This window comes from Streptomyces sp. NPDC059524 (genome assembly GCF_042749255.1).
Classification (GTDB): Bacteria; Actinomycetota; Actinomycetes; order Streptomycetales; family Streptomycetaceae; genus Streptomyces; species Streptomyces xanthii.
The window spans coordinates 1-57,671 of sequence record NZ_JBHYTK010000003.1; the positions used below are offsets into that span (position 1 = coordinate 1).

50 protein-coding genes (1 of these 50 running past the window's edge) are annotated in these 57,671 nt (G+C 71.5%); 34 read left to right on the forward strand and 16 right to left on the reverse strand.

Annotation, left to right across the window (positions count from 1 at the left end):
- Nucleotides 1–29: 29 nt before the first annotated feature.
- The 4 genes from ACFW9D_RS00935 to ACFW9D_RS00950 all read right to left on the reverse strand — a co-directional run bounded on the left by ACFW9D_RS00935 (nt 30) and on the right by ACFW9D_RS00950 (nt 5,678).
- Nucleotides 30–2,438 (reverse strand): DUF3488 and DUF4129 domain-containing transglutaminase family protein, encoded by a 2,409-nt coding sequence (locus ACFW9D_RS00935; protein WP_384616544.1) that lies wholly within the window; start codon nt 2,436–2,438, stop codon nt 30–32.
- Nucleotides 2,435–3,835, reverse strand: a complete 1,401-nt coding sequence (locus tag ACFW9D_RS00940) for a DUF58 domain-containing protein (RefSeq protein ID WP_384616545.1) — start codon at nt 3,833–3,835, stop codon at nt 2,435–2,437. Before ACFW9D_RS00940 ends, ACFW9D_RS00935 begins: the two co-directional genes overlap by 4 nt.
- On the reverse strand, nt 3,835–4,878 hold the full coding sequence (locus ACFW9D_RS00945) for a MoxR family ATPase (protein ID WP_188339405.1): 1,044 nt from the start codon (nt 4,876–4,878) through the stop codon (nt 3,835–3,837). Before ACFW9D_RS00945 ends, ACFW9D_RS00940 begins: the two co-directional genes overlap by 1 nt.
- Nucleotides 4,879–5,135: 257 nt before the next feature.
- Nucleotides 5,136–5,678, reverse strand: coding sequence for a carbonic anhydrase (locus ACFW9D_RS00950; RefSeq protein WP_188339406.1), 543 nt, complete (start codon nt 5,676–5,678; stop codon nt 5,136–5,138).
- 312 nt (nt 5,679–5,990) lie between these two features.
- Here ACFW9D_RS00950 and rsmH point away from each other — a divergent pair, with 312 nt between their 5' ends.
- The 16 genes from rsmH to ACFW9D_RS01030 all read left to right on the forward strand — a co-directional run bounded on the left by rsmH (nt 5,991) and on the right by ACFW9D_RS01030 (nt 24,021).
- Entirely contained in the window at nt 5,991–6,947 is a 957-nt protein-coding gene (rsmH, locus tag ACFW9D_RS00955; protein ID WP_384616548.1) for a 16S rRNA (cytosine(1402)-N(4))-methyltransferase RsmH, read from the forward strand.
- Nucleotides 6,948–6,983: 36 nt separating this feature from the next.
- On the forward strand, nt 6,984–7,625 hold the full coding sequence (locus tag ACFW9D_RS00960) for a septum formation initiator family protein (RefSeq protein ID WP_384616550.1): 642 nt from the start codon (nt 6,984–6,986) through the stop codon (nt 7,623–7,625).
- Nucleotides 7,626–7,629: 4 nt separating this feature from the next.
- Nucleotides 7,630–9,594 (forward strand): peptidoglycan D,D-transpeptidase FtsI family protein, encoded by a 1,965-nt coding sequence (locus tag ACFW9D_RS00965; protein WP_384616551.1) that lies wholly within the window; start codon nt 7,630–7,632, stop codon nt 9,592–9,594.
- A 105-nt stretch (nt 9,595–9,699) separates the two neighbouring features.
- Complete coding sequence (locus tag ACFW9D_RS00970) at nt 9,700–11,355, forward strand: UDP-N-acetylmuramoyl-L-alanyl-D-glutamate--2,6-diaminopimelate ligase (protein WP_384616553.1); 1,656 nt, start codon at nt 9,700–9,702, stop codon at nt 11,353–11,355.
- 4 nt (nt 11,356–11,359) lie between these two features.
- Nucleotides 11,360–12,781 (forward strand): UDP-N-acetylmuramoyl-tripeptide--D-alanyl-D-alanine ligase, encoded by a 1,422-nt coding sequence (gene murF, locus ACFW9D_RS00975; RefSeq protein ID WP_384616555.1) that lies wholly within the window; start codon nt 11,360–11,362, stop codon nt 12,779–12,781.
- Nucleotides 12,778–13,851, forward strand: coding sequence for a phospho-N-acetylmuramoyl-pentapeptide-transferase (gene mraY / locus ACFW9D_RS00980; RefSeq protein WP_188339410.1), 1,074 nt, complete (start codon nt 12,778–12,780; stop codon nt 13,849–13,851). The genes murF and mraY overlap by 4 nt, the downstream gene beginning before the upstream one ends.
- Nucleotides 13,833–15,275, forward strand: a complete 1,443-nt coding sequence (gene murD, locus ACFW9D_RS00985; protein WP_384616557.1) for a UDP-N-acetylmuramoyl-L-alanine--D-glutamate ligase — start codon at nt 13,833–13,835, stop codon at nt 15,273–15,275. The genes mraY and murD overlap by 19 nt, the downstream gene beginning before the upstream one ends.
- A 90-nt stretch (nt 15,276–15,365) precedes the next feature.
- Complete coding sequence (gene ftsW, locus ACFW9D_RS00990; RefSeq protein WP_188339412.1) at nt 15,366–16,676, forward strand: putative lipid II flippase FtsW; 1,311 nt, start codon at nt 15,366–15,368, stop codon at nt 16,674–16,676.
- Nucleotides 16,677–16,682: 6 nt separating this feature from the next.
- Complete coding sequence (gene murG / locus ACFW9D_RS00995) at nt 16,683–17,771, forward strand: undecaprenyldiphospho-muramoylpentapeptide beta-N-acetylglucosaminyltransferase (protein ID WP_188339413.1); 1,089 nt, start codon at nt 16,683–16,685, stop codon at nt 17,769–17,771.
- A 29-nt stretch (nt 17,772–17,800) separates the two neighbouring features.
- On the forward strand, nt 17,801–18,607 hold the full coding sequence (locus ACFW9D_RS01000; protein ID WP_384616559.1) for a cell division protein FtsQ/DivIB: 807 nt from the start codon (nt 17,801–17,803) through the stop codon (nt 18,605–18,607).
- Between the two features lie 297 nt (nt 18,608–18,904).
- Nucleotides 18,905–20,131, forward strand: a complete 1,227-nt coding sequence (ftsZ, locus tag ACFW9D_RS01005) for a cell division protein FtsZ (RefSeq protein WP_384616561.1) — start codon at nt 18,905–18,907, stop codon at nt 20,129–20,131.
- A 31-nt stretch (nt 20,132–20,162) separates the two neighbouring features.
- A complete protein-coding gene (gene pgeF / locus ACFW9D_RS01010; RefSeq protein ID WP_384616563.1) occupies nt 20,163–20,894 on the forward strand; it encodes a peptidoglycan editing factor PgeF in 732 nt (243 codons plus the stop codon).
- Between the two features lie 6 nt (nt 20,895–20,900).
- Nucleotides 20,901–21,647: a YggS family pyridoxal phosphate-dependent enzyme gene (locus ACFW9D_RS01015; protein WP_188339417.1), complete on the forward strand. Its 747-nt coding sequence runs from the start codon at nt 20,901–20,903 to the stop codon at nt 21,645–21,647.
- 132 nt (nt 21,648–21,779) lie between these two features.
- On the forward strand, nt 21,780–22,421 hold the full coding sequence (locus ACFW9D_RS01020) for a cell division protein SepF (RefSeq protein ID WP_188339418.1): 642 nt from the start codon (nt 21,780–21,782) through the stop codon (nt 22,419–22,421).
- A gap of 75 nt (nt 22,422–22,496) precedes the next feature.
- The gene (locus ACFW9D_RS01025; RefSeq protein ID WP_188339419.1) at nt 22,497–22,781 is read left to right on the forward strand and encodes a YggT family protein; all 285 of its coding nucleotides are present in this window, start codon (nt 22,497–22,499) and stop codon (nt 22,779–22,781) included.
- A 55-nt stretch (nt 22,782–22,836) separates the two neighbouring features.
- Entirely contained in the window at nt 22,837–24,021 is a 1,185-nt protein-coding gene (locus ACFW9D_RS01030; RefSeq protein WP_188339420.1) for a DivIVA domain-containing protein, read from the forward strand.
- A gap of 196 nt (nt 24,022–24,217) precedes the next feature.
- Here the strand turns inward: ACFW9D_RS01030 and ileS are convergent, their stop codons facing one another.
- Both ileS and ACFW9D_RS01040 read right to left on the reverse strand, forming a co-directional pair.
- Nucleotides 24,218–27,355 (reverse strand): isoleucine--tRNA ligase, encoded by a 3,138-nt coding sequence (ileS, locus tag ACFW9D_RS01035; RefSeq protein WP_384616566.1) that lies wholly within the window; start codon nt 27,353–27,355, stop codon nt 24,218–24,220.
- A gap of 381 nt (nt 27,356–27,736) precedes the next feature.
- Nucleotides 27,737–27,928: a DUF1059 domain-containing protein gene (locus ACFW9D_RS01040; protein WP_384616567.1), complete on the reverse strand. Its 192-nt coding sequence runs from the start codon at nt 27,926–27,928 to the stop codon at nt 27,737–27,739.
- Between the two features lie 285 nt (nt 27,929–28,213).
- Between ACFW9D_RS01040 and ACFW9D_RS01045 the strand changes: the two genes are divergently transcribed.
- The 6 genes from ACFW9D_RS01045 to ACFW9D_RS01070 all read left to right on the forward strand — a co-directional run bounded on the left by ACFW9D_RS01045 (nt 28,214) and on the right by ACFW9D_RS01070 (nt 33,618).
- Nucleotides 28,214–29,137 (forward strand): TraR/DksA family transcriptional regulator, encoded by a 924-nt coding sequence (locus ACFW9D_RS01045; RefSeq protein ID WP_384616569.1) that lies wholly within the window; start codon nt 28,214–28,216, stop codon nt 29,135–29,137.
- Nucleotides 29,138–29,200: 63 nt separating this feature from the next.
- Complete coding sequence (gene lspA / locus ACFW9D_RS01050) at nt 29,201–29,824, forward strand: signal peptidase II (RefSeq protein ID WP_188339424.1); 624 nt, start codon at nt 29,201–29,203, stop codon at nt 29,822–29,824.
- A 74-nt stretch (nt 29,825–29,898) separates the two neighbouring features.
- A complete protein-coding gene (locus tag ACFW9D_RS01055) occupies nt 29,899–30,840 on the forward strand; it encodes an RluA family pseudouridine synthase (RefSeq protein WP_188339425.1) in 942 nt (313 codons plus the stop codon).
- The gene (locus ACFW9D_RS01060) at nt 30,837–31,304 is read left to right on the forward strand and encodes a GNAT family N-acetyltransferase (RefSeq protein ID WP_188339426.1); all 468 of its coding nucleotides are present in this window, start codon (nt 30,837–30,839) and stop codon (nt 31,302–31,304) included. The genes ACFW9D_RS01055 and ACFW9D_RS01060 overlap by 4 nt, the downstream gene beginning before the upstream one ends.
- 85 nt (nt 31,305–31,389) lie before the next feature.
- A complete protein-coding gene (locus ACFW9D_RS01065) occupies nt 31,390–32,976 on the forward strand; it encodes a Na+/H+ antiporter (RefSeq protein ID WP_188339427.1) in 1,587 nt (528 codons plus the stop codon).
- 72 nt (nt 32,977–33,048) lie between these two features.
- Complete coding sequence (locus ACFW9D_RS01070) at nt 33,049–33,618, forward strand: dienelactone hydrolase family protein (protein WP_188339428.1); 570 nt, start codon at nt 33,049–33,051, stop codon at nt 33,616–33,618.
- A gap of 14 nt (nt 33,619–33,632) precedes the next feature.
- On the opposite strand, the gene ACFW9D_RS01075 is transcribed toward ACFW9D_RS01070, so the two are convergent.
- The 5 genes from ACFW9D_RS01075 to ACFW9D_RS01095 all read right to left on the reverse strand — a co-directional run bounded on the left by ACFW9D_RS01075 (nt 33,633) and on the right by ACFW9D_RS01095 (nt 39,755).
- The gene (locus ACFW9D_RS01075; protein WP_223206167.1) at nt 33,633–34,649 is read right to left on the reverse strand and encodes a zinc metalloprotease; all 1,017 of its coding nucleotides are present in this window, start codon (nt 34,647–34,649) and stop codon (nt 33,633–33,635) included.
- A gap of 331 nt (nt 34,650–34,980) precedes the next feature.
- Nucleotides 34,981–36,657, reverse strand: coding sequence for an alkaline phosphatase D family protein (locus tag ACFW9D_RS01080; protein WP_384616573.1), 1,677 nt, complete (start codon nt 36,655–36,657; stop codon nt 34,981–34,983).
- Between the two features lie 116 nt (nt 36,658–36,773).
- Nucleotides 36,774–37,592 (reverse strand): thioredoxin domain-containing protein, encoded by an 819-nt coding sequence (locus tag ACFW9D_RS01085; protein ID WP_384616575.1) that lies wholly within the window; start codon nt 37,590–37,592, stop codon nt 36,774–36,776.
- A 54-nt stretch (nt 37,593–37,646) separates the two neighbouring features.
- A complete protein-coding gene (locus ACFW9D_RS01090; RefSeq protein ID WP_384616576.1) occupies nt 37,647–38,339 on the reverse strand; it encodes a hypothetical protein in 693 nt (230 codons plus the stop codon).
- 84 nt (nt 38,340–38,423) lie between these two features.
- On the reverse strand, nt 38,424–39,755 hold the full coding sequence (locus ACFW9D_RS01095) for a DUF2252 domain-containing protein (protein ID WP_384616578.1): 1,332 nt from the start codon (nt 39,753–39,755) through the stop codon (nt 38,424–38,426).
- Between the two features lie 201 nt (nt 39,756–39,956).
- Between ACFW9D_RS01095 and dnaE the strand changes: the two genes are divergently transcribed.
- A complete protein-coding gene (gene dnaE, locus ACFW9D_RS01100) occupies nt 39,957–43,496 on the forward strand; it encodes a DNA polymerase III subunit alpha (RefSeq protein ID WP_384616580.1) in 3,540 nt (1,179 codons plus the stop codon).
- Nucleotides 43,497–43,571: 75 nt separating this feature from the next.
- On the opposite strand, the gene ACFW9D_RS01105 is transcribed toward dnaE, so the two are convergent.
- Nucleotides 43,572–43,742, reverse strand: a complete 171-nt coding sequence (locus ACFW9D_RS01105; protein WP_188339433.1) for a hypothetical protein — start codon at nt 43,740–43,742, stop codon at nt 43,572–43,574.
- Nucleotides 43,743–43,976: 234 nt separating this feature from the next.
- Here ACFW9D_RS01105 and ACFW9D_RS01110 point away from each other — a divergent pair, with 234 nt between their 5' ends.
- The 4 genes from ACFW9D_RS01110 to ACFW9D_RS01125 all read left to right on the forward strand — a co-directional run bounded on the left by ACFW9D_RS01110 (nt 43,977) and on the right by ACFW9D_RS01125 (nt 48,527).
- Nucleotides 43,977–45,230 (forward strand): NYN domain-containing protein, encoded by a 1,254-nt coding sequence (locus tag ACFW9D_RS01110; protein ID WP_188339434.1) that lies wholly within the window; start codon nt 43,977–43,979, stop codon nt 45,228–45,230.
- A 368-nt stretch (nt 45,231–45,598) separates the two neighbouring features.
- On the forward strand, nt 45,599–46,579 hold the full coding sequence (locus ACFW9D_RS01115; protein WP_188341619.1) for an ABC transporter ATP-binding protein: 981 nt from the start codon (nt 45,599–45,601) through the stop codon (nt 46,577–46,579).
- Nucleotides 46,576–47,403 (forward strand): ABC transporter permease, encoded by an 828-nt coding sequence (locus tag ACFW9D_RS01120; protein ID WP_384616582.1) that lies wholly within the window; start codon nt 46,576–46,578, stop codon nt 47,401–47,403. Before ACFW9D_RS01115 ends, ACFW9D_RS01120 begins: the two co-directional genes overlap by 4 nt.
- 446 nt (nt 47,404–47,849) lie before the next feature.
- The gene (locus tag ACFW9D_RS01125; RefSeq protein WP_188339436.1) at nt 47,850–48,527 is read left to right on the forward strand and encodes a DUF2567 domain-containing protein; all 678 of its coding nucleotides are present in this window, start codon (nt 47,850–47,852) and stop codon (nt 48,525–48,527) included.
- A gap of 10 nt (nt 48,528–48,537) precedes the next feature.
- On the opposite strand, the gene ybaK is transcribed toward ACFW9D_RS01125, so the two are convergent.
- The 4 genes from ybaK to ACFW9D_RS01145 all read right to left on the reverse strand — a co-directional run bounded on the left by ybaK (nt 48,538) and on the right by ACFW9D_RS01145 (nt 52,601).
- Complete coding sequence (ybaK, locus tag ACFW9D_RS01130) at nt 48,538–49,044, reverse strand: Cys-tRNA(Pro) deacylase (protein ID WP_384616584.1); 507 nt, start codon at nt 49,042–49,044, stop codon at nt 48,538–48,540.
- 19 nt (nt 49,045–49,063) lie between these two features.
- The gene (locus ACFW9D_RS01135) at nt 49,064–49,840 is read right to left on the reverse strand and encodes an LON peptidase substrate-binding domain-containing protein (RefSeq protein ID WP_188339438.1); all 777 of its coding nucleotides are present in this window, start codon (nt 49,838–49,840) and stop codon (nt 49,064–49,066) included.
- Nucleotides 49,841–49,845: 5 nt separating this feature from the next.
- A complete protein-coding gene (locus tag ACFW9D_RS01140; RefSeq protein ID WP_188339439.1) occupies nt 49,846–50,859 on the reverse strand; it encodes a hypothetical protein in 1,014 nt (337 codons plus the stop codon).
- A gap of 161 nt (nt 50,860–51,020) precedes the next feature.
- The gene (locus ACFW9D_RS01145; RefSeq protein WP_188339440.1) at nt 51,021–52,601 is read right to left on the reverse strand and encodes an oxidoreductase; all 1,581 of its coding nucleotides are present in this window, start codon (nt 52,599–52,601) and stop codon (nt 51,021–51,023) included.
- 211 nt (nt 52,602–52,812) lie between these two features.
- On the opposite strand from ACFW9D_RS01145, the gene hisD reads away from it, so the two are divergent.
- The 7 genes in view from hisD to ACFW9D_RS01180 are tightly spaced (at most 10 nt apart) and all read left to right on the forward strand, a layout consistent with a single transcriptional unit that may run on beyond the window.
- Nucleotides 52,813–54,138, forward strand: a complete 1,326-nt coding sequence (gene hisD, locus ACFW9D_RS01150; protein ID WP_384616586.1) for a histidinol dehydrogenase — start codon at nt 52,813–52,815, stop codon at nt 54,136–54,138.
- A complete protein-coding gene (locus ACFW9D_RS01155; protein WP_188339442.1) occupies nt 54,135–55,235 on the forward strand; it encodes a histidinol-phosphate transaminase in 1,101 nt (366 codons plus the stop codon). The genes hisD and ACFW9D_RS01155 overlap by 4 nt, the downstream gene beginning before the upstream one ends.
- A complete protein-coding gene (hisB, locus tag ACFW9D_RS01160) occupies nt 55,232–55,825 on the forward strand; it encodes an imidazoleglycerol-phosphate dehydratase HisB (RefSeq protein WP_188339443.1) in 594 nt (197 codons plus the stop codon). The genes ACFW9D_RS01155 and hisB overlap by 4 nt, the downstream gene beginning before the upstream one ends.
- 2 nt (nt 55,826–55,827) lie before the next feature.
- Entirely contained in the window at nt 55,828–55,992 is a 165-nt protein-coding gene (locus ACFW9D_RS01165; protein WP_188339444.1) for a hypothetical protein, read from the forward strand.
- Nucleotides 55,993–56,002: 10 nt separating this feature from the next.
- On the forward strand, nt 56,003–56,650 hold the full coding sequence (gene hisH / locus ACFW9D_RS01170) for an imidazole glycerol phosphate synthase subunit HisH (RefSeq protein WP_188339445.1): 648 nt from the start codon (nt 56,003–56,005) through the stop codon (nt 56,648–56,650).
- Nucleotides 56,647–57,384, forward strand: coding sequence for a bifunctional 1-(5-phosphoribosyl)-5-((5-phosphoribosylamino)methylideneamino)imidazole-4-carboxamide isomerase/phosphoribosylanthranilate isomerase PriA (gene priA, locus ACFW9D_RS01175; RefSeq protein WP_188339446.1), 738 nt, complete (start codon nt 56,647–56,649; stop codon nt 57,382–57,384). Before hisH ends, priA begins: the two co-directional genes overlap by 4 nt.
- Nucleotides 57,381–57,671: the 5' portion of a RidA family protein gene (locus tag ACFW9D_RS01180; RefSeq protein ID WP_384616590.1), read on the forward strand. Its footprint extends 120 nt past the window's final position; 291 of the gene's 411 nt are visible here — the first part of the coding sequence; the start codon lies at nt 57,381–57,383; its stop codon lies beyond the right edge, outside the window. Before priA ends, ACFW9D_RS01180 begins: the two co-directional genes overlap by 4 nt.

The following is a 57,671-nucleotide window of genomic DNA, read 5'->3' on the forward strand; positions in this document are numbered from 1 at the left end:
GCCGTGATCGGCCGGGGCCCTCGTCATGCTCAGCCCTGCTGGCCCGAGGGACGGGAGCGGACCGCCGCCCAGCGGGTGCGCGCGCTCACCCGGAGGGACTCCCCGCGCTCGGAGAGCGCCCACACCACCCGGACGGCCGAGCGGGGCGCGAGCAGTGCCCGCAGCCGCGTCCCGCGGCTCACCTTCGCGCGCAGACCGTCGTGCGCCCGCCGCACGTCCTCGCCCAGCCCGGCCACCGGCCGCGGCTGCGGGGCGTACAGCACCTGCTCCACCGCCGAGGCCACCCGCTGTACCGACTCCGCCGCGTCCGGCTCCAGCAGGCCGAGCCGCACGATGCGGGCCGCCGTCCCGCGCGGGGTCTGCGAGTCGTCCGGCGGGATGCCGTGGTCCCACGCCGTGTCCGTCAGCTCACGCCAGGCCGCCAGCGTCCGTCCCACCACGTCCGCGTCCGTACGGCCGGCCGCGCCGAGCCGGCGCGCTCTGATCCGCCGGCGCCACAGCATCGGCAGCAACGGCACCACGAGCACGAGCAGCACCGCCAGCGAGACGAGCAGGATCGTGCCGAACGGCGGACCGTCGTCCGAGGCGCCGCCCACCACGGCCGGAGCCGCGCTGTTGCAGCCGCCCTCCTTGCGCTCGATCAGCGAACAGCTCTGGGACGTGGACGGCTCCGCCGCCGACGGAGCCGCCGAGGCGTCCGCGCTGGGCGCCGCCGAATCGCTCGGGTCGTCCGCCGGGGTGTCCTCCTGCGTGTACTCGGGGACCGTGCCCCGGGTCGGCGTCGGCTCGAAGCGGGTCCAGCCCACACCCTCGAAGTACAGCTCCGGCCAGGCGTGCGCGTCGCGCAGCCCCACCGAGTACCGGCCCGAACCCTCGGGCGAGCCCGGAGTGAAGCCGACCGCGACCCGGGCCGGGATGCCCAGCGTCCGCGCCATCGCCGCCATCGAGAACGAGAAGTGGACGCAGAAGCCCTCCTTCTCCTTCAGGAACCGGGCGATCGCCGCCGAGCCGCTGCCCGCCGACACCTGCGTGTTGTACGTGAACCCGCCCTCGGCCGCGAACCAGTCCTGGAGCTTCACCGCGCGCTCGTAGTTGTTCGACGCGCCCTCCGTGACCTTGCGGGCCGTGGCGCGCACGACGTCCGGGAGCGACTCGGGCACCTTGGTGAACTCGCGGGCGATGTCGGCGGGCGGCTCGCCCGCGTTCGCCAACTGCTGCGGCGTCGGCTGCACGATCAGCGACTTGACCGTGTACTGCTTCCCGCGCGTGGTCTGCCCGTGGTCGCCCACGAGGGTGCGGCCCACCTGCTCGAACCGCCAGCGGCCGTCGATCGACACCTCGGAGGCCGGGTACGGCATCGGCAGCCAGTCCTGGGCGTACCAGTCGGCGGCCGAGATCCGCGTCTCGATCTCCGTGCGCCGCACGTCCGGGCCCAGCCCCGGCGGAGTCGGCAGCTGCGAGGGGACGTCCGTGATGCTGCGCACCGAAGGCCGCCAGCTCGTCCCGTCGAACTCGTCGAGCGCCACGATCCGCATGTACAGATCCGCGGTCTGCTCCGCGTCCGTCCGGTAGGCGAGGACCTGGCGGTCCTCCGGCTGGTTCAGGCTGTTCTGCAGCGAGACCAGCGGGTTGACCGCCGAGATCGTGCCGCCGCCGCCCGGACCGCTGCCCACGCCCTTGCCGGACGGGCCCAGCAGGCCGCCGTCCAGGGCGGGCAGAGCCAGCGGCACCACCAGGGCGATGCCCAGCGCCAGCACACCGATCCGGCGCCCCGTGCGGACCGGGGCGAGCGCGCCGCCGCCGTCCGCCATCGGGGACCGCCCGCCCGGCCCCGGCCGCCGGGCACCGCCGAAGACGCGGCCCCACTGCGAGAGCCGGTCCCGGCCCTCGGCGAGCAGGAGCAGCAGATAGCCGCCGGCCGCGAGCAGGAACCACAGCCAGTCCGTGCCGCCCTCCGACAGGCCGGCCGCCACCGAGTACAGGGCGAGCAGCGGCAGCCCCGCCGGGGCCGCGCTGCGGAACGTCACGGCCAGCGCGTCCACCGCCAGGCCGATCACCAGCGCGCCGCCGACCAGCATCAGCCGGATGCCCTCCGACAGCGGCGCCGGGATCATGTACCGGCTCACGTCGTCGCCGCCGGCCGCCAGGAGATCACCGAAGTGCCGGATCGCCTCCGGGCCCGGCAGCACCATGCCCAGCGCCTGCTCCCGCGCGAAGACCAGCGTCAGCAGGAGCAGACTGACCACGGCCTGCACAGTGACCGTCAGGGCCCGCGCGAGCGGCACCCGCCGGGCGGCCGCGCCCACCGCCGCCTGGATCACCAGCAGGATCGCGGCCTGCACGATCCACGTCGACTTGTCGACCAGCGGAAGCAGGGCGCAGGTGGCCAGGAACGTCGCCAGCGTCGCGCTGATCGAAAGTCGCGTACCGCCGCTCATGCCCAGCCCCCACTGCCGCCCTGCGGCGCGGACAGGACGCCCGAGCGCTCCTGGTCCGCCTGCCGCCACATCTCCACCAGGGAGGCGCCCGAGGGCACCGCCACCGCCGTCCAGCCCGCCTCGCGCAGCAGCCGCAGCCGCTCCTCGCATCCGGGCGACAGCTGGGCGCCCGTGCCCTGCGTCCACGCCTCGCTGTCCAGCACGAAGGCCACCGCGCCGCCGCTGCGCCGCCGCATCTTCGCGGCGATCGCGGCCTGCGCCTCGTCCAGGTCGCCGAAGAACGCGATCAGCAGCCCCTCGTTGCCCCCGCGCAGCACGTCGTAGGCGGGGGAGAGGGCCGAGCCGTCGGAGTGGTCGACGACCGCGAGCGTGTCCATCAGCAGGCCCGCCGCGTCCGCCGACTCCTGGCCGGAACCGGTGAACCCGTCACCGCCCTCGCCCGCGACCGCGCCGCCCCGGTCGGTCAGGAGCCGCACCGAGAAGCCCCGCTCGATCATGTGCACCAGGACCGACGCCGCGCCGGACACCGCCCACTCGAAGGCCGAGTCGGGGCCCGCGCCCGCGTAGGCCGCGCCGCGCGTGTCCAGGAGCACCGAGCAGCGGGCCCGCTGGGGCTGCTCCTCGCGGCGCACCATCAGCTCCCCGTAGCGCGCGGTGGAGCGCCAGTGCACCCGGCGCAGATCGTCGCCGTAGCGGTACCCGCGCGGGATCACGTCGTCCTCGCCGGCCAACGCCAGCGAGCGCTGCCGCCCGTCCCCGTACCCCTTGGCCTCCCCGGACAGCCGCACCGGGGGCAGCGCCTCCACGCGCGGGATCACCGTCAGGGTGTCGTACGAGGAGAAGGAGCGGGTCAGCTCGCACATGCCGAAGGGGTCGGTCAGGCGCAGCTGGAGCGGGCCCAGCGGATAGCGGCCGCGCAGGTCCGAGCGGACCCGGTAGGACACCTCGCGGCGGCCGCCCGCCTCGACCCGGTCGAGCACGAAGCGGGGCCGCGGACCGAGCACGTACGGCACCCGGTCCTGGAGCATCAGCAGGCCGGTGGGCAGCCGCGAGATGTTGTCCATCCGCAGCTGCACCCGGGCCTCCGAGCCCGCCGGTACGCGCGCGGGGCTGAGGCGGCGGCTGCCCGCGACCCGATAGCGGGTGCGGTACAGGACGCCGGCGCAGACCAGGGGCAGCACCGCGAGCAGCAGGCCGACGCGCAGCAGGTCGCTCTGGCCCAGCACATAGGCGCAGACGGCCGCGGCGATGCCCGCCGCGAGGAAGGAGCGGCCGCGGGTGGTCAGTCCGGCCAGCGCGGTGCGCAGCCCGCTGCGGTCGCCCCGGTCCTCACCCGGCCCGTCCGCGTCGGCGAAGGCGCCCCCCGGCCCCGCCGCGTAGTGCCCCCCAGCCGACATCAGATCCTCCGCGAGCCGGGCGGCTGCGCGCCGTACGCCGGAGGCGGTGTGTGGTCGAAGGCGCCCGGCGCGCGCGAGTCGGCGGCCGGGACGGGGGTGCGCTGGAGGATGTCGAGCACGACCTGCTCGGCCGTGCGGCGGTTCAGCTGGGCCTGGGCCGTGGGCAGGAGACGGTGCGCGAGGACGGCGACGGCCAGCGCCTGCACGTCGTCGGGCAGCGCGTACTCCCGGCCGCTGAGGGCCGCGGACGCCTTGGCCGCGCGCAGCAGGTGCAGCGTCGCGCGCGGGGAGGCGCCGAGTCTGAGGTCCGGGTGGGTGCGCGTCGCGGCGACGAGGTCGACCGCGTAGCGCCGCACGGGGTCGGCGACGTGCACCGAGCGCACCGCGTCGACCAGCTTCACGATCTCGTGGGCGTGCGCCACCGGCTGCAGGTCGTCGAGCGGTGAGACCCCGCCGTGCACGTCCAGCATCTGCAGCTCGGCCTCCGCGCTCGGATAGCCGATGGAGACGCGGGCCATGAAGCGGTCGCGCTGCGCCTCGGGCAGCGGGTACGTGCCCTCCATCTCGACCGGGTTCTGCGTGGCCACCACCATGAAGGGGCTCGGCAGTTCGTAGCTCTTCCCGTCGATGGTGACCTGGCGCTCCTCCATGGACTCCAGGAGGGCGGACTGGGTCTTCGGCGAGGCCCTGTTGATCTCGTCGCCGATCACGATCTGGGCGAAGATCGCGCCGGGCTTGAACTCGAAGTCGCGCCGCTGCTGGTCCCAGATGGACACACCGGTGATGTCCGAGGGCAGCAGGTCGGGCGTGAACTGGATGCGGCGCACCGAGCAGTCGATGGACCGCGCGAGCGCCTTGGCCAGCATCGTCTTGCCGACGCCGGGGACGTCCTCGATGAGGAGGTGTCCCTCGGCGAGCAGCACCGTCAGCGAAAGCCGTACGACCTCCGGCTTGCCCTCGATCACGCTCTCCACCGACCTGCGCACCCGCTCCGCGGTCGTGGTCAGATCAGTGAGGCTCGCTCGATCGTCATAGGTCGTCACCCGGCCCTCCTCGGCCCGTACTTTCCGGGCCGACGCTCTGCGATGCGGACCGGCCCACCCCGAAACACGGACACCGCGCGCGAAAGGTTCCGTAGCTCACGCGGGGTGCCACCCCCGCATTCTTGTTGGCGTTACCGGTTCGTGTCACTCGCCTGTGGACAACTGGCCGCGATATGTCAGGGCTTACAGCCTTTTGAGGGGAACCCCTGAGGATCGGGAACCCCGGGCGGGAGCCCGGGATCCTGTGTCGGCGCCGCTCAGGCGGGGGTGATCTCCCGCAGCCGGCCCGTCTTCACGTCGAACACGAAGCCGCGCACATCGTCGGTGTGCAGCAGGAACGGAGAGGTGCGCACCTTCTGGATCGACTGGCGCACGTCCTGGTCCACGTCGCGGAAGCCCTCGACGGCCCAGCTCGGGCGCTGGCCGACCTCCATCTCCAGGTCGTGCCGGAAGTCGTCGGACAGACCCTCCAGGCCGCAGTTGGTGTGGTGGATGAGGACCACGCTGCGGGTGCCCAGGGCGCGCTGGCTGATGGTGAGCGAGCGGATCACGTCGTCGGTCACGACTCCGCCCGCGTTGCGGATCGTGTGACAGTCGCCGAGCTCGAGGCCGAGCGCGGCGTGCAGGTCGAGACGGGCGTCCATGCACGCGACCACCGCGACGTGCAGCACGGGACGGGCGTCCATGCCGGGGTCGGAGAACGCGGAGGCGTACTGTCCGTTCGCCTCGACGAGGCGGTCGGTCACGGTGCCGTCGGCCGCTATGGCGCCTTCGGAGGGGAGGGATGCGGAAGTCGTCATGGTTATGAAGGTAGTGCTCACAGGTGCCACGGGCCTCCTGTGAGGGAGGACAAAGAACATGATCGTGCCTTGTTGTGAGCTAACCCACAGGAGTGCCCGGACCTCGACCGCTCGGGTGATTTCGGCCCGTATGCGGCTTCGGCTCGACCCGGCCCGCGACGCGCAGGCCGGTTGATTGACCGAGCCCCGCCGTGGACTAAAGTGACGCCGAACCCCATTGACGAAGCAATACGGAGATCCCGGCGCCGCCGGACGCTCCCCGCGTGCGCGGCACGTACGTACGGCCCGCCACGCCGGACCTGAGAGGGCCTCTTGAGTCAGCGACACGTCCCGGTCATGCTCCAGCGCTGCCTGGACATGTTGGCCCCGGCTCTGGCCCAGCCGGGAGCGGTCGTCGTCGACTGCACGCTCGGCCTCGGCGGACACAGCGAAGCGCTGCTCTCCACCTTCCCCTCCTGCCGGCTTGTCGCGCTCGACCGCGACACGGAGGCCCTGCGCCTGTCCGGCGAGCGCCTCGCCCCCTTCGGTGACCGGGCCACCCTCGTGCATGCCGTCTACGACGAACTGCCCGAGGTGCTCGACCGCCTGGGCATCCCGCGCGTCCAGGGCGTCCTGTTCGACCTCGGCGTCTCCTCCATGCAGCTCGACGAGGCCGACCGCGGCTTCGCCTACGCGCAGGACGCGCCCCTCGACATGCGCATGGACCAGACGACCGGCATGAGCGCCGCCGAGGTCCTCAACACGTACCCGGCGGGCGAACTGGTGCGGATCCTGCGCCAGTACGGCGAGGAGAAGCAGGCCAAGCGGATCGTCTCGGCCATCGTGCGCGAGCGCGACAAGGAGCCGTTCAGCAACAGCGCGCGGCTCGTCGAGCTGATCCGCGACTCCCTGCCGCAGGCCGCCAAGCGCACCGGCGGCAACCCGGCCAAGCGCACCTTCCAGGCCCTGCGCATCGAGGTCAACGGCGAGCTGAGCGTCCTGGAGCGAGCCGTTCCGGCCGCGGTGAAGGCGCTCGCGGTCGGCGGCCGGATCGCGGTGCTGTCCTACCACTCGCTGGAGGACCGGCTGGTCAAGCAGGTCTTCGCGGCCGGCGCCGCCAACACCGCGCCGCCCGGCCTGCCGGTGGTCCCCGAGCAGTACCAGCCGCGGCTCAAGCTGCTCACGCGCGGCGCCGAACTCCCCACGGAGGAAGAGGTCGCCGAGAACCGCCGGGCCGCTCCGGCACGGCTGCGGGGTGCGCAGCGCATCCGCGAGGACGTCCAGGGATGAACGCCGAGTGAGGCACGCGCGCGTGGAGGGGTGGGCATGAGTGCGGCGAACGGCTCGAAAGGACCCGGGGCTTCCCGGGGACCCCGGGGCGGCACGGGAGCGAAACCCTCCCGCGGCGCGCCCGGTCCGCGCGGCTCCTCGGGCGCGACCCCGCCGCGCACCGGCGCCGCCCGCCTCGCCCGCTTCCTGCCCGTCGCCCCGTCCGGCGGCGCCCAGGCCGCCCGTACCCCCTTCGTCCTCCTGGTCGTGCTGCTGCTCGGCGGCGGCCTGATCATGCTCCTGATGCTGAACTCCTCGCTCAACGAAGGATCGTTCAGGCTCAGCAAGCTCAAGAAGCAGACCACCGAGCTCACCGACGACGAGCAGGAACTGCAGCGCGAGGTCGACTCCTACTCCGCGCCCGACGCCCTGCTGCGCCGCGCCCGCGAGCTCGGCATGGTGCCCGGCGGCGACCCCGCCTTCCTCAGCCCCTCCGGCATCGTCAAGGGCGCCCCGAGCCCCGCCTCCGCGCCCGCGCCCGTGCGCCGCCCCGCACCACCCCCGGCCACGCCCTCCGGGGCGCCGAGCCCGAGCACCAGCGCGTCCCCGCAGACCTCGCAGAAGCCGACGCGGTCGCCGGACCCGACGCCGACGGCCCCCGCGTCCACGGCCCCCGCACCCTCGACCTCCGGCAGGTGACGCCATGACCGACAGGGAGCCCCCGCGCCGCCGGGTGCCCGGCCCCGCGCGGCCGCCCGGCACCGGCCGCCCCGCGCAGCAGCGCCGCCCCGCCCCGGCCCCACGCCCCGCCGCCCGCCGCCCGCGCCCCGCGTCCCCCAGGGGATCCGCGCCGCTGCGCCTGGGCAGCCCCCGGCCCCGGCTGCGCATGGTGAGCCTCGGCCTCACCCTCGCCCTCCTGGTCTTCGTCGTACGCCTGCTGCAGGTGCAGGGCGTCGACGCCGACGCGTACGCCGCCAAGGCCGAGCTGAACCGCTACGTCAGCCACACCATCGCGGCCGAGCGCGGCGGCATCACCGACCGCGGCGGCGTCTCGCTCGCCACCAGCGTCGACGCGTACGACATCACCGCCGACCCGACGTTGTTCACGGAGAAGATCACCGGGGTGAAGGACGCGCCCGAGCAGGCCGCGGCGCTGCTGGCGCCGATCGTCGGCGTCGAGGCCGACACCCTCGCGAAGCGGCTGCGCACCAAGGACACCCGGTACGTGCGGCTCGCCGCGCGCCGCACCCCGCAGGTCTGGAAGCAGATCAAGGACCTCCGCTCGGCGCTCAACGAGAAGGCCAACGCCGAGGGCCGCGAGGCAGGCGTCCTCGCCGGTGTCCTCGCCGACCCCAGCAGCAAGCGCGTGTACCCCAACGGGGACCTGGCCGCGGGCCTGCTGGGCTGGGTCAACGCCGCGGGCAAGGGCGGCGGCGGCCTGGAGCAGCAGCTCGACAAGGAGCTCGCGGGCAAGGCGGGCAAGATCCGCTACGCCCAGTCCGGCGGTCAGCAGGTGCCGACCGCGGGCAGCACCGAGCAGCCCGCCGTACCCGGCGCCGACGTGGAGCTCACCATCGACCGCGACATCCAGTGGGCCGCCCAGAAGGCGATCACCGAGCAGGTCGCGAAGTCCAAGGCCGACCGCGGCTACGTGATGGTGCAGGACACGAGGACCGGCGAGGTCCTCGCGATGGCCAACGCGCCGGGCTTCGACCCCAACGACCTGTCGAAGGCGAACCCGTCGGCGCTCGGCAACGCGGCGCTCCAGGACGCGTACGAGCCCGGCTCCACCGCCAAGGTCATGTCGATGGCGGCGGTCCTGGAGGAGAACGTGGCCACCCCGGCCACCCACGTCACCGTGCCCAACCGGCTGCACCGCGGCGACCGGCTCTTCCAGGACGACATCGACCACCCGACCTGGCACCTCACGCTCAACGGCGTGCTCGCCAAGTCCAGCAACATCGGCACGATCCTGGCCACCGGCGAACTCGGCAAGACCCAGTCCGCCGCGAACCGCACGCTCTACTCGTACCTGCGCAAGTTCGGCATCGGCGAGCAGAGCGGGCTCGGCTTCCCCGGCGAGACGGCCGGCATCCTCGCCCAGCCCGCCAAGTGGTCCACCTCGCAGCAGTACACGATCCCGTTCGGCCAGGGCTTCTCCATCAACGCGATCCAGGCCGCCTCCGTGTACTCGACCATCGCCAACGGCGGCGTCCGCGTGGAGCCCACCCTCGTGCGCGGCACCACCGGACCCGACGGCAAGTTCGCGCCCGCGCCCGCGCCGAAGAAGACCCGCGTGGTGAGCCCGAAGACCGCGCGGACGGTCGCCCAGATGCTCGAATCCGTCGTCGACGACGAGGAGGGCACCGGCACCAAGGCCCGCATCCCCGGCTACCGCGTGGCCGGCAAGACGGGCACGGCCAACCGCGTGGATCCGGCCACCGGCCGCTACAAGGGCTACACGTCCTCGTTCGCCGGTTTCGCCCCCGCCGACAAGCCCCGGATCACCGTCTACTGCGCCATCCAGAACGCCACGAAGGGAAGCTACTTCGGCGGCCAGATCTGCGGCCCCATCTACAAGCAGGTCATGGAGTTCGCCCTGAAGACCCTTCAGGTGCCGCCCACGGGCGCCAAGTCCGCGCGGCTCCCCGTCACTTTCCAGCCATGATCCGCCATGACACGCCGTGACCGGCCGCCCGCCGGTCGTGATCACGGCCGTCCCCCCGCCCCGTGAGAACCGCCCGAAGCCCCGCGAGAACAGCCTGAAGAGCCCGTGACTACCATCACCCCCGATCCAGGGAACCAGCCCGCGCCACGCCCCTCGCTTCGCTCGGGGGCCGGTGCGCCCGGTACGCTCACCGCCGTGCCACACGCTGATCAGTCCCAAACCACCCAGAAGGGCGCACCCGTGACATATCCCGGGCCGCCGCGGCCGGTCGAGGTCTCCGCCACACCCCTCGCGGAACTCGCCGATCAGCTGGGTGTCGCCGCACCAGCGCAGGCCGCCGAGATCACCGGCATCACCCACGACTCCCGTGCGGTGCGCCCCGGCGACCTGTACGCCGCCCTGCCCGGAGCCCGCGCCCACGGCGCCGACTTCGCCGCGCAGGCCGCCTCCCTCGGGGCGGTCGCCGCGCTGACCGACCCGGCGGGCGCCGCGCGCGTCACCGAGGCCGGACTCGTGCCGCTCGTCGTGGAGAACCCGCGCGGCCGCATGGGCGAACTCGCCGCCACCATCTACGGCCGGCCCGGCAAGGACCTGCTGCAGATCGGCATCACCGGCACGTCCGGCAAGACGACGACCGCGTACCTCGTGGAGGGCGGCCTCAAGAAGGTCCGCTCGACCGGGCTCATCGGCACCGTCGAGATGCGCATCGGCGACGAGCGCATCAAGTCCGAGCGCACCACTCCCGAAGCCACCGACCTCCAGGCCCTGTTCGCGGTCATGCGCGAGCGCGGCGTCGACGCCGTCGCCATGGAGGTCTCCAGCCACGCCCTCGTGCTCGGCCGGGTCGACGGCTGCGTCTTCGACGTCGCGGTCTTCAACAACCTCAGCCCGGAGCACATGGAGTTCCACTCCGACATGGAGGACTACTTCCGGGCGAAGGCACAGCTGTTCACGAAGGCGCGCAGCAAACAGGGCGTCGTGAACTACGACGACGAGTACGGGCGCCGCCTCGTCGAGGAGTCCGAGGTCCCGGTCGTCACGTTCTCCGCCGAGGGCCACCCGGACGCCGACTGGCGCGCCGAGGACGTCGAAGTCGGGCCGCTCGGCTCCACCTTGACCGTCGTCGGCCCCAAGGGCGAGCGGATCACCGCCAAGGCGCCGCTGCCCGGCCCCTTCAACGTGGCGAACACCGTCGCCGCGATCGTCACCCTCGCCGTCGCCGGCATCGACCCGCAGACCGCGGCCGACGGCGTCGCCGCCGTCCCCGGGGTGCCGGGCCGCCTGGAGCGGGTGGACGCCGGCCAGAAGTACCTGGCCGTCGTCGACTACGCGCACAAGACGGACGCCGTCGAGTCCGTCCTCAAGGCGCTGCGCAAGGTCACCGAGAACAAGCTGCACATCGTCCTCGGCTGCGGCGGCGACCGGGACCGTACGAAGCGGATGCCGATGGGCGCCGCGGCCGCGCGGTTCGCCGACACGGCCATCCTCACCTCCGACAACCCCCGCGGCGAGGACCCCCTCGCGATCCTCGCCACGATGCTCGCGGGCGCCGCCGACGTGCCGGCGCACGAGCGCGGTGAGGTCCAGGTCTTCGAGGACCGGGCCGCCGCCATCGCCGCCGCCGTCGCGCGTGCCGAGCCCGGCGACACGGTGCTCGTCGCGGGCAAGGGCCACGAGCAGGGCCAGGACATCGCCGGAGTGGTGCGTCCCTTCGACGACCGCCAGGTGCTTCGCGAAGCCATCGAGCAGACCCAGGGATGAAGTTGTGATCGCCCTCTCCCTCGCCGAGATCGCCTCAGCCGTCGGCGGGCAGACGTACGACATACCGGACGATTCGGTCCGGGTCACCGGGCCGGTCGTCATCGACTCGCGCAAGGTCGAGGCCGGCAGCCTGTTCGCGGCCTTTGCAGGTGAGCGGGTCGACGGCCACGACTACGCGCACCAGGTCGTCGACCAGGGAGCGGCCGCCGTCCTGGCGTCCCGCCCCGTCGGCGTGCCCGCGATCGTCGTCGACGACGTCCAGGCCGCGCTCGGCGCGCTCGCCCGGCACGTCGTGGCCCGCCTCGGCGCCACCCTCGTCGCGCTGACCGGCTCGGCCGGCAAGACCAGCACCAAGGACCTCATCGCCCAGGTGCTGCGGCGCAAGGCCCCCACGGTCTTCACGCCCGGCTCGTTCAACAACGAGATCGGCCTGCCGCTGACCGCCCTCTCCGCCACGGACGACACGAAGTTCCTCGTCCTGGAGATGGGCGCCCGCGGCAAGGGCCACATCCGGTACCTCACCGGTCTCACCCCTCCCAGGGTGGGCCTCGTCCTCAACGTCGGCACCGCGCACATCGGCGAGTTCGGCGGCCGCGAGCAGATCGCGGAAGCGAAGGGTGAACTCGTCGAGGCGCTGCCCGCCGACGGCACCGCGATCCTCAACGCGGACGACCCCCTGGTGCGCGCCATGGCCTCCCGTACACGGGCGAAGGTGCTCCTCTTCGGAGAGGCCGCCGACGCCGACGTACGCGCCGAGAATGTCCGGCTCACGGAGAACGGACAGCCCGCCTTCAGCCTTCACACACCCACCGGGTGCAGCGAAGTGACCTTGCGCCTGTACGGTGAGCACCACGTGTCGAACGCGCTCGCCGCGGCCGCCGTCGCCCACGACCTTGGCATGTCCGTGGAGGAGATCGCCCTCGCGCTCTCCGAGGCGGGCACCCTGTCCCGCTGGCGGATGGAGGTCACCGAGCGTCCGGACGGCGTCACGATCGTCAACGACGCCTACAACGCGAACCCCGAGTCCATGCGAGCCGCCCTGCGCGCGCTCACGGCGATGGGCCAGGCCCGACGGGCCGCGGGGGGCCGTACGTGGGCGGTGCTCGGGCAGATGGCCGAGCTCGGCGACGAGTCGCTGGCCGAGCACGACGCCGTCGGACGGCTCGCCGTCCGGCTCAACGTCAGCAAGCTCGTGGCAGTCGGGGGCAGGGAAGCGTCCTGGTTGCAACTGGGCGCCTATAACGAGGGTTCGTGGGGTGAGGAGTCGGTGCACGTGTCCGACGCACAGGCGGCGATCGACCTGTTGCGCAGCGAGCTGCGCCCGGGAGACGTCGTGCTCGTGAAGGCATCCAGGTCGGTGGGCCTGGAGAGCGTGGCACAGGCGCTGCTCGACAGCGGCATCGACGCCGGGGCTGATGCCCGATGATGAAGCAGATCCTCTTCGCGGGTGTGATCGGCCTGTTCCTGACCCTGGTCGGGACGCCGCTGCTCATCAAGCTGCTGGCCCGCAAGGGCTACGGCCAGTACATCCGGGACGACGGCCCGCGCGAGCACCACGCCAAGCGCGGTACGCCGACGATGGGCGGTATCGCCTTCATCCTGGCGACCCTCATCGCGTACTTCCTCAGCAAGCTGATCACCGGCGCGGCCCCGACCCTGTCGGGCCTGCTGGTGCTCGGCCTGATGGCGGGCATGGGCCTGGTCGGCTTCCTCGACGACTACATCAAGATCGTCAAGCGGCGTTCGCTCGGCCTGCGGGCCAAGGCCAAGATGGCCGGACAGCTGATCGTCGGCATCGCCTTCGCGCTGCTCGCCATCAACTTCGCGGACGTGCGCGGCAACACCCCCGCCTCCACCAAGCTCTCCTTCGTGGAGGACTTCGGCTGGACGATCGGCCCGGTGCTCTTCGTGGTCTGGGCGCTGTTCATGATCCTCGCGATGTCGAACGGCGTGAACCTCACCGACGGCCTCGACGGCCTCGCCACCGGCGCCTCCGTGATGGTCTTCGGCGCCTACACCTTCATCGGCGTCTGGCAGTTCCAGGAGTCCTGCGCCAACGCGCAGACCCTCACCAACCCGGCCGCCTGTTTCGAGGTCAGAGACCCACTCGATCTCGCCGTCGTCGCCTCCGCGTTGATGGGCGCCTGCTTCGGCTTCCTGTGGTGGAACACCTCGCCCGCCAAGATCTTCATGGGCGACACCGGCTCGCTCGCCCTCGGTGGCGCCCTGGCCGGTCTCGCGATCTGCTCGCGCACCGAGCTCCTGATCGCGCTCCTGGGCGGCCTGTTCGTCCTCATCACGATGTCCGTGGTCATCCAGGTCGGCTCCTTCAAGATGACCGGAAAGCGCGTCTTCCGCATGGCGCCGCTGCAACACCACTTCGAACTCAAGGGCTGGTCCGAAGTCCTCATCGTGGTCCGCTTCTGGATCATCCAGGGCATGTGCGTGATCGTCGGACTCGGCCTCTTCTACGCAGGATGGGCAGCCAAGAAGTGACCACGCCCCAGGATTCCTGGAACGGCAAGCACATCACCGTCGCCGGTCTCGGCGTGAGCGGCGTCAGCGCCGCCCGCGCCCTGGCCGGCCTCGGCGCGTCCGTGACCGTCGTCGACGGCGGCGACAGCGAGACGCACCGCGAGAAGGCCGCCCTGCTCGCGGACGAGGGCATCGCCGTACGGCTCGGGGACGCCGAGACGCTCCCCGAGGGCACGGAACTCGTCGTGACCTCCCCGGGCTGGAAGCCCTCGTCGCCGCTCTTCGCGGCGGCCGCCGCGAAGGGTGTCGACGTCGTCGGCGACGTCGAGATCGCCTGGCGGCTGCGCGGCCCGGACGCGGCCCCCTGGCTCGCGATCACCGGCACCAACGGCAAGACCACGACGACCCAGATGCTCGCGTCGATCCTGGAGGCGGCGGGTCTGCGCACGGCGGCCGTCGGCAACATCGGCACCCCGATCGTCGACGTCGTCCTCGAAGGCGACGACGCCTACGACGTGTTCGCCGTCGAGCTCTCCTCGTACCAGCTGCACTGGGCGCCCTCCCTGCGCGCCCACTCCGGCGCCGTCCTGAACCTCGCGCCCGACCACCTCGACTGGCACGGCTCCATGGAGGCGTACGCCGCCGACAAGGGCCGCATCTACGAGGGCAATCAGGTCGCCTGCGTCTACAACGTCGCGGACAAGGCCACCGAGGACCTGGTCCGCGAGGCCGACGTCGAGGAGGGCTGCCGCGCCATCGGCTTCACCCTCGGCACCCCCGGCCCCTCCGAACTCGGCGTCGTCGACGGCATCCTGGTGGACCGGGCCTTCGTCGAGAACCGGCAGAAGAACGCCCAGGAGCTCGCCGAGATCTCCGACGTCAACCCGCCGGCCCCGCACAACATCGCCAACGCCCTCGCGGCGGCGGCCCTCGCCCGCGCCTTCGGCGTCGAGCCCCAGGCCGTCCGCGAGGGACTGCGCAACTTCACGCCGGACGCGCACCGCATCGCGCACGTCGCCGACGTCGACGGGGTCGCGTACGTCGACGACTCCAAGGCGACCAACACCCATGCCACGCAGGCCTCGTTGGCCGCGTACGAGTCCATCGTGTGGATCGCCGGCGGCCTGGCCAAGGGCGCGACCTTCGACGAGCTCGTCACCGGCGCCGCGAAGCGGCTGCGCGGCGTCGTGCTCATCGGCCAGGACCGCGCGCTGATCCGCGAAGCCCTGGAGCGACACGCCCCGGAAGTCCCGGTGGTCGACCTCGAGCGGACCGACACTGGGGCGATGTCGGCGGCGGTGCAGGAGGCGGCACGGCTCGCCCGCCCGGGCGACACCGTCCTGATGGCCCCGGCCTGCGCGTCGATGGACATGTTCACCAACTACAACAAGCGTGGCGAGGCGTTCGCGGCAGCGGTCCGCGAACTCGGCGCCACCAGCGTCTGACGGGACCCCCGGGTGCCCGGTGACGCCGGGCACCCTCGGGAGGGGACGTGGCAGCGTTGACGGAAGGCTCAGGGGCTCGGGGGAGCGGCAATGCCCGGTAGTGCCCGTACGACCAAGCGCCCCGCCGCACCGCCCCGCAGGACCAGCAAGGTCTACCGGGCCCGCGCCAACCCCGTGCGCACCTTCTACGGGCGCGCCCGCCGCGCCTGGGACCGGCCGCTCACCGCGTACTACCTGATCCTCGGCGCCGCGTCCCTGCTCACCGTGCTCGGCCTCGTGATGGTCTACTCGGCGTCGATGATCACGGCCCTGCAGATGGGCCTGTCCAGTTCGTACTTCTTCCGCAAGCAGTTCGTCGCGGCCGTGCTCGGCACGATCCTGCTGCTCGTCGCGATGCGGATGCCGGTCAAGTTGCACCGCGCGCTCGCCTACCCGATCCTCGCCGTCAGCGTCTTCCTCATGGTCCTCGTGCAGATCCCGGGGATAGGAGTGTCGATCAACGGCAACCAGAACTGGATCTCGCTCGGCGGCCCCTTCATGCTCCAGCCCAGCGAGTTCGGGAAGCTGGCGCTCATCCTGTGGGGCGCCGACCTGCTGGCCCGCAAGCACGACAAGCGGCTGCTGACCCAGTGGAAGCACATGCTGGTGCCGCTGGTCCCCGTCGCCTTCCTGCTGCTCGGACTCATCATGCTCGGCGGCGACATGGGCACCGCGATCCTTCTCACAGCCATCCTGTTCGGCCTGTTGTGGCTGGCCGGCGCCCCCACCCGGCTCTTCGTCGGGGTGCTCGCGGTCGCCGGCGCCATCGGGATCATGCTCATCAAGACCAGCCCGAACCGTATGGCGCGCCTGGCCTGTCTGGGCCGTGCCGACGCCGGGCCCGACGATCTGTGCTGGCAGGGACTGCACGGGATCTACGCCCTGGCCTCCGGCGGACTCTTCGGTTCCGGCCTGGGGGCGAGTGTGGAAAAATGGGGTCAACTTCCCGAAGCGCACACCGACTTCATCTTTGCCATCACCGGTGAGGAACTGGGCCTGGCGGGGACGCTGTCGGTGCTCGCCCTGTTCGCGGCTCTAGGCTATGCGGGTATCCGCGTGGCCGGACGCACGGAGGACCCCTTCGTTCGATACGCCGCGGGTGGCGTGACGACCTGGATCACGGCGCAGGCCGTGGTCAACATCGGTGCGGTGCTCGGCCTGCTGCCGATCGCCGGAGTCCCGCTCCCGCTGTTCTCGTACGGGGGTTCGGCGCTGCTGCCGACCATGTTCGCCGTAGGACTTCTGATCGCGTTCGCGCGGGACGAACCGGCGGCGCGGGCGGCCCTCGCCATGCGGCAGCCACGGATGAGATGGAACACGATGCGACGGCGCGCTCAGGCGCGTTCGTCCGGAGAGCGGTGAATTTCGGTGCATGTCGTACTCGCCGGTGGGGGGACCGCCGGCCACATCGAGCCGGCGCTCGCCCTCGCGGACGCCCTGCGCAGGCAGGACCCGACCGTGGGGATCACGGCGCTCGGCACGGAGCGCGGCCTGGAGACCCGTCTCGTACCGGAGCGCGGCTACGATCTCGCGCTGATCCCCGCCGTACCCCTGCCGCGCAAGCCCACCCCTGAACTGATCACGGTCCCGGGGCGGCTGCGCGGCACCATCAAGGCCGCCGAGCAGATCCTGGAGCGCACCAAGGCCGACGCCGTCGTCGGCTTCGGCGGCTACGTGGCCCTGCCCGGCTATCTCGCCGCCAAGCGGCTCGGCGTGCCGATCGTGGTGCACGAGGCCAACGCCCGGCCGGGTCTGGCCAACAAGATCGGCTCGCGGTACGCGGCCCAGGTCGCGGTCTCCACGCCCGACAGCAAGCTGCGGAACGCCCGCTACATCGGCATCCCGCTGCGCCGCACCATCGCGCTGCTCGACCGGGCCCAGATGCGCCCGGAGGCCCGTGCCGCGTTCGGCCTCGACCCGAACCTGCCGACGCTGCTGGTCTCCGGCGGCTCGCAGGGCGCCCGGCACCTCAACGAGGTCGTCCAGCGCGTCGCCCCGCTGCTCCAGCAGTCCGGCATCCAGATCCTGCACGTGGTCGGCCCGAAGAACGAACTGCCGCAGGTCCAGCAGATGCCGGGGATGCCCCCGTACATCCCGGTACCGTACGTGGACCGGATGGACCTCGCGTACGCCGCGGCCGACATGATGCTCTGCCGCGCGGGCGCGATGACCGTCGCCGAACTCTCCGCCGTCGGGCTCCCGGCCGCCTACGTCCCGCTGCCCATCGGCAACGGCGAACAGCGGCTGAACGCCCAGCCGGTGGTCAAGGCCGGCGGCGGCCTGCTGGTCGACGACGCGGAGCTGACCCCCGAGTGGGTCCAGGGCAACGTCCTGCCCGTCCTCGCCGACCCGCACCGGCTGTACGAGATGTCCCGCGCCGCCTCCGAGTTCGGCCGCAGGGACGCCGACGACCTCCTCGTCGGAATGGTGTACGAGGCGATCAACTCGCGTCACTAGCGGACGTGCGGATGTGAAGGCAGGGGAGCGTGGCCAAGGCGACCACCGCGGACCGCGGCGAACGCGACAGGACCGGGACGCCCGAACCGCCCCCCGCCCCCACGAGGGTGCGCATGCCGAGCGTGCGCACCCTCGTCGTGACCGGAGTGCTGCTCGTCCTCGCCGTGGCGGGCGGCATCTGGCTCCTCTACGGCTCCCAGTGGCTGCGTGTGGACCGCGTGACCACCTCGGGCACCGAGGTCCTGACCCCGGCCGAGGTGCGGGACGCGGCCGCCGTGCCGGTCGGCGCCCCGCTGGTCTCGGTCGACACCGACGCCATCGAGGCCCGGCTGCGGCGGAAACTGACGCGGATCGACTCGGTGGACGTCGTCCGTTCCTGGCCGCACGGAATCGGGCTGAAAGTGACGGAACGCAAGCCGGTTCTCCTCAGTGAAGACTCCAGAAATTCGGGCAAGTTCGTCGAAATTGACCGTAAAGGCGTCCGTTTCGCGACGGTCGACAAGGCCCCCGAAGGCGTTCCCCGCCTCGAATTGACGCCGGATCACAGCGGCGCCGCGGCCAGTCTGCGCCGCTTCGGCCCCGACCGGCTGGTGCGGGAGGCGGTGCGCGTCGCGGGGCAGCTGCCGCCGGGAGTCGCGCGCGACACCCGGAATCTCAAGGTCCGTTCGTACGACGCCATCTCGCTGGAGCTCACCCGGGGGCGGGTCGTCGAGTGGGGAAGTGCCGAGAAGGGCGCGGCCAAGGCGCGTGCACTCGTCGCTCTCATGAAAGCAGCCCCGAAGGCCCGGCACTTCGACGTGAGTGTCCCCACCGCCCCGGCCTCGTCGCGGAGTTGACGCTCATCGGCGCAGGCCAGCACCCTGGTTGGGCAGCGCTACGGCTGATCACATAGGGTGAAAAGAAAAACGGGAGGTTCGGCGTGTTCGTTGAACGGGCGCCACTTGTCGACTTAGTGTCAGGTTCGGAAGAGTCCAGGAAACAGACACACTGGTAACCCTAAACTTCAGCGTTAGGGTTCGGGTCGGCAGTCGACTAGTACTCAACTAGTGGTCCGGACCGTCCCAATTCGGCATCAGTCGTCGCACCGTAGAAGCGAAGCGGCGACACGTAACTCGAGGCGAGAGGCCTTCGACGTGGCAGCACCGCAGAACTACCTCGCAGTCATCAAAGTCATCGGTGTCGGCGGCGGTGGTGTCAATGCCATCAACCGGATGATCGAGGTCGGTCTCAAGGGCGTCGAGTTCATCGCCATCAACACCGACGCGCAAGCCCTGTTGATGAGCGACGCGGACGTCAAGCTCGACGTCGGCCGTGAACTCACCCGCGGACTCGGCGCCGGAGCCAATCCGGCCGTCGGACGCAAGGCGGCCGAGGACCACCGCGAGGAGATCGAGGAGGTCCTCAAGGGGGCCGACATGGTCTTCGTCACCGCCGGTGAAGGCGGCGGCACCGGCACCGGCGGCGCACCCGTCGTGGCCAACATCGCGCGCTCGCTCGGCGCCCTCACGATCGGCGTGGTCACCCGCCCGTTCACCTTCGAGGGCCGGCGCCGGGCGAACCAGGCGGAGGACGGCATCGCCGAGCTCCGCGAAGAGGTCGACACCCTCATCGTCATTCCGAACGACCGGCTCCTGTCCATCTCGGACCGGCAGGTCTCCGTCCTCGACGCCTTCAAGTCGGCGGACCAGGTCCTGCTCTCCGGTGTCCAGGGCATCACCGACCTCATCACCACCCCGGGTCTCATCAACCTCGACTTCGCGGACGTCAAGTCCGTCATGTCCGAGGCGGGTTCGGCACTCATGGGCATCGGCTCGGCCCGCGGCGACGACCGCGCCGTGGCCGCCGCGGAGATGGCGATCTCCTCGCCGCTCCTCGAGGCGTCCATCGACGGCGCCCGCGGCGTGCTGCTCTCCATCTCCGGCGGCTCCGATCTCGGCCTGTTCGAGATCAACGAGGCCGCCCAGCTGGTCAGCGAGGCCGCGCACCCCGAGGCGAACATCATCTTCGGCGCCGTCATCGACGACGCCCTCGGCGACGAGGTGCGGGTCACCGTGATCGCCGCCGGCTTCGACGGCGGCCAGCCGCCGAACAAGCGGGACAACGTGATCGGTTCGGCCTCGGCCAAGCGCGAGGAGCCCGCCCCGGCCTCGCGTCCGGCGTCGGCCCCCGAGCCCTCGCGCCCGAGCTTCGGCTCGCTCGGCAGCGTCACCCCGCGGGAGGAGCCCAAGGCTCCGGAGCCCGTCGAGGCCGCGCCGGTCAACGAGGCGCCGGCCGTCCCGGTCACCCCGCCCCAGGTGCCCCGGCCGTCCTACCCGGACAGCCAGGCCGAGGAGCTGGACGTCCCGGACTTCCTGAAGTGACGTTCCTGGGCCTGATGGGGACGTCGCCGAAGTGATAGGACAGCGCGACACCGTGAGCGGCGCGCACTTCGCCTTCACCGACCGGTGGGGCGGGGTGAGCGCCGCTCCGTACGCGGAGCTCAACCTCGGCGGCGCGGTCGGTGACGACCCCGCGGCCGTCCTGCGCAACCGGGAACGGGCGGCGCGGGAACTCGGCCTCGAGCCGGGCCGGGTGGTCTGGATGAACCAGGTGCACGGGCCCGACGTCGAGGTGGTGGACGGACCCTGGGGCCCGGACGCCGACATTCCGTGCGTCGACGCGATCGTGACCACGCGGCGCGGGCTCGCCCTCGCCGTGCTCACCGCGGACTGCACACCCGTCCTGCTCGCCGACCCGGTCGCCGGTGTCGTTGCCGCCGCACACGCGGGGCGCCCCGGCATGATCGCCGGAGTTGTCCCCGCCGCGGTCGGCGCGATGGTGCGGCTCGGCGCGGACCCGGACCGGATCGTGGCCCGTACCGGACCCGCGGTCTGCGGGCGGTGCTACGAAGTCCCGGCCGAGATGCGCGCGGACGTCGCCGCGGTGGAACCCGCGGCGCACGCCGAGACCAGTTGGGGCACCCCGGCCGTCGACGTGACCGCCGGTGTGCACGCGCAACTGGAGCGGCTGGGGGTGCGCGACCGCGAGCAGTCGCCGGTGTGCACCCTCGAATCGCACGACCACTTCTCCTACCGCCGCGACAAGGCCACCGGCCGGCTCGCCGGCTACGTCTGGCTGGACTGATACGACATGACGGACCTTCAGGGACCTTCGGACCTCCAGGGCCGCGAGGCCGAACTCGCCTCGAACCTGGCGGCGGTGGAGGAACGTATCTCTGCCGCGTGCGCGGCCGCCGGCCGCAAGCGCGAGGACGTGACCCTGATCGTGGTCACCAAGACCTACCCCGCGAGCGACGTGCGGATCCTGTCCGGGCTCGGCGTGCGGCACGTGGCCGAGAACCGCGACCAGGACGCCGCCCCCAAGGCCGCGGAATGTGCGGATCTGCCCCTCACATGGCACTTCGTCGGCCAGTTGCAGACCAACAAGGTCCGTTCCGTGGTCGGTTATGCCGGTCTGGTGCAGTCCGTCGACCGCGCGAAGCTCGTCACGGCCCTGTCCAAGGAGGCCGTGCGGGCCGAGCGCGAGCTGGGCTGTCTGATCCAGGTCGCGCTCGACGCCGAGGAGGACGGGCGCGGTGAGCGCGGCGGCGTGGGAGTGGGGGGAGTGGAGGAACTGGCCGCCCGCGTGGCCGAGGCTCCGGGGCTGCGGCTCGACGGTCTGATGACGGTCGCGCCGCTCACGGGGGCCTACGCGGGGCGGCAACAGGCGGCGTTCGAGCGGCTCATGGATTTGTCGACTCACCTGCGCGTGGCCCATCCGGCTGCGAACATGGTGTCGGCAGGGATGAGTTCGGACCTCGAAGAGGCTGTGGCGGCCGGAGCGACACATGTGCGCGTCGGTACGGCGGTCCTCGGAGTCCGACCCAGGCTCGGGTAACGTCGCCAAGAAGTCGGACCACAGCAGAAAATATGGTCATTCTCGCTGATGGGCGGGGAGATCGCGTGGATCGCGGGCACATTGGTTGACGTCAGCCTCAGCCGATCCACCACAGAGCGGAGGACTCAGAGCATGGCCGGCGCGATGCGCAAGATGGCGGTCTACCTCGGCCTCGTGGAGGACGATGGGTACGACGGCCGGGGGTTCGACCCCGACGACGACTTCGAGCCCGAGCTCGACCCCGAGCCCGAGCGTGACCGCCGACGGCACGAGCCGTCGCACTCGTCACACAACTCCCGCCCGGCAGAAGCGGACGAATCGGTACGAGTGGTGCAGGCCCCCGCGCCGCGCGAGCCGGTGCGCCAGCCCGCGTCGCTGACCGCCGATTCCGGACGTCCGGCGCGAATCGCCCCCGTGGCATCCATCACACCTGAACGTCAGAGCCTGGAGAAGAACGCACCGGTGATCATGCCCAAGGTCGTGTCCGAGCGGGAGCCGTACCGCATCACCACGCTGCACCCGCGGACCTACAACGAGGCCCGTACCATCGGGGAACACTTCCGCGAGGGCACTCCGGTGATCATGAATCTGACGGAGATGGACGACACCGACGCGAAGCGACTTGTCGACTTTGCGGCCGGTCTGGTGTTCGGTCTGCACGGGAGCATCGAGCGGGTGACTCAGAAGGTGTTCCTGTTGTCGCCTGCTAACGTCGATGTCACGGCGGAGGACAAGGCCCGCATCGCAGAGGGCGGGTTCTTCAACCAGAGCTGAGACGCAGCACTAGTTCAACGGCTAGCTATGTACTAGTCACGAGGCACGAGACACAGGGGAGAGGGAACCACCGACATGGGCGTGGTTTTGGATGTGGTCTACATCGCGCTGATGTGTTTCCTCATCGTGCTGATCTTCCGGCTGGTCATGGACTACGTCTTCCAGTTCGCCCGCTCGTGGCAACCCGGCAAGGCGATGGTGGTCGTTCTGGAGGCCACCTACACTGTCACTGATCCACCGCTCAAGCTTCTGCGGCGGTTCATTCCGCCGCTGCGTCTCGGGGGCGTGGCGCTCGACCTGTCCTTCTTCGTACTGATGATCATCGTCTACATCCTGATCTCCGTCGTGAGCCGGCTGTGAGCACGATGTCAATTACGGTCTTGCCGAATGCCGACGACAACGTTGAGGTGAAGAGATGCCGTTGACCCCCGAGGACGTGCGGAACAAGCAGTTCACGACCGTCCGCCTCCGAGAAGGCTATGACGAGGACGAGGTCGATGCCTTCCTCGATGAGGTCGAAGCCGAACTGACCCGTCTCCTTCGTGAGAACGAGGACCTGCGCGCCAAACTCGCCGCAGCCACCCGTGCCGCTGCACAGAACCAGCAGCAGGGCGGCATGCGCAAGGGCCCCGGTGGCCCCGAGGGCCAGGGCGGTCCGCAGGACCAGCAGGGTCCGCCGCAGGGTATGCGCGGTCCCGGCGCCCCCGTGCCCGCCGGCATATCGGGCCCGCCGCAGCAGCAGATGGGTGGCCCCATGGGCGGCCCCCCGCAGCTGCCGAGCGGTGCCCCGCAGCTTCCGGCCGGTCCCGGTGGCCACGGTCCGCAGGGACCTGGCCCGCAGGGTCCCGGTCCGATGGGCCAGGGCCCGGGTCCGATGGGCCAGGGTCAGCTCGGCCAGGGTCAGCTCGGTGGTCCCCAGGGACAGCTGAGCGGCCCGATGGGCGGCCCCATGGGCGGCCACGGCGGTCCCCCGCAGATGCAGCAGCCCGGCCAGGGTCCCGGTGGCGACAGCGCCGCGCGTGTCCTCTCGCTGGCCCAGCAGACCGCCGACCAGGCGATCGCCGAGGCCCGCTCCGAGGCGAACAAGATCGTCGGCGAGGCCCGCAGCCGCGCCGAGGGTCTCGAGCGTGACGCCCGTGCCAAGGCCGACGCCCTGGAGCGGGACGCGCAGGAGAAGCACCGCGTCGCGATGGGCTCCCTGGAGTCCGCTCGCGCCACGCTGGAGCGCAAGGTCGAGGACCTGCGCGGCTTCGAGCGCGAGTACCGCACGCGTCTGAAGTCGTACCTGGAGTCGCAGCTGCGTCAGCTGGAGAGCCAGGGCGACGAGTCGCTGGCCCCGCCGCGCAACCCGGCCGCCGCGTCGCTGCCGCCGTCCCCGGCGCCGTCGATGGCTCCGGCCGGTGCGGGTGCCCCGTCCTACGGTGGCAACCAGACCATGGGCGGCAACCCGCCGGCCGGTGGTCCGTCCTACGGCGGCCAGCAGCAGATGTCGCCCGCGATGACGCAGCCGATGGCGCCGGTGCGGCCGCAGGCCCCGCAGCCGATGCAGCAGGCTCCGTCGCCGATGCGCGGTTTCCTCATCGACGAGGACGACAACTAAGCGGCGCCCCGCGCGCCTGAGAAGGCGTCGGCGTTCATTCAGGACCTGGCCCGGATCGTTTCTGCGATCCGGGCCAGGGCCTTTTCCGCTCCGCTCGGGGTGGGAGTTCATGTGTGCTCGCGCACAAAACGCCGAAGGGCCGGTCCCGCCGGATTTCTCTGGCGGGGCCGGCCCTTCGGGCTGTGCCGGGTGTGATCTACGCCTTCTTGAGGCGGAACTCCAGGCTCAGACCCTCGTCTGTGAACGGCTCGCCGTAGGTGGCGTCCGCCTCACCCGCGGAGAAGTCCGTGGCCAGGACCTCGTCCGCGATCAGGCCCGAGTGCTCGGCCAGGGCCGCGGTCACCGCCGGGTCCGTGGACGACCAGCGCAGGGCGATCCGGTCGGCGACGTCGAGGCCGCTGTTCTTGCGGGCCTCCTGGATCAGCCGGATCGCGTCACGGGCCAGGCCGGCCTGTCGCAGCTCCTCGGTGATCTCCAGGTCGAGGGCCACGGTGGCGCCGGAGTCCGAGGCCACGGACCAGCCCTCGCGCGGGGTCTCCGTGATGATGACCTCGTCCGGGGCCAGGGTGACCGTCTCGCCCTCGATCTCGACCGTCGCGGTGCCCTCGCGCAGTGCCAGGGACAGTGCGGCGGCGTCGGCGGCGGCCACGGCCTTCGCGACGTCCTGGACGCGCTTGCCGAAGCGCTTGCCGAGCGCCCGGAAGTTCGCCTTGGCCGTCGTGTCGACCAGCGAGCCGCCCACCTCGGACAGCGAGGCCAGCGAGCTGACGTTCAGCTCCTCGGTGATCTGCGCGTGCAGCTCCGGGGACAGCGCCTCGAAGCCGGACGCCGCGACGAGCGCCCGCGACAGCGGCTGACGGGTCTTGACGCCCGACTCCGCGCGCGTGGCGCGGCCCAGCTCGACGAGCCGGCGCACGAGCGCCATCTGCGTCGACAGCGTCGGGTCGATCGCCGCGGTGTCCGCCTCGGGCCACGAGGACAGGTGCACCGACTCCGGCGCGTCCGGCGTCACCGGCACGACCAGGTCCTGCCAGACCCGCTCCGTGATGAACGGCGTGAGCGGCGCCATCAGCTGAGTGACCGTCACGACCACGTCGTGCAGGGTGCGCAGCGCGGCCTTGTCGCCCTGCCAGAAGCGACGGCGCGAGCGGCGCACGTACCAGTTCGACAGGTCGTCGACGAAGGCCGACAGGAGCTTGCCGGCACGCTGGGTGTCGTACGCCTCCAGGGCCTTGGTGACCTCGTCCGTGAGCTGGTGCAGCTCGGACAGCAGCCAGCGGTCCAGGACACCGCGGTCGGCCGGGGCCGGATCCGCGGCGCTGGGCGCCCAGTTCGACGTACGGGCGTACAGGGCCTGGAAGGCCACCGTGTTCCAGTACGTGAGGAGCGTCTTGCGGACGACCTCCTGGATGGTGCCGTGGCCGACGCGGCGCGCCGCCCACGGGGAGCCGCCGGCCGCCATGAACCAGCGCACGGCGTCCGCGCCGTGCTGGTCCATCAGCGGGATCGGCTGCAGGATGTTCCCCAGGTGCTTGGACATCTTGCGGCCGTCCTCGGCCAGGATGTGGCCGAGGCACACGACGTTCTCGTACGAGGACTTGTCGAAGACCAGGGTGCCGACGGCCATCAGCGTGTAGAACCAGCCACGGGTCTGGTCGATGGCCTCGGAGATGAACTGGGCCGGGTACCGGCTCTCGAACAGCTCCTTGTTCTTGTACGGGTAGCCCCACTGCGCGAACGGCATCGAGCCCGAGTCGTACCAGGCGTCGATCACCTCGGGCACGCGCACCGCGTCGAGGGAGCAGCCCTCGGCGGTGCAGGTGAAGCTGACGTCGTCGATGTACGGGCGGTGCGGGTCGAGCGAGGACTGGTCGGTGCCGGTCAGCTCGGAGAGCTCCGCGCGGGAGCCGACGCAGGTGAGGTGGCCCTCCTCGCAGCGCCAGATGGGCAGCGGGGTGCCCCAGTAGCGGTTGCGGGACAGCGCCCAGTCGATGTTGTTGCTCAGCCAGTCGCCGAAGCGGCCGTGCTTGACCGTGTCCGGGAACCAGTTCGTCTTCTCGTTCTCCTCGAGAAGGCGGTCCTTGACGGCCGTCGTCCTGATGTACCAGGACGGCTGCGCGTAGTAGAGCAGCGCCGTGTGGCAGCGCCAGCAGTGCGGGTAGCTGTGCTCGTACGGGACGTGCAGGAACAGCAGGCCGCGCGCGTCCAGGTCCGCGGTGAGCGCCTCGTCGGCCTTCTTGAAGAAGACGCCGCCGACCAGCGGGACGTCGGCCGCGAAGGTGCCGTCGGGCTGCACCGGGTTGACCACCGGCAGGCCGTACGCGCGGCAGACCTTGAGGTCGTCCTCACCGAACGCGGGGGACTGGTGGACCAGACCCGTACCGTCCTCGGTCGTCACGTACTCGGCGTTGACCACATAGTGGGCTTCCGCCGGGAACTCCACGAGCTCGAACGGACGTTGGTACTTCCAGCGCTCCATCTCCGCGCCGGTGAAGGACTCGCCGGTCGTCTCCCAGCCCTCGCCGAGCGCCTTCGCGAGGAGCGGCTCGGCGACGACGAGCTTCTCCTCGCCGTTCGTCGCCACGACGTAGCGGACCTCGGGGTGCGCGGCGACCGCCGTGTTGGACACCAGGGTCCAGGGGGTCGTCGTCCAGACCAGGAGCGAGGCCTGGCCGGCCAGCGGACCGGAGGTGAGGGGGAAACGGACGTAGACCGACGGGTCCACGACCGTCTCGTAGCCCTGCGCGAGCTCGTGGTCCGACAGGCCCGTGCCGCAGCGCGGGCACCAGGGGGCGACGCGGTGGTCCTGGACCAGCAGGCCCTTGTTGAAGATCTCCTTCAGCGACCACCAGACGGACTCGACGTACTCCGGGTCCATCGTCCGGTACGCGTCGTCGAGGTCGACCCAGTAACCCATGCGGGTCGTCAGCTCGGTGAAGGCGTCGGTGTGCCGGGTCACGGACTCGCGGCACTTCGCGTTGAACTCCGCGATGCCGTACGCCTCGATGTCCTTCTTGCCGCTGAAGCCGAGCTCCTTCTCGACCGCCAGCTCCACCGGGAGGCCGTGGCAGTCCCAGCCCGCCTTGCGCCCCACGTGATAGCCGCGCATCGTGCGGAAGCGGGGGAAGACGTCCTTGAAGACGCGGGCCTCGATGTGGTGGGCACCCGGCATGCCGTTGGCCGTGGGCGGGCCCTCGTAGAACACCCACTCGGGGCGCCCTTCGGACTGCTCCAGGGTCTTGGCGAAGATCTTCTGCTCGCGCCAGAAGTCGAGCACGGCGTGCTCGAGGGCGGGCAGGTCGACCTGGGCGGGCACCTGGCGGTACTGCGTCATCAGTCTTCCTCCGGCGGACGTGCTTCTCTCCGTCGGAGGGACGAGAGCCTGTGTGCTGTACGCCGTGTGCGGCGCGCTCCCGCGGTACCACCCTCCTTGGCCCGCTGCGGCGCCGGTGCGCGCCTCGGTGGGCCCCCTCATTGGGTTCGCGACGCCGGGTCTACCGGCCGCTGCGGTGCTGCGGCTTTCTTCCGGCGGCTCCGGGGTGATCTTCGCGTCGCGCTCGCCCCCGGGCTTCCACCGTCCCCGGGTCGCTCATGGCTGCGTACGCCGCTACTCGTCCCCATCCAAGCCTTTCGCTCCGGCCAGTGTACGGCGCCCGGGCGGGCGCGGCCGACCGGATTTGCGGCGGGCCGGGGACGGGGACGTCGGCGGGCGGGGTCAGGCGTGCTGGGGGACCTCGTCCTTGAGGCTGCCGCGGACCTGCTCCCGCAGTTCGGGGCTGTCGGTGTGACCGTGGACGGAGACGGCGTGCTCGGCGGCGGCGCGCACGACCTCTTCCTCCTCGCCCGAGATGGTCAGCGTGCAGTTCATGACGCTGGGGAACTCACGACAGTCGGCTACTTTGCGCATGATGATGCACCTTCTCCGCTTTTGCCACATTCTATGCCCGGGAGGTGGCGAGGGAGAGGTGCGGGGCGACCGTCCTGCCGGGGCCGGCCGCGGGGGAGCGGGGTGACCCGAACGGCGCCCCGGGGCGCGGCGCGCGGAGCGGCGGATTACCGGGCGGGGAGCTGGGCACAACGGTTTCGAGCCACGGCGCGGCGGGTGCCCGTCCCGTTGCCGCGGGCCCCGAGTCGATTTATCGTCCCAGCACGATTCGCGTGCAAGATCACAAATTGTGAAGGGGCCGCGGCCATGGTGGCGAAGAAGACCGCCGTTCAGCAGTCTGCGACCGGCAGATCCACGGGCACCGGCAAGGCGGGCACGGGCAAGGAGGCCACCGGTAAGGCGGTGAAGTCCACGTCCAGGAAGACCGCGGCCTCGGCGCCCGACGCCGCCACACCGAAGGAGACCGCCACCGGCAAGAAGTCCGCCGCCGTGAAGAGCGCGGCCAAGGGGGCGGATGCCCAGAAGGCCACCACGAAGAAGGCCACGACCACGAAGGCCACCACCAAGAAGGCGACCGCAGGTGCCTCCGGCGCCCCGGAGGGGAAACGTACGACGAAGAAGGCGGCGGCGAAGAAGACAACGGCCAAGGCGGCGGCGAAGAAGGCCGGCGTCGCCGCGGGACGCAAGGGCGCGAAGAAGACGGCCGAGGACGCGGACGAGACCGCGAGGACGACGGGAGCCACGACAGTGGTTGCGAAGAAGACTCAGGGCACGGCCACGGCGGCGCAGCAGCCCGGCGCGGTTCCCAAGGCGAGGGGCACCGCCGTCGAACCCGGCGAGCTGGCCGTACGGCCGGGCGAGGACCCCTGGACCCCGGACGAGGTCGCCGAGGCGCGTGCCGAGCTGCAGAGCGAGGCACTGCGGCTCGGCAGCGAGATCGCCGCGGCCGAGGAGGGCCTGGCCGGCCTGATGCGGGACTCCGGCGACGGCGCGGGCGACGACGACGCCGACACCGGCACGAAGAACATCACGCGCGAGCACGAGATGGCCCTGGCGGCCAACGCGCGCGAGATGCTGGAGCAGACCGAGCACGCCCTGCAGCGCCTGGACGCCGGCACCTACGGGCTCTGCGAGAACTGCGGCAACCCGATCGGCAAGGCCCGGATGCAGGCCTTCCCCCGGGCGACCCTGTGTGTGGAGTGCAAGCAGAAGCAGGAGCGCCGCTACTGAACCGCTCCCGAGGCGCGTGACGTACTCTCGTCCTCAGTCAGGTACCTAGGTCGAGGGACTCACGTGGCAGAGGCGGAGCGCATCATCGGTACGCCGGATTCTTCCGAGGCAGGGGCGGCCGAGCCGGACAAGGCCGACGAGGCCGCCGCTCAGGATCCGCAGGAGGCTCCGGAGCAGGAGACGACCGCCGAGCGGCCCAGGGGCGCGCGGCGCATCGCCGTGCTGTTCGCCGTGGCCGCGCTGGCGTACGCCCTCGACCTGGTCAGCAAGCTGATCGTGGTCGCGAAGCTGGAGCACCGGGAGTCCATCCAGATCCTCGGTGACTGGCTCCAGCTCGAGGTCATCCGCAACCCGGGCGCGGCCTGGGGCGTCGGCGAGGCCTTCACGATCATCTTCACCGTGATCGCGGCGGCCGTGATCGTCGTCATCGTGCGGCTCGCCAGGAAGCTCTACAGCCTGCCGTGGGCGATCGCGCTCGGCCTGCTCCTGGGCGGTGCGCTCGGCAATCTCACCGACCGGATCTTCCGCGCCCCCGGCGTCTTCGAGGGCGCCGTGGTCGACTTCATCGCGCCGAAGAACTACCCGGTGTTCAATCTCGCCGACTCCGCCATCGTGTGCGGCGGCATCCTGATCGTGCTGCTCTCGTTCCGCGGCATCGACCCCGACGGGACCGTGCACAAGGACTGAGCCGAGGGCCCCGCCCGGACCCGGGCCAGGGCCTCGCGGTCGGGAGTGCCGGTGCGCTCCGGCATACTCGATGCGTGAGCACGATTCCCGAGATCCGAACCCTGCCCGTGCCCGACGGCCTGGAGGGCGAGCGCGTCGACGCCGCCATCTCCCGCATGTTCGGCTTCTCCCGCACCAAGGCCGCCGAGCTCGCCGCCGCCGGGAAGGTCACGGTCGACGGGTCGGTCGTGGGCAAGTCCGAGCGGGTGCACGGCGGGGCCTGGCTCGAGGTCGAGATGCCGCAGGCGGCCGCGCCGGTGCAGATCGTCGCCGAGCCCGTCGAGGGCATGGAGATCGTCTACGACGACGACGACATCGTGGTGATCGTGAAGCCGGTGGGCGTCGCCGCCCACCCGAGCCCCGGCTGGACCGGCACGACCGTGATCGGCGGCCTCGCCGCCGCCGGGTACCGGATCTCCACCTCCGGCGCCGCCGAGCGCCAGGGCATCGTGCACCGCCTCGACGTGGGCACCTCGGGCCTGATGGTCGTCGCCAAGTCCGAGCGGGCGTACACCTCGCTCAAGCGCCAGTTCAAGGAGCGGATCCCGGACAAGCGCTACCACGCGCTCGTGCAGGGCCACCCCGACCCGATGAGCGGCACCATCGACGCCCCCATCGGCCGCCACCCGAACCACGACTACAAGTGGGCGGTCATCGCCGAGGGCAAGCCGTCGGTGACGCACTACGACCTGATCGAGGCGTTCCGCTCCGCGTCGCTGCTCGACATCAAGCTGGAGACGGGCCGCACCCACCAGATCCGCGTGCACATGTCCGCGCACCGGCACCCCTGCGTCGGCGACCTCACCTACGGCGCCGACCCCACGCTCGCCAAGCGCCTCGGCGTCTCGCGCCAGTGGCTGCACGCGGTGCGGCTCGGCTTCGAGCACCCTTCGGACGGCCGCTGGGTCGAGTTCGAGAGCGCCTACCCCGAGGACCTGCAGACCGCGCTCGACCGGGTGAGGGAAGAGAGCTCGTGAGCGGCTTCGGCGTCCGCGTCGCGCTGTCCGAGGCGGACCGGGAGTCCTGCTTCGCCGTGCGCCGGGACGTGTTCGTCGCCGAGCAGGGCGTGCCCGAGGAGCTGGAGTACGACACGTACGACGCGGGCGCGGTGCACGTGCTCGCGGTGCGGGCGGACGGGGTGCCGCTGGGCACGGGCCGGCTGCTGACCGGCGAGGCCGCCGCGGTGAAGAACGGGGGCGCGGCGGACGTCGGCGCCCTCGGCCGGCTCGCCGTGACCAAGGCCGCGCGCGGGCTCGGCGTGGGCGCGGCGCTGGTGCGCGCCATCGAGGACGCGGCCCGCGAGCGGGGCCTCGCGGCGGTGGACCTGCACGCGCAGACCCACGCCCTGGGCTTCTACGAGCGGCTCGGCTACGAGGTGTACGGACCTGAGTTCCCCGACGCGGGGATCCCGCACCGGGCGATGCGCAAGCCGCTCGACTGAGGCCCCCTCGTGTCCGGTTCGACCGGATACGCGTGGCACCCTTGAGGCCTGACATCCTTGATCGTCGAGCCTGGTCGGAGCCCCCGTGGATCAATTGGCCCTGCTGTTCGCGCTGTTGCTCGGGGCCGTCCTGAGCGTTCCGCTCGGGGACCGGCTCGGACTGCCCTCGCCGGTCCTGATGACCCTGCTCGGCCTCGTGCTCGCCCTGATCAGCGCCGTGCCCAATGTCGACATCTCGCCCGACCTGATCCTGCCGATCGTGCTGCCGCCGCTCCTGTACGCGGCCGTGCACCGCACCTCCTGGCGCCAGTTCGCGGCCAACAGAAGACCGATCTTCCTGCTGGCCGTCGCCCTGGTCTTCGTCACGACGGCCGCGGTCGCCTTCGTCGCGAACGCGGTGGTGCCCGGGCTGCCCATGGCCGCCGCCGTCGCGCTCGGCGCCCTGGTGGCGCCGCCCGACCCGGTCGCCGCGACCGCCGTCGCCGGCCAACTGGGGCTGCCCCGCCGCATGGTGTCGATCCTGGAGGGCGAGGGCCTGTTCAACGACGTGACCGCGATCGTGCTCTACCACGTCGCGATCGCCGCCGCCGTGAGCGGCACCTTCTCGTTCCCCGAGGCCGCGCTCACCCTCGTGCTGTCCGCCGTCGTCGCCGTCGCCGTCGGCTTCGGGCTCGCCTGGACCGCCAACAAGCTCATGGACTACCTCGGCGACGCCACCCTCCAGGTCGGCCTGACCCTCCTCGTGCCGTACGCCTCGTACGTGCTGGCCGAGGAGCTGCACGGCTCGGGGGTGCTCGCCGTCGTCACCACCGCCATGTTCATGGTCGAGCACGCCTTCGACGCGGACGACGTCATGACCCGGCTCACCGGCCGCGCCTTCTGGGACGTCGTCGACACCCTCGTCACCGGCGTCGCCTTCGGGCTCATCGGCCTGGAGGTGCACAACGTCGTCCGCACGGCCGAGGGGCACTGGACCGAGATGCTCGGCTGGTCGGGCGCCGTCGTGGGCGTCGTCATCGTCGTACGGCTGCTGTGGCTGCTGCCCATGACCTGGGTGACGCAGCGGCTGCACGCGCGGCGCGACGTGGAGGAGGACATCCCGGTCAGCTGGCGCGAGACCGTCGTCATGTGGTGGTCCGGGATGCGCGGCGTGGCCTCCGTCGCCCTCGCCCTCGCCATTCCGCTCACCATGGACGACGGCTCCCCCTTCCCGGCCCGCGACGAGATCGTCTTCATCGCCTTCGGGGTCATCATGGCCACGCTCGTGCTCCAGGGCCTGAGCCTGCCCTGGCTGGTGCGGAAGCTGAAGGTGACGGCCGACACCGAGGCCGAGCAGTCCTACGAGCGCGATCTCGCCCTGCGCGCCGCGCGGGCCGCCAAGGCGCGGCTCAAGGAGATCGAGGAGGTCGAGGACCTTCCCGAGGACGTGCAGGAGCAGCTGCTGCGCCGCGCCTACGACATCGGCCTGCGCATCAACCCGGAGCTGGGCGCCGAGGAGCGCCGCGAGGCCCAGGCCAAACGGTTCGCCAGGCTCAAGCGGATCCGGCACATCCAGAACGAGATGATGTCGGCCGCGCGCCACGAGATCCTCGCCGCGCGCAGCGAGCCCGGCGCCGACCCCGAGATCGTCGACCGCGTCCTGCGCCACCTCGACGTCCGCAGCCTGCGCTAGGGCGTGTCCGGGGCCTGGCGCGGGTCACGGCGCGGTGCTCACGGCCTCGCGGGGCCTGGCACCATGGGGCTCATGAACATCATGCTTTTCCACTCGACGTACGGTCTGCGCCCCGCCGTGACGGCCGCGGCCGACCGGCTGCGGGCCGCCGGACACGAGGTGTGGACCCCGGACCTCTTCGACGGCCGCACCTTCGACACCGTCGAGGAGGGCATGGAGTACAAGGAGGAGGTCGGCAAGGACGAGCTGCTCCGGCGGGCCGTCCTCGCGGCCGCGCCCTACTCGGAGCGGGGCCTGGTCTACGCCGGCTTCTCGCTGGGCGCCGCCACGGCCCAGACGCTGGCCCTCGGCGACGACAAGGCCAAGGGACTGCTGCTCCTGCACGGCACCTCGGACATCGCGGAGACCGCGTCCGTGGACGAGCTGCCGGTGCAGCTGCACGTCGCCTCGCCCGACGTCTTCGAGACCGACGACTGGCTGAACACCTGGTACCTGCAGATGGGCAAGGTGGGCGCCGACGTCGAGATCTACCGTTACCCGGGCGCCGGCCACCTCTTCACCGACCCCGAGCTGCCGGACTACGACGAGGAGGCCGCCGAGGCCACCTGGCGGGTGGCACTCGGCTTCCTGGACTCCCTCTAGAGGTCCTGCGGCGGTCAGCCGGCCCGGTAGGCGGTCCAGCTGTCCTTCATGCGGGTCACCTGGCCCGCGGTGAACTGGGTCATGCAGGAGTCGTACGTGTAGTCCATGAAGTTGTGGATCGGGTCGACTCCGGTCTTGCTGGCGCAGGAGTCGCGCCCGGTCGGGCACTCGTAGGCCGGGCTCTTCTCGGCCGGGGTGTCGGCCACGTAGTCGCCGTTGCCGTTACAGCCGCCCTGGAAGGTGTGGTACAGCCCCATCCAGTGGCCGACCTCGTGGGTGCCGGTGTCGCCCTCGTTGTAGTTGGTGGCGGAGCCGCCCGGCAGCGAGCTGTCGAGGATGACCACGCCGTCGTCGGACGGGTTCGACTTGTACGAGGACGGGAACGTCGCCCAGCCGAGCAGGCCGCCGCCCAGGTTCGCCGTGTAGAAGTTCAGCGCGTTCGCGCCGCCCTTGCGCAGCGTCGACTTCATGGACTTCTCGGCGGTCGAGCCCGGCGAGACGCCGTTGTACCAGGAGGCGTTGTCCGTGTAGTCGGTGCCGGCCAGCTGGAACTGGAAGCCCGAGTCGTTGTTGCCCGAACCCTGCCCGGCGTAGGCGGCGTTCAGGACGCTGATCTGGTTGGCGATCGACGTCGAGGACAGCTTGCCGGTCGTGCCGTCGTGGATGACGTGGACGTAGACCGGGATCGTCGTCGAGGCGGTCAGGCTCAGACCGCGACCGAGCGAGCCGTCGGCGCGCATCTTGTCGAGTCTCTTCTGCAGCGCCGCGTCCATGGACTTGGCCTGCGCCGCGCTCAGCTCGTTGGGCTCGGCGGCGTGCGAGGAGCCGTTGGGCGCCTTCTCACGGGCGAGCGCGTTCGTGTCCGTCGCGCACTTCTCGGCGGAGGCACCCGCCTGCGTGGTCTTGGCGGCGGCGCTGCCCGAGGGGGCGGAGAGCGGGACCAGGGCCAGGGTTCCGGCCATCACCGCGGTGCCGAGCAGGCGGCGGCGAAGGCGCGGGGATATGCGGGCCGATGGGGCGTGAGGGGTCATTGCGGGGGCTCCTCGCGGACACGGGCGGGAGGGACTTCCTCGCCGCCGCGGGGAGATTACGTGGCCATGTCATCCCGGGAAGAGCGGGTAACTGGCCGCATTGATCGCGGACATGTGCCCGGCAAATAGGGACAACAAGGAGAAGAAATTCGGCGGGTGTCCGGAGTTTGAGACACCGCCGTAACGATCAGGGTCACCGAGGTGGGCGGTGTGTCCGTATTCGGGCCCGCGCCCGATCACGTCCGCACCACCCACCGTGAACGGCGACACCTGCTCTTAACACGCGCGCCGGTGGCCGGAATTCAGCGCACAGGTATCCGGCAGGTGACCGTCACCGTACGGGCGCGTCAGCCCGGACGACCTTCTGCGTGCCGCTGAGCGTGCGGTACGAGCGGGTCCACTCGGTCGTCGCGTTCCGGTCCGCCCGGTCCGAGATCACGTAGTAGTCCATCTGGGTCCGCTCGGCCGTGAGGTCCAGGACGCCGTAGCCGTGGGAGTCCATGTCCACCCACTTCACATGGCGGTTGGCGGCCTTGATCGCGGTCTCGGCGACGACGGACAGCGTGTTCGGCGCCACGTGCAGGGTGTCGTCGAGGTTGTCGGAGGTGACCGACGTGACGACGAACTCGGTGGCCGCGGACGGCGACAGCGGGTACGTGGCGGCGGTGACCGGCACGTCGTTGGCCCAGGCCATGTGGATGTCGCCGGTCAGGAAGACCGTGTCGCGGATCCCCTGCTCGCGCAGGTGCGTGATCAGCTCCTTGCGATCGTGCGTGTAGCCGTCCCACTGGTCGACGTTGACGGCCAGGCCCTCGGTGGGCAGACCCAGCAACTCGGCGAGCGGGCCCAGCAGGTGGGCGGGCAGCGAGCCGAAGGCGACCGGCGAGATCATCACCGAGGTGCCGACCAGCTTCCAGCGTGCGTCGGACGCGGCGAGCCCGGCCTTGAGCCAGTCCAGCTGGGCGCGGCCGGTGATCGAGCGGTCCGCGGAGTCCACGTCGCCGTTGCCCACGCTCGACTGCTGGGAGCGGAACGAGCGCAGGTCGAGCAGGTGCAGATCGGCCAGCTTGCCGAAGCGCAGCCGGCGGTAGACGGTGCCCGCGGTCGAGGCGCGGACCGGCATCCACTCGAAGTAGGCCTGCTTCGCCGCCTGCTGACGGGCCGCCCAGTCGCCCTCCGTGCCCGGCGTGTGGTTCTCGGCCCCGCCCGACCACGCGTCGTTGGCGAACTCGTGGTCGTCCCAGATCGCGACCAGCGGGTGCGCGGTGTGCATCGCCTGCACGTCCGGGTCGGTCTTCGTCGTCGCGTGCCGGAGCCGGTAGTCGGCCAGCGAGACGATCTCGTGCGCCGGCTGGTGCGGCCGCACCGTGTAGTCGGCCGCCGGGTACTCGCCGGTCTTGTACTCGTAGATGTAGTCGCCGAGATGGAAGACCGCGTCCAGGTCGGTGCGGGCGGCGAGGTGCCGGTACGCCGAGTAGTAGCCGGCCTCCCAGTTGGCGCAGGACACCACGCCGAAGCGCAGGCCCGGGGCGGCGGCGTCGGCGGCCGGGGCGGTGCGAGTGCGGCCGGCGGGGGAGTGGACGCCGTCCGCCGAGAAGCGGTAGTGGTACGTGCTCGCCGGGCGCAGGCCCCGCACGTCGGCCTTCACCGTGTGGTCGGTGGCCGCGCTCGCGGTGGCCGTCCCCCGGCCCACCACCGTGCGGAACGCCTTGTCCTCGGCGATCTCCCAACTCACCTGGACGTCCGGGCCCTTGCCGGAGCCGGGCGTCGCCTCGGCGCTCGGGGTCACCCGGGTCCACAGCAGGATGCCGTCGGGGAGCGGGTCGCCGGACGCGACGCCGTGCAGGAAGGCCGGTGCCTCGGCGGCGTGGGCGCTCGTGGCGGCGGCGAGCGGGGCGGCGAGCACGGCGCCGGCGGCCGCGGCCTTGACGACCGTGCGGCGGCTCGGGGTGCGGTCCGTGGCGGTACGGTCCGCGGGTCTGCGATCTGAAGGTATGCGACTGGTCACGGGCGATCACATTACTCATCAGTACGCACAAAGAGCGGGCGAACCCGAAAGAGTTCGCCCGCTCTTCGCCCAGAGGTCAGGCCCGGCGGCCGGGCCCGGTCGTCAGGCCGGGAGGGTCAGGCCTTGAGCGCCTTGTCGATCGCCGCGTTGAACTCGGCCACCGTCATCGGGGCGTTCTGGCCGTCGGAGCCGGTGATCTTCTTGCCGTCCATGATGAGCGAGGGGGTGCCCTGGACGCCGTCCTTGTTCTTGTCGAACAGGGTGGACATCTCCAGCGCCCACTTGTCGAAGGTGCCGTCGTTGACGTCCTTCTGGAAGGTCTTGTTGTCCTTCAGTTCGGGAACGGTGTTCGCGATCTTGATCAGGTACGCGTCGTCCGCGAACTTGTCGTCCGTCTCCTCCGGGTGGAACTTCTTGGAGTAGAGCGCTTCCTTGTAGTCGATGAAGGCGTCCTGGCTCACGTTCAGGGCCGAACCGAGCGCGCTCAGCGCGTTCTTGGAGCCCTCGCCCTGGAGGTTGGTGTCGAGGAAGGTCGCACCGATGTACTGGATGTTGTACTTGCCGGCATCGAGGTCCTTCTTCACGGTCGGGCCGACCGTCTGCTCGAAGGAGGCGCAGACGGGGCAGCGCGAGTCCTCGTAGACCTTCAGGGTCTTCTTCGCCGACTCCTTGCCGAGGATCACGGTCGTGTTGTTCTTGCCGGAGGTGTTCTTCGGCGCGACCAGGGACGCGTCCTTGGCGGCCTCCCACTGGGTGGGCTTGTTGTTCTGCATCACCAGGTAGCCGACGCCGCCGGCGACGGCGAGGACGGCGACGATGGACGCGGCGACGATCGCCTGCCGCTTCGTCTTGTCCTTCTTGGCCTGGCGCTCGCGCTCGGCGCGCAGCCGCTCGCGGGCGGCGGACTTGGCCTGCTGGCTGTTGCGGTTGCTCATGATCGAAACTCCGTGGGTGCGTGAAAGGGAAGTACGGGGACTGTCGTGTGCCGGTCAGAAGACCGGGCACGGCGGTCCGCGCCGTCCCACGGAGTGCGCCCACAGACGTGTGCGGGCGGCCCGCACGCGCGGGGCGGGCCGGGGCTGCCGCGGCGCCCGCTCGGCGCCGGAGACACCGGTGCGGCCCGCGGCCCACGCGATCAGCAGCGGCCGGAACGTGCCGACGGCCACCGCGCGGAGCAACTGGGCCAGCGCGTGCTCGCCCCGGCGCAGCCAGGCGGCCGCGAGGAGCCCGACGGTGACGTGCGCGCCGAGCAGCAGCCAGGAGGCCGCCGGGTCGCCGTGCGTGAGGACCGCGGCCGCCGCCCTCTCCGTGCCGCCGCCGGTCATCCGGGCGAGCGGCGAGCCGACGCTTCCGGCGCACAGCACGTCGAGACCGAAGGAGCGCAGGGGACCGGCGACCGGTCCCGCCGCGTCGCCGTAACAGACGTGCTGGCCGGTGGTGAAGACCGTGTCCGCGGCCAGCTCCAGCGGTACGAGCAGGGCCGCGATCCGGCCGAAGCCGCGCTCACGTCCGGCCAGCGCGTACGCCAGCGCGAAGACGCCGCCGGCGATCGCCGCGACCGTCGTGAGCGGCAGCGGGGCCCGGGACAGCAGGACGTGCGACGCGGCGGAGAGCGTCACGACGAGTGCCGTGAAGAGCGCCGCGCGCACGGCTCTGAGCTGGGTCCCGGATATGTCGTCCATCGCCCAGGAGTGTTTCACGGGTGGCGGTAAGCGATGGCTAAAGGGTTCCTGTGCGTTATGGAATCGCCGCCTGGGCGGCCCGGGTCAGCCCGCGAGGCCCGGGATCCGCCCGTTGCGGAACAGGTCCACGAAGATCTGGTGGTCGGCGCGCGCTCGGGCGCCGTAGCTGTGCGCGAAGTCCACCAGGAGGTCGGCGAAGCCGTCCTCGTCCGCCGCGATCGCCGCGTCGATGGCCCGCTCCGTGGAGAACGGCACGAGGGACTGGCCCGACAGGTCGTCCGCCGCCGCGTGCATCGTCGCCGTCGCCCGGCCCAGGTCCGCGACGACCGCCGCGATCTCCTCCAGGTCGTCGATGTCGCCCCAGTCCAGGTCCACCGCGTACGGCGACACCTCGGCGACCAGCTGCCCCGAGCCGTCCAGCTCGGTCCAGCCCAGCCACGGGTCCGCGTGCGCCTGCAGGGCGCGCTGCGAGATCACCGTGCGGTGGCCCTCGTGCTGGAAGTAGTCGCGGATCGAGGGGTCCGTGATGTGCCGCGAGACGGCCGGTGTCTGGGCCTGCTTCATGTAGATCACGACATCGTTCTCCAGGGCGTCGCTGTTGCCCTCCAGAAGGATGTTGTACGACGGCAGGCCGGCGGAGCCGATGCCGATGCCGCGCCGCCCCACGACGTCCTTGACCCGGTACGAGTCCGGGCGGGACAGGGAGGACTCCGGCAGCGTCTCCAGATAGCCGTCGAAGGCCGCGAGGACCTTGTAGCGCGTCGCCGCGTCCAGCTCGATGGCGCCGCCGCCGTCCGCGAAGCGCCGCTCGAAGTCGCTGATCGCCGTCATGGAGTCGAGCAGCCCGAAGCGGGTCAGCGCGCGGGCGTCGCGCAGCGCGTCCAGGAGCGGGCCCTCCGCCGTGTCCAGCGTGAACGGGGGCACCTCGTCGCTCTTCGCGCCCGTCGCCAGCGCGTGGATCCGCTCGCGGTAGGCCCCCGCGTACGTGCGCACCAGGTCGGTGATCCGCTCGTCGGAGAGCGCCTTCGAGTAGCCGATCAGCGCCACCGAGGCCGCGAACCGCTTCAGGTCCCAGGTGAACGGGCCCACGTAGGCCTCGTCGAAGTCGTTCACGTTGAAGATCAGACGCCCCGTGGCGTCCATGTACGTGCCGAAGTTCTCCGCGTGCAGGTCGCCGTGGATCCAGACCCGGCTGGTGCGGTCGTCCAGGTACGGTCCGCCGTGCTGCTCGCGCTCCACGTCGTGGTAGAAGAGGCACGCCGTCCCGCGGTAGAAGGCGAAGGCGGAGGCGGCCATCTTGCGGAACTTCACCCGGAACGCGGCGGGGTCCGCGGCGAGCAGCTCGCCGAACGCGGTGTCGAAGACGGCGAGGATCTGCTCGCCGCGCTGCTCGGCGGTGGGCTGCGGGTCCGGCATCGCGGGGTGCCTCCTGGTACGGGTGGTGCGTGGGCTCGTGCGACACGCAGGACAGGGCGTCTGCCTCGTCCAACGTCCGACCGTACTCCGGAGTGCCCGCCGGTTGTCAGTCGCCGGTCGTAGACTTCCAAGCTGTCCCCCGAGGTATCTCCGCGCTGTCTTCAGCCGGTCGCCGTGTGTTCGCCATTGGAGGCCCCAACCGTGTCAAAGCCGCCCTTCACGCACCTGCACGTCCACACCCAGTACTCGCTGCTGGACGGTGCCGCGCGGCTGAAGGACATGTTCAAGGCGTGCAACGACATGGGCATGACGCACATCGCCATGTCCGACCACGGCAACCTCCACGGGGCGTACGACTTCTTCCACACCGCCCAGAAGGCGGGCGTCACGCCGATCATCGGCATCGAGGCCTACGTGGCCCCGGAGTCCCGGCGCAACAAGCGGAAGATCCAGTGGGGCCAGCCGCACCAGAAGCGCGACGACGTCTCGGGTTCGGGTGGTTACACCCACAAGACGATCTGGGCGGCGAACAAGACGGGACTGCACAACCTCTTCAAGCTCTCCTCGGACGCGTACGCCGAGGGCTGGCTGCAGAAGTGGCCCCGTATGGACAAGGAGACGATCTCCCAGTGGAGCGAGGGCCTCATCGCCTCCACCGGCTGCCCCTCCGGTGAGCTCCAGACCCGGCTGCGCCTCGGCCAGTACGACGAGGCCCTGAAGGCGGCCTCCGAGTACCAGGACATCTTCGGCAAGGACCGGTACTTCCTGGAGCTGATGGACCACGGCATCGAGATCGAGCGCCGGGTCCGCGACGGCCTGCTCGACATCGGCAAGAAGCTCGGCATCCCGCCCCTGGTGACGAACGACTCGCACTACACGTACGCGCACGAGGCGACCGCCCACGACGCCCTGCTGTGCATCCAGACCGGCAAGAACCTCTCGGACCCCGACCGCTTCCGCTTCGACGGCACCGGCTACTACCTGAAGTCGACCGACGAGATGTACGCCGTCGACTCCTCGGACGCCTGGCAGGAGGGCTGCCGCAACACGCTCCTGGTGGCCGAGCAGATCGACCCCTCCGGCATGTTCGAGAAGCGCGACCTCATGCCGAAGTTCGAGATCCCGGACGGCTTCACCGAGGTCACCTGGTTCCAGGAGGAGGTCCGGGTCGGCATGGAGCGCCGCTACCCGGGCGGCGTCCCCGAGGACCGCCAGAAGCAGGCCGAGTACGAGATGGACATCATCATCCAGATGGGGTTCCCGGGGTACTTCCTGGTCGTCGCCGACTTCATCATGTGGGCGAAGAACAACGGCATCGCGGTGGGCCCCGGCCGAGGCTCCGCGGCCGGCTCGATCGTCGCGTACGCCATGGGCATCACCGACCTCGACCCGATCACCCACGGCCTGATCTTCGAGCGGTTCCTCAACCCCGAGCGAGTCTCCATGCCCGACGTCGACATCGACTTCGACGAGCGCAGGCGCGTCGAGGTGATCAGGTACGTGACCGAGAAGTACGGCGCCGACAAGGTCGCCATGATCGGCACCTACGGCAAGATCAAGGCCAAGAACGCGATCAAGGACTCCGCGCGCGTGCTCGGCTACCCGTACGCGATGGGCGACCGCCTCACCAAGGCGATGCCCGCCGACGTCCTCGGCAAGGGCATCGACCTCGACGGCATCACCAACCCCACGCACCCGCGCTACAGCGAGGCGGGCGAGATCCGCGGGATGTACGAGAACGAGCCGGACGTCAAGAAGGTCATCGACACCGCCAAGGGCGTCGAGGGCCTGGTCCGGCAGATGGGCGTGCACGCCGCCGGCGTCATCATGTCCAGCGAGCCCATCGTCGACCACGCCCCGATCTGGGTGCGGCACACCGACGGCGTCACCATCACGCAGTGGGACTACCCGCAGTGCGAGTCGCTCGGCCTGCTGAAGATGGACTTCCTCGGCCTGCGCAACCTGACGATCATGGACGACGCCGTCAAGATGGTGAAGTCCAACAAGGGCATCGACCTGGAGATGCTCTCGCTCCCGCTCGACGACCCGAAGACCTTCGAACTGCTCTGCCGCGGTGACACGCTCGGCGTCTTCCAGTTCGACGGCGGCCCCATGCGCTCCCTGCTGCGCCAGATGCAGCCCGACAACTTCGAGGACATTTCCGCCGTCTCGGCCCTCTACCGGCCGGGCCCGATGGGCATGAACTCGCACACGAACTACGCGGAGCGCAAGAACGGCCGGCAGGAGATCACGCCGATCCACCCGGAGCTCGAAGAGCCCCTGAAGGAGACGCTCGGCCTGACCTACGGCCTCATCGTGTACCAGGAGCAGGTGCAGAAGGCCGCCCAGATCATCGCCGGGTACTCGCTCGGCGAGGCCGACATCCTGCGCCGCGTGATGGGCAAGAAGAAGCCCGAGGAGCTGGCCAAGAACTTCGTCCTCTTCCAGGAGGGCGCGAAGAAGAACGGCTACTCGGACGCCGCGATCCAGGCCCTGTGGGACGTGCTGGTCCCCTTCGCCGGCTACGCGTTCAACAAGGCGCACTCCTCCGCGTACGGCCTGGTCACCTACTGGACCGCGTACCTGAAGGCGAACTACCCGGCCGAGTACATGGCCGCGCTGCTCACCTCCGTGAAGGACGACAAGGACAAGTCGGCCGTATATCTGAACGAGTGCCGGCGCATGGGCATCAAGGTGCTCCCGCCGGACGTCAACGAGTCGGTGCACAACTTCGCGGCCCAGGGCGACGACGTGATCCTCTTCGGCCTCGAAGCGGTCCGCAACGTCGGCACCAACGTGGTCGACTCGATCATCCGGGCCCGCAAGGCCAAGGGGAAGTACTCCTCGTTCCCCGACTACCTGGACAAGATCGAGGCCGCCGCCTGCAACAAGCGCACCACCGAGTCGCTCATCAAGGCCGGCGCCTTCGACAGCCTCCAGCACACGCGCAAGGGCCTCACCGCCCAGTACGAGCCGATGATCGACAACGTGGTCGCGGTCAAGCGCAAGGAGGCCGAGGGCCAGTTCGACCTCTTCGGCGGCATGGGGGAGGAGGACAGCGACGAGCCCGGCTTCGGCCTCGACGTCGAGTTCTCCACCGACGAGTGGGACAAGACGTACCTGCTCGCCCAGGAGCGCGAGATGCTCGGCCTCTACGTCTCCGACCACCCGCTGTTCGGCCTCGAGCACGTGCTGTCCGACAAGGCCGACGCGGGCATCGGCCAGCTCACCGGCGGCGACTACTCCGACGGCTCCGTCGTCACCGTCGGCGGCATCATCTCGGGCCTCCAGCGCAAGATGACCAAGCAGGGCAACGCCTGGGCGATCGCCACCGTCGAGGACCTCGCCGGCTCCATCGAGTGCATGTTCTTCCCGGCGACCTACCAGCTGGTGTCCACCCAGCTCGTCGAGGACGCCGTCGTCTTCGTCAAGGGCCGCCTCGACAAGCGCGAGGACGTGCCGCGCCTGGTCGCCATGGAGATGCAGGTCCCCGACCTGTCGAACGCGGGCACCAACGCGCCGGTGATCCTCACCATCCCCGCCCTCAAGGTGACCCCGCCGATGGTCAGCCGCCTCGGCGAGATCCTCTCCAACCACCGGGGCGACAGCGAGGTCCGCATCAAGCTCCAGGGCCCCCGCAAGACCACCGTGCTCCGGCTCGACCGGCACCGGGTCAAGCCCGACCCCGCGCTCTACGGCGACCTGAAGGTGCTGCTCGGCCCGTCCTGCCTGGCCGGCTGAGCCGCCGCACCACGCCGCGAGGGGCGCGCCCGGGTCCTCCGGGTGCGCCCCTCGCGTGTGCCGCGTGCGGCTGGATCAGTTGTGGCCGAAGCGACGCTCACGGTGCTTGCGGGCCATGTCCATCGGCGACGCCTGCTGCTGAGCCGACTTCGCCTCGGCCTCCATGGCCTGCGACCGGGACTGCTCCTGCGGCGACGACTGGGACTGCTTCTGCTGACTGCGGTTCTGCTTACGGTTCTTGGCCATGGTGATCTGCCTCCTGCGGGGGATCTAGGGGCCAGGGCCGCGTTCAGACTCACATAAGTCGACAAAGGTCGCATTTCAGGGATTCACGGTGTGTGACAGGGGATGCGGCGGCGGACCGTGCGGGTCCGCCACGCCGAAGATCCAGTTCGGGCCGTTAACCCCGGCGCGGTCGGGCAGACTCGAAGGAAACCCCAAGCGAACGCGCGGGCGTGTCGGCGAAAGAGGGTGGATCGCGTGGACCGTTGCATCGTCCTGGTGGATGCCGGATACCTGCTGGGAGCAGCCGCGAGCCTCCTCGCCGGCGAGCCCTCACGCTCGCGCATCCACGTCGACCACGCCGCACTCATCCAGGGGCTGCGCGAGCGCGCCGAGACGGAGACCGAGCGGCCCCTCCTGCGCATCTACTGGTTCGACGGCGCCCCCGACCGGGTGCCGCAGCCCGAGCACCGCAGGCTCCGCGTCATGCCCCGCGTCACGGTCCGCCTGGGCGCCCTGACCCGCAGCGACGGGCGCTGGGCGCAGAAGGGCGTCGACGCCGCCATGCACGCCGAGCTCACCGAGCTCGCCCGCAACGGCGCCTGTTCCGACGTCGTCCTCGTGACCGGCGACGGGGACCTGCTGCCCGGCATGATGGCCGCCAAGGAGCATGGCGTCGCCGTCCACCTGTGGGCCGTCCAGGCCGCCGACGGCGACTACAACCAGTCCGAGGACCTCGTCGCCGAGGCCGACGAACGGCGCGTCCTCGACCGCACGTGGATCACCAAGGCCGTCCGCGCCAAGGAACTCGGCGGGGTCTGCGCCCCGCCGCCCGTGCCGCGCCCCGAGATCGCCGCGATCCTCTCCGCTCCGTTGCCCGACTCCGCGCTGCCCTCCGCCGGGCGCCCCTCCGACGAGGCGCCCGCCGCGCCGTCCGCACCGCACGCGCCGGCCGCGCGCGCCGAGGGCGAGACGGAGGAGCGGGCCGGGCACCCCAAGGGAGTGCCGACCCCGAAGGACCTGGCGGCGCTGCGTGGGCCCGGCGCCGCGCACCCCGCTCCGCATCCCGCGAACGCGACGCTGCGCTGGTCCTCCGACAAGGGCTGGGTCGAGCGGCCCTCCGGCGGCGGCGAGCCCCCCGAGGCCGCCTCGCTGCCGACGCTGGCCCAGCTCACCACCGCCGAGCAGCGCTGGGCGGACCGTGAGGAGGACATCACGACGGTGGGCGGGGACCCGTACGAGGTGGGGCAGGTGTTCGCGCGGCGCTGGATGGGGCGGCTCGGGGATCCGGCGGCGCTCCAGAAGCTCGCCACGCTGTATCCGCGGGTGCCGCATCGGATCGACGGGGAGCTGCTGCGGTACGCGGCGCGGTTCGGGCTCCTCGCGCACAAGGACGACCAGATCGACGAGCACGACCGGTATGCGATCCGGGCCGGGTTCTGGCGGGAGGTCGACGTACGGACGGGGGCCGCCGGGCAGCAGGTCGGGGCGGGTGGCTCCGCCGGGGAGTGAGGTACCGGGCTCCTCGCCGTCGCGGGTTGTCGGTTCGTTGCCGGGTGCGGGTTTCGTCGTGGCTGGTTGCGCAGTTCCCCGCGCCCCTGAAAGGCGCGCTTCGCGTGCCCCCAGGAGATCGGCTGGTGGTGCCCCGTGGCGGAGTCCGTGGGGGTGTCGGCGTTGTGGGTTGTGGTCTCGTCGTCGGGTGGCGGGTGCGTCGTGGCTGGTTGCGCAGTCCCCCGCGCCCCTGAAAGGCGCGCTTCGCGTGCCTCCGGGGCGCGTTTTGTCCGACCCGGGCATGAAGGCGGGGGGTGGACCCCGTACCCTCGTTGCTCGTGAATACGTGCACCAAGGTGGCTGACCCGAATCCGGACGGGGACGCCGTGGTGTGTGCCGTGCGGGGGCTGCGGAAGACGTATCCCGCCGTGCGCGGGCGGCGCGGCGCCCCGGGCACTCCCGAGGTGCGGGCCACGGACGACGTACGGCTCGACATCCGGCGCGGCGAGATCTTCGGACTGCTCGGGCCCAACGGGGCCGGCAAGTCCACCCTCGTGCGCCAGCTCACCGGGCTGATGCGGCCCGACGCCGGCAGCGTCACCCTCCTCGGGCACGACATCGTGCGCCACCCCGAGCGGGCCGCGCGCATCCTCGCCTATCTCGGCCAGGAGTCGACCGCCCTCGACGAACTCACCGTGTCGCTCGCCGCCGAGACCACCGGGCGGCTGCGCGGGCTCAGCCTCGAGCAGGCGCGCTCCGAGCGTGACGACGTCCTCGACGAGCTCGGCCTCACCCCGCTCGCCGCACGCCCGCTGAAGAAGCTGTCCGGCGGCCAGCGGCGGCTCGCCTGCTTCGCCGCCGCGCTGGTCGGCGAGCGGCCCCTGCTCGTGCTCGACGAACCGACCACCGGCATGGACCCCGTCGCCCGGCGCGCCGTGTGGGGCGCCGTGGACCGGCGGCGCGCCGAGCGCGGCACCACCGTCCTGCTCGTCACCCACAACGTCATCGAGGCCGAGACCGTCCTCGACCGGGTCGCCGTGCTCGACCAGGGCCGGGTCATCGCCTGCGACACCCCGGCCGGACTCAAGGAGCGGGTCGCCGGCGAGGTGCGGGTCGAGCTCGTGTGGCGGGAGAAGGCCCCCACCCAGCTGCCCGAGGTGGCCCGGCTGCGGGAGCGGGCCGTCGAGTCCGGGCGGCGCTGGTCGCTGCGGCTCGACCCGGACGCCGCCCGCACCGCCGTCGCCGCCGTCACCGGCGGACCGGCCTTCGACTTCCTCGACGACTTCACGCTCGCGACGCCGAGCCTGGAAGACGTGTATCTGGCGCTCGGCGGGAGCCGCAGCAGCGTGAAGGGCCTGGTGAAGGCATGAGTGTCGTCCCCGCAGCGGCGGTACGGGGGACCGTGGCGGAGTCCGCGCCGGCGGCCGGTTCCGACGTGGCCGCGCTCGCGCCCCGGGCCCGTTTCCTGCCCTCGCTGGCCGCCGTCTACAAGGCCCAGCTCAGCCGTGCCCGGGTGGCCCGGATCCCGCTGCTGTTCGTGGCGACCTTCCAGTCCGTCGGGATCATGATCCTCATGCGCGGGGTCGTCGACCGGGGCGGCGACGAGGCGCGGGCCGTCGTCGCCGGGTCGGCCGTGCTGGTCGTCGCGTTCGTCGCGCTGAACCTGCTCGCCCAGTACTTCGGGCAGCTCCGCGCGGCCGGAGGGCTCGACCACTACGCCACGCTGCCCGTGCCGCCCGCCTCCGTCGTGCTCGGGGCTGCGGGGGCGTACGCCTCGTTCACGGTGCCGGGGACGGTCGTGACGGCGGTCTGCGGCTGCCTCATGTTCGACCTGCCGCTCACTCATCTGTGGGTGCTGGCCGCCGTGATCCCGCTGGCCGGGGCCGCGCTCGCCGGGCTCGGGGCGGCGCTCGGGCTGCTCGCGCCGCGGCCTGAGCTGGCGACGCTGCTCGGGCAGCTCGGGATGTCCGCGGCGCTGTTGCTCGGGGTGTTGCCGGCTGAGCGGATGCCGGTGCTTGTGCAGTACGCGCGGGATCTGCTGCCGTCCACGTACGGGGTCGAGGCGTTCGCCCGGACGTTCGCGGCGCGGCCCGACTGGGGGGTCGTTCTGCTCGACCTCGGGGTGTGTGCGGGTGTGGGGGTTGTGTCGCTGGTGGTGGCTACGTGGGCGTATCGGCGGGCCGCGGTGCGGTGAGCTGCGCTGGGCTGGGGCGGGGCTTCGGCTTCGCGCCGTTGCGGGTTGCCGGCTCGTCGCCGGGTGCGGGTTTCGTCGTGGCTGGTCGCGCAGTTCCCCGCGCCCCTGAGGGGCACGCTTCGCGCGCCCCCAGGGGCGTGTCGGTCGGGTTCCGCGCCACCGTGGTTGCTCGCGCAGTTCCCCGCGCCCCTGACGGCGCACTTCGTGCGCTCCAGGGGCCGCGGCCGGTCGCGCCCTCGCGACGGAGTCGCTGATCGGGTACAGCCCCGCGCCCCTGAAGGCGCGCTTCGTGCGCTCCAGGGGCCGCGGCCGGTCGCGCCCTCGTGGCGGAGTCGCTGATCGGGTACAGGCCCGCGCGCCTGGAAGGCGCACTCCGTGTGTCCAGGGGCGGGGGTGGGGTGGCGTCCGGTGACGCGGGGGGCGGGGAGGCCTGGCACGATGTCAGGGTGACCGCACCGCTGACACCGCCGCCGCATCAGCCCCCGCACGACGACGGGCACCAGGGCCCCTGGCAGGCCCCGGACCCGATGACCGGGCATCTTCCGCCCGTGCCGCCGCGCGAGGACGGACCCGGACTGCGCACCGAGCTGCGCGAGGCGGCCGTCGTGACGGTCGGGGTGGCGCTGTTCGGGCTGGTGCTCGGCGCGCTGTGGCTGTGGCTGGCGCCGCGCGTGCCGCTCGTCTCGGACAGTTCCGCGGTGTACCTGAAGGACACCGAGGGGGAGCAGGCCATCGGCGCCGACGGCACGTTCGCGCTGCTCGCGCTCGGGCTCGGCGTCGTGACCGCGACCGCCGTGTTCCTGTGGCGCCGGCGCGGCGGCGTCCCGCTCGTCATCGGGCTGGCCGTGGGCGCGCTGCTCGGCGGCGTGCTGGCCTGGCGGTTCGGCGTGTGGCTCGGCCCCACACAGGACGTCGCCGCACACGCCAAGGAGCTCGGCAAGGGCGTGGTCTTCGACGCCCCGCTCGAACTGAACGCGAAGGGCGCGCTGCTGGCCTGGCCCCTGTCGGCGATGATCGTGCACCTGGCCCTGACCGGCCTCTTCGGCCCGCGCGACCCGGACCCGTACGCCGGCTACTACACCTCGTACGCCCCGCAGCCGCAGTCGCAGCCCCCGGCCCACTGAGCCCCGGGGCTCAGACCCGGCCCACCGGGGCCAGGACCGCCCCCGTCAGCGCGGCGAGGTCCGCCGGGGAGAGCTCGACCTCCAGGCCCCGGCGGCCCGCCGAGACGCAGATCGTCGCGTGGGTCCCGGCCGACGCGTCGATCACCGTGGGGAGCTTCTTGCGCTGGCCCAGGGGCGAGATCCCGCCCCGCACATAGCCGGTCGTGCGCTCGGCGAGCGCCGGGTCGGCCATCGCCGCGCGCTTGCCGCCCACCGCCGCCGCGAGGGCCTTCAGGTCGAGCTGGCCCGCCACCGGCACCACGGCGACCGTCAGCTTGCCGTCCACGTCCGCGAACAGCGTCTTGAACACACGGTCGGGGGAGACACCCATCGCCTCCGCGGCCTCCTCGCCGTAGGACGGGTGGGCCGGGTCGTGCTCGTACGCGTGGACCGTGAACGCGGTGCCCGCGGCGGTCAGCGCGACCGTCGCCGGGGTGCCCCCGGACTGCGCCTGCTGCTTCTTGGCCTTCTTCGCCACCCTGCCGAATCCTTACGCGTCAGTTCAGGCTCGTGGCCTGGCGGGTCAGTTCCGTCGCCGGGAGGGACGGGAGGTGCCGGATGATCGCCGTCTCGGCGCGCAGCAGCCGCAGCTCGTCGCGCAGCCGGGACGCCGCGTCCGGCGACTGGAGCAGCCGCTGCTTCGTCGGTACGTCGAGCACCGCGGCGGCGGCCACCAGGTAGGAGACGACCGAGGGCTCGTCCGGCAGGTCGGCGCCCGAGGTCATGGAACGCTCACGGGCCCCGGCGAGCCGCTTCTGGTAGGAGCGGAACGCCCGCAGCACCCCCTCCGCGAGGGCGCCCGCCTCGTCGCCGTCCTCCTCGGGCAGCTCCTCCACCTCGGCCGTCAGATACGGGCCCGAGGCGTCCACGGAGTGCAGCTTCACCCGGCGCGTGCCGGTGGCGAGGACCTCGAAGCCGCCGTCGGGCCGCTCGCGGATCGTCGCCGCGTCGGCGATGCAGCCCACGGAGTGGAAGGCCTTGACCGGGTCGTCGCCGAACCCGGCGGCCGGGCCCGCGCCCGCCTCCTTCGTCGTCACGTCGTCCGGCATGCCGGCGGCGCTCGGCGCGACCTCGTGCCCGTCGCGGATCGCGACGACCACGAACTGCCGCGGCTCGTCGGAGACGGCCGGATCGGTGTCGGGGATCTCGGGGGCAGCCTTCAGCAGATCGCGCATCATGGCGCGATAACGCTCCTCGAACACGTTCAGCGGGAGGACGAGTCCCGGGAACAGCACCGAGTTGAGCGGGAAGAGCGGAAGCCGGACGGTGGTCACGACGCTCAAGCGTAATGGGCGCCGGGCGCGCCGGAACCGCCGAGCAGCGGCAAGGACGCCGCGACTTCGAGCCGTACCGTCGCCCGCAGCTCCACGAAGTGCTCCAGCGGGTCCTCCACGAGCCGGTCCCAGGGGAACGACGTCGCGTACGGGCCGATGAGCCGCAGCTGCTCCAGTGCGTCCGGCCAGCGCTCCAGCTCGACCAGGACGCAGGTCAGCAGATTGCGCACCTCGGCGGGCCACGGATCGGCCGCCTCGTACGTGCGCGACAGCTCCACGGCGAGGTCGGCGGCCGCGTCGAGCCGGGCCCGCGGAATGTCCTGCGGGGCCCGCGCCGAGGTCAGACAGGCGAGCGCCGCCCGCACCGGCAGCGCCTTGAGGAGCGAGCCGGGCAGCGCGTCCCGCGCGGCGCGCTCGGCGAAGGAGAAGCACTCGGCGTGCGAGCCGTACCAGGCGGCCGACAGGTACTGGAGCGCGGACACATGACAGCCGTAGTGGTGCGGGGAGCGGCGCACCGCCTGCGCCCACAGCTCCTCGAACGCGCCGCGCGGGGCGCCCGCCCCGCGCGCCTGGTCGAGGGCGATCCGCCACGGGACCGGATCGCCGGGCTCCGCCTCGGCGGCGGCCGCGATCAGCGGGGCCACGTCCCGCAGCAGCTCGGCGCGGGCGGGGGAGGCGAAGGCGCGGGCGACGGCCAGCTCGGACTTGACCAGGAGCAGGTCCGGGTCGTGCGGGGCCGCGCCCTGCCAGGCGTCGAACCACTCGGTGCGGGCCGCGGCGAACGTGGCGAACCGGAGCACGTACCGGTCCCGGTTCTCCCACTCGGCCGCCTCCCGGGTGTGGGCGAGCAGCTTGGCGGCCGGGTCGTACTCGCCGCGCCCCGCCGCCACGAGGGCCGGGGCGAGCCGCTCGTCCGGCGCGTCGAGGAGCAGCTCGTCGTCCGGCGGCAGGCCCGCGCCCAGCGGGCCCAGATGACGGATCATGCGCGCCGTGCGGACGAAGGCACCAAGGACGGACATGCCCTGCGCCCTCCCTGTGTGTGACCCGGCGGATGACCGGTGGCTCATTGGTTGCGCAGGGAGGACGGCCTGGGCGCCCCGAAGGTTGCCTCGCCCGGCGCCGATTCCCCGCTGCGGGGGAAGACCCGCACTCAACTACGACGCGTCCGGCTCAGCGGAACTCAACTGCGGCGCAACAGCCTCGTCGCCCCCGCCGCGACCGTCGTCGCCAGGATCCAGCCCAGCAGCACGAGCACCGCGGCCACCCACTGCCAGCCGCCCCGCAGCTGCCAGTATCCCGTCTGGCCGAGATCGATCACCGGCAGGAGCAGGTCGAGGGCGAACAGCGGAGCGCTCCAGTTCGGCGCCTCGCCGTCCTTGATCGGGGGGTGCGCGGCATGGCTGAAGGCGACCGCGCTGACCGCCCAGAGCACCGCCATCCACACCGCGGCGCGCCCGGGCCGGTACCCGTACGCCACCGTCCAGTCCTGGATGTAGCCCCACACCTTCGCCGCGGCCGGCAGCGTCTCGCGGCGGCGGCGCTGCTTGGCGAGCAGCACCTCACGGGCGTCCGCGTCCTCGCCGCTGTTGCGCAGCACCGTGGCGAGCCGCTCGTACGGCTCCGGGTTGTACTCCGCGGTCGCGGCCGCCAGCCAGTCCAGGCGGCGGGAGAGCGGGAAGGTGCCGGACGGGATCAGGTTCTCGTAGACGAAGCCGCCCACGCGCAGCTGGCCGGGGCCGGGCCAGCTGGTCGCCTTGTCGATCAGGTTGACGACCTTCGCGCCGGACAGCACGACCGTCCCGCGCTGCGGCCGCTCCCCGCGGAAGCGCAGCTCCGGGGTCTGCACGCGGCGCAGCGAGACCTCCTGGTCGCTCTCCAGCGTGAAGCGCGCCGAGTCCAGGTCGATGGCGTCGCCGAACCGGCCGTCGTCGAGCCGGACCCCGCCCACGCACTCGAAGCGCTGCACGCGTGTGCCGCGGGCGGGGGTCGAGCCGCTGGTCTGGATCGGATTGCCGACCCCGGCCGGGGTCAGGTAGAGGGTGCGCTCGACGGTCAGCTGCGGGGCGTTCAGGGCGCGCCGCCCATGGGTGTTGCTCAGCCGGCTGCCGCGCAGCGAGAGCGACACCCCGACGACCGCGCCGCGCAGGCTCAGCTCGCCGTGCGTCTCCAGCATCTCCGCCTGGAGGTCCTGGCCGACCGTCATCCCGTCCGCGTTGATCGACTTGCCGTGCCGGTCGCGGAACACCACCGCCTGGTTCAGGAGGAGGTCCGTGCCGATGTGCGCGTCCGAGAGCCGCATCCCGTTGTGGAACCGGCAGCGCGGCAGGTGCAGATCGCCCTCGGTGTGCACCCGGGCGCCCTCCAGACGCGGCACCGAGCAGTCCACGAGCCGCACGGTCGTGAACCGCGCCTCCGGGACCCGCACCTCCTTCTCGAAGCGGCACTGCTTCAGCTCGACGTACGGGACGATCGTGCCGCCCGACAGATCGAGCACATCGGTGATCTGCACCCCCTGGAGCTTGAGGGAGGACACCCGGCCGTCGAGCGCGGGCGGCCCGGACAGCAGCAGCCAGGCCACGATCCGCGCCCGCACACTGCGCTCCGGTCCCCAGGCGTGCCCCCCGTGCGGATCGTCCACGGCCAGGTCCCCGGTCCGCAGGTCGTACACGCTCCCGTTGCGGAACGCCTGCCACATGCCGACCTCGGTGGCGGTCAGTCCGTCCGGCACGTCCCCGTTGCCGGTCGTCACGTCGTCGACCACGACTGTTCTGCCTCCCCGTACATCCCTCTGCTTCCCCGTCGTCCCACGCGGCTGATGCCCGCTGCGTGAGCGTCTGAACGCTAGTGGTGAACGACAACCTCCGGAAACCCGACAACGGCCGGATCCGGCCGTGTATCAGGGACCGGCACCGGGCGTATCAGCCACTGGAACGCGACGACGGTCACGATGGGGCGTCTGAGAGACTTGGTATGTGATCTCTCGAATCGATCTGCGTGGCGCCGCCCTCCCCGAGGGCCAGGCCCTGCGCTCGCTGCTGCCCCGTGCCGACTTCGACGTCACGGCCGCCCTGGAGAAGGTGCGTCCGATCTGCGAGGACGTGCATCATCGTGGCGACGCGGCGCTGATCGAGTACGCGGAGAAATTCGACGGCGTGCGGATGGAGTCCGTACGCGTCCCGGCCGAGGCCCTCGAGAAGGCCCTCGCCGACCTCGATCCCGCCGTGCGCGCGGCCCTGGAGGAGTCCATCCGCCGGGCCCGGATCGTCCACCGCGAGCAGCGCCGATCCAGCCACACCACCCAGGTCGTCCCCGGCGGCTCCGTCACCGAGAAGTGGGTGCCGGTCGAGCGCGTCGGCCTGTACGCGCCGGGCGGCCGCTCCGTCTACCCGTCCTCCGTGATCATGAACGCGGTGCCGGCGCAGGAGGCGGGCGTCGAGTCGATCGCGCTCGCGTCCCCGCCGCAGGCCGAGTTCGACGGTCTGCCGCACCCCACGATCCTCGCGGCCTGCGCCCTGCTCGGCGTCGACGAGGTGTACGCGGTCGGCGGCGCCCAGGCCGTCGCCATGTACGCGTACGGCACCGAGTCCTGCGCCCCGGCCAACATGGTGACCGGACCGGGCAACATCTGGGTGGCCGCCGCCAAGCGCTACTTCACCGGTCTCATCGGCATCGACACCGAGGCGGGCCCGACCGAGATCGCGGTCCTCGCGGACGCCACGGCCGACCCCGTGCACGTCGCCTCCGACCTGATCAGCCAGGCCGAGCACGACCCGCTGGCCGCCGCCGTCCTCGTCACCGACGACGAGGCGCTGGCCGCCGCCGTCGAGCGCGAGCTGGAGCCCCAGGTCGCCGCGACCAAGCACGTCGAGGACCGCATCAAGCCCGCGCTCGCCGGCCGGCAGTCCGCGATCGTCCTCGTCGACTCCCTCGAGGACGGCCTCAAGGTGGTCGACGCGTACGGCGCCGAGCACCTGGAGATCCAGACGGAGAACGCGTCGGAGATCGCCGGGCGCGTGCGCAACGCGGGCGCGATCTTCGTCGGCCCCTGGGCGCCGGTCTCGCTCGGCGACTACGCGGCGGGCTCCAACCACGTCCTGCCGACCGGCGGCTGCGCCTGCCACTCCTCCGGCCTGTCCGTCCAGTCCTTCCTGCGCGGCATCCACATCGTCGACTACACGAAGGACGCCCTCGCCGAGGTCGCCCACCACGTGGTGACGCTCGCCGAGGCCGAGGACCTGCCCGCCCACGGCGCGGCGATCAAGGCCCGCTTCGAGTGGAAGGTCCCGAAGAACCAGTGACCCGGATCGACGACCTCCCCGTACGGGACGAGCTGCGCGGCAAGTCCCCGTACGGCGCACCGCAGCTGGACGTGGCAGTCCGGCTGAACACGAACGAGAACCCCTATCCGCTGCCCGAGCCGCTCGTGCAGCGGATCGCCGAGCGCGTCGCGGACGCCGCCCGCAACCTCAACCGCTACCCGGACCGGGACGCGGTCGAGCTGCGCACCGAGCTCGCCCGCTACCTCACCCGCACCACCGGGTACGAGGTGACGTACGAGCAGGTCTGGGCGGCCAACGGGTCGAACGAGGTGCTCCAGCAGATCCTCCAGGCCTTCGGCGGCCCCGGCCGCACGGCCCTCGGCTTCGAGCCCTCGTACTCGATGCACCCGCTGCTCGCCCGCGGCACCAACACGGGCTGGGTCAGCGCCCCGCGCAAGGACGACTTCTCGCTGGACGTGGACGCGGCCGCCGAGGCGATCCGCACCCACAAGCCGCACGTCGTCTTCATCACCAGCCCCAACAACCCGACGGGCAACGCGGTCGCTCGCGAGGACGTCCTCGCCCTGTACGAGGCCGCAGGACCGGGCGCGATCGTCGTCGTCGACGAGGCGTACACCGAGTTCAGCCACGGCGCCTCGCTCCTCGAACTGATCGAGGGCCGGCCGAACCTCGTCATCTCCCGCACCATGTCGAAGGCCTTCGGCGCGGCCGGGCTGCGCCTCGGCTACCTCGCCGCCGACCCGGCCGTGGTCGACGCGGTGCAGCTGGTGCGTCTGCCCTACCACCTGTCGGCCGTCAACCAGGCGACGGCGCTCGCCGCCCTGGAGTACACCGACACGCTCCTGAGCTACGTGGAGCAGCTGAAGGCCGAGCGCGACCGCGTGGTCGCGGAGCTGGAGACGCTCGGCTTCGACGTGACCGTCGCCGACGCGAACTTCATCCAGTTCGGCGTCTTCGAGGACCCGCACGCCGTCTGGCAGTTCGTCCTCGACCGCGGCGTCCTGATCCGGGACAACGGCGTGCCCGGCAGGCTGCGCGTCACCGTCGGCACCCCCGAAGAGAACGACGCGTTCCTGGACGCGGCCCGTGAAGTGATGAAGGAGTTCGGCGCATGAGCCGCGTAGGACGAGTAGAACGCACGACGAAGGAGACCTCCGTCCTCGTCGAGATCGACCTCGACGGGACCGGAAAGGTCGACGTGTCGACCGGGGTCGGCTTCTACGACCACATGCTCGACCAGCTCGGCCGCCACGGCCTGTTCGACCTCACGGTCAAGACCGACGGCGACCTGCACATCGACTCGCACCACACCATCGAGGACACCGCCCTCGCCCTCGGCGCCGCCTTCAAGCAGGCGCTCGGCGACAAGGTCGGCATCTACCGCTTCGGCAACTGCACGGTCCCGCTGGACGAGTCCCTCGCCCAGGTCACCGTCGACCTCTCCGGCCGCCCCTACCTCGTGCACACCGAGCCCGAGAACATGGCGCCGATGATCGGCGAGTACGACACGACGATGACCCGGCACATCCTGGAGTCCTTCGTCGCGCAGGCCCAGATCGCCCTGCACGTCCACGTCCCGTACGGGCGCAACGCGCACCACATCGTGGAGTGCCAGTTCAAGGCGCTGGCCCGGGCGCTGCGCTACGCCTCCGAGCGCGACCCGCGGGCCGCGGGCATCCTTCCCTCGACGAAGGGCGCCCTCTAGTCATGAACGGCCTCGCGACCGTCCTCATCGTCCTCGGCCTGTTCCTGCTCGGCGGCGTCTACTCGTTCGTCAAGCAGGGCATCGGCAAGAGCGTCATCACGCTCCTCGCGGTCAGTGCGGGCTTCTGCCTGCTCGCGGGCGTGCTGCGGCTCGACTACTGGAATTGATCCGGCTGACATGACCGCCACACCACAGAAGAAGATCGTCGTCTTCGACTACGGGTTCGGCAACGTCCGCTCCGCCGAGCGGGCCCTGGCCCGCGCGGGCGCCGACGTCGAGATCACCCGTGACTACGACAAGGCCATGAACGCCGACGGGCTGCTCGTGCCCGGCGTCGGCGCGTTCGCCTCCTGCATGCAGGGCCTCAAGGAGGCGCGCGGCGACTGGATCGTCGGCCGCCGCCTGTCCGGCGGGCGCCCCGTGATGGGCATCTGCGTCGGCATGCAGATCCTGTTCGCGCGCGGCATCGAGCACGGCATCGAGAGCGAGGGCCTCGACGAGTGGCCCGGCGTCGTCGAGCCCCTCAAGGCCGAGGTCGTCCCGCACATGGGCTGGAACACGGTGGACGCCGCGCAGGGCTCCCAGCTGTTCGCCGGCCTCGACACCGACGAGCGTTACTACTTCGTGCACTCCTACGCGGTCCAGAAGTGGGACCTGGAAGTGCACAACCCGAACCTGCGCGCACCGAAGGTCACCTGGGCCACCTACGGCGAGCCGTTCGTGGCCGCCGTGGAGAACGGCGCACTGTGGGCCACGCAGTTCCACCCCGAGAAGTCCGGCGACGCCGGAGCGCAGCTGCTCAAGAACTGGATCTCCGTACTGTGACCGCATCCCAGCACAAGCTCGAACTCCTTCCCGCCGTCGACGTCCGCGACGGCCAGGCCGTCCGCCTCGTGCACGGCGAGTCCGGCTCCGAGACCTCCTACGGCTCCCCGCTGGAGGCCGCCCTCGCCTGGCAGCGCGCCGGCGCGGAGTGGCTGCACCTGGTCGACCTCGACGCCGCGTTCGGCACCGGTGACAACCGCGCGCTGATCTCCGAGGTCGCCCGCGCCATGGACATCAAGGTGGAGCTGTCCGGCGGTATCCGCGACGACGACTCGCTCGCCGCCGCCCTCGCCACCGGCGCCACCCGCGTCAACATCGGCACCGCCGCCCTGGAGGACCCCGAGTGGGTCGCCAAGATCATCGCCGAGCACGGCGACCAGATCGCGGTCGGCCTCGACGTGCGCGGCACGACCCTGCGCGGCCGCGGCTGGACTCGTGACGGCGGCGACCTGTACGAGACGCTGGCCCGCCTCGACAAGGAGGGCTGCTCCCGCTACGTCGTCACCGACATCGCCAAGGACGGCACGCTCCAGGGCCCGAACCTGGAGCTGCTGCGCAACGTGTGCGCGGCCACCGACCGCCCGGTCGTGGCCTCCGGCGGCGTCTCGTCCCTGGACGACCTGCGGGCCATCGCCGAGCTCGTCCCGCTCGGCGTCGAGGGCTCCATCGTCGGCAAGGCGCTGTACGCCAAGGCCTTCACCCTCGAAGAAGCCCTGGCGGCGGTCTCGTCATGACCGGTGCCGTGCGCCGCGTGCAGTCGGGGGCGCCGTGGGAGGAGACCTTCGGGTACGCGCGCGCCGTCGAGCTGCCCACCGGTCTCGTCCTGGTCTCCGGCTGCACCTCGGTCGTCGACGGCGTGATCGCCGCCGGCGGCCCGTACGAGCAGGCGATGAACGCCTTCGCCGTCGCGTTCGACGCCCTCGGGCAGCTCGGCCTCGGCCGTGAGGACGTCGTGCGCACGCGCATGTACGTCACCCACGCGCGGGACACGGACGAGGTGGGCCGGGCCCACAAGGAGCTG

Excerpts from the sequence above, each read along its gene's own strand:
- ACFW9D_RS01085 (WP_384616575.1), bottom strand. The coding sequence starts at position 37,592 with ATGAGCAACCGCAACAGCCAGCAGGCCAAGTCCGCCGCCCGCGAGCGG.
- ACFW9D_RS01075 (WP_223206167.1), bottom strand. The coding sequence starts at position 34,649 with ATGACCCCTCACGCCCCATCGGCCCGCATATCCCCGCGCCTTCGCCGC.
- ACFW9D_RS00940 (WP_384616545.1), bottom strand. The coding sequence starts at position 3,835 with ATGTCGGCTGGGGGGCACTACGCGGCGGGGCCGGGGGGCGCCTTCGCC.
- ACFW9D_RS01090 (WP_384616576.1), bottom strand. The coding sequence starts at position 38,339 with ATGGACGACATATCCGGGACCCAGCTCAGAGCCGTGCGCGCGGCGCTC.
- ACFW9D_RS01140 (WP_188339439.1), bottom strand. The coding sequence starts at position 50,859 with ATGTCCGTCCTTGGTGCCTTCGTCCGCACGGCGCGCATGATCCGTCAT.
- hisH (WP_188339445.1), top strand. The coding sequence starts at position 56,003 with ATGACCGCCACACCACAGAAGAAGATCGTCGTCTTCGACTACGGGTTC.
- ACFW9D_RS01070 (WP_188339428.1), top strand. The coding sequence starts at position 33,049 with ATGAACATCATGCTTTTCCACTCGACGTACGGTCTGCGCCCCGCCGTG.
- ACFW9D_RS00960 (WP_384616550.1), top strand. The coding sequence starts at position 6,984 with ATGAGTGCGGCGAACGGCTCGAAAGGACCCGGGGCTTCCCGGGGACCC.
- mraY (WP_188339410.1), top strand. The coding sequence starts at position 12,778 with ATGATGAAGCAGATCCTCTTCGCGGGTGTGATCGGCCTGTTCCTGACC.
- ileS (WP_384616566.1), bottom strand. The coding sequence starts at position 27,355 with ATGACGCAGTACCGCCAGGTGCCCGCCCAGGTCGACCTGCCCGCCCTC.
- ACFW9D_RS01030 (WP_188339420.1), top strand. The coding sequence starts at position 22,837 with ATGCCGTTGACCCCCGAGGACGTGCGGAACAAGCAGTTCACGACCGTC.
- ACFW9D_RS01025 (WP_188339419.1), top strand. The coding sequence starts at position 22,497 with ATGGGCGTGGTTTTGGATGTGGTCTACATCGCGCTGATGTGTTTCCTC.
- hisB (WP_188339443.1), top strand. The coding sequence starts at position 55,232 with ATGAGCCGCGTAGGACGAGTAGAACGCACGACGAAGGAGACCTCCGTC.
- ACFW9D_RS00950 (WP_188339406.1), bottom strand. The coding sequence starts at position 5,678 with ATGACGACTTCCGCATCCCTCCCCTCCGAAGGCGCCATAGCGGCCGAC.
- ACFW9D_RS01105 (WP_188339433.1), bottom strand. The coding sequence starts at position 43,742 with ATGGCCAAGAACCGTAAGCAGAACCGCAGTCAGCAGAAGCAGTCCCAG.
- ACFW9D_RS00965 (WP_384616551.1), top strand. The coding sequence starts at position 7,630 with ATGACCGACAGGGAGCCCCCGCGCCGCCGGGTGCCCGGCCCCGCGCGG.
- ACFW9D_RS01045 (WP_384616569.1), top strand. The coding sequence starts at position 28,214 with ATGGTGGCGAAGAAGACCGCCGTTCAGCAGTCTGCGACCGGCAGATCC.
- ftsW (WP_188339412.1), top strand. The coding sequence starts at position 15,366 with ATGCCCGGTAGTGCCCGTACGACCAAGCGCCCCGCCGCACCGCCCCGC.
- ACFW9D_RS01015 (WP_188339417.1), top strand. The coding sequence starts at position 20,901 with ATGACGGACCTTCAGGGACCTTCGGACCTCCAGGGCCGCGAGGCCGAA.
- murD (WP_384616557.1), top strand. The coding sequence starts at position 13,833 with ATGGGCAGCCAAGAAGTGACCACGCCCCAGGATTCCTGGAACGGCAAG.
- ACFW9D_RS00935 (WP_384616544.1), bottom strand. The coding sequence starts at position 2,438 with ATGAGCGGCGGTACGCGACTTTCGATCAGCGCGACGCTGGCGACGTTC.
- ACFW9D_RS01095 (WP_384616578.1), bottom strand. The coding sequence starts at position 39,755 with ATGCCGGACCCGCAGCCCACCGCCGAGCAGCGCGGCGAGCAGATCCTC.
- ACFW9D_RS01120 (WP_384616582.1), top strand. The coding sequence starts at position 46,576 with ATGAGTGTCGTCCCCGCAGCGGCGGTACGGGGGACCGTGGCGGAGTCC.
- ACFW9D_RS01165 (WP_188339444.1), top strand. The coding sequence starts at position 55,828 with ATGAACGGCCTCGCGACCGTCCTCATCGTCCTCGGCCTGTTCCTGCTC.
- ACFW9D_RS01020 (WP_188339418.1), top strand. The coding sequence starts at position 21,780 with ATGGCCGGCGCGATGCGCAAGATGGCGGTCTACCTCGGCCTCGTGGAG.
- ACFW9D_RS01040 (WP_384616567.1), bottom strand. The coding sequence starts at position 27,928 with ATGCGCAAAGTAGCCGACTGTCGTGAGTTCCCCAGCGTCATGAACTGC.